The sequence below is a fragment of the Acinetobacter schindleri genome, from assembly GCF_010918895.1.
In the GTDB taxonomy this organism is placed as follows: Bacteria; Pseudomonadota; Gammaproteobacteria; order Pseudomonadales; family Moraxellaceae; genus Acinetobacter; species Acinetobacter schindleri.
Map to the genome: position 1 here is coordinate 3,056,466 of NZ_CP044483.1, position 40,602 is coordinate 3,097,067.

A 40,602-nucleotide genomic window follows, 5' to 3' on the forward strand; every position below is an offset into this window, starting at 1 on the left:
AAATAACAGTTTTTGCGCGCCTAACAATAAGTTTTCCTCCCAGTCGAGATGCGCTGTGTCATTGGCACCATCGGTAATGTATTTTACAGAAATCAGGCGTACGCCAAGTTTCTTGCATACCTTGGCCAGTGCATAGCCTTCCATGTCGACCAGTTGGCAGGGCACTTTCGGTTGTCCTGTTTCGAAGCTATCTCCGGTTCCGCAAATACCTTTGGGCAAATGATCAAAGAAAGGCTCAAGCTCGATTGCTCCCGGGAAATGCTGATCCATCGGGGTTAAGCCGACGTCAAAACCGAGTGGTGAAACATCCATATCGCGCTGCACAAAATGGCTGACTTCGACCAGGGCATGCGCATCAAAATGCGAACTGCCTGCCGTACCCAGGTTCAATAAAGTCTTACAGCCTGTGTTCTGAATCACTTCAAAGGCTTTAAAGGCTGCGTTGACTTTGCCAATACCGCTATAATGCACATCAATACCTTGTGCTTCAAATAAGCCTTTGGATTCATTGGGCAAAGCCATAATCAGTGCATGTTCAGACATTGGGTTTCCATATCAATTTTAAAATACTGGACTATTAAAAGATAAACAGGTAAGCACTGCAAATAAAAATCGATTTCTGCTCAGCAGAAAATGGTCTCTGCCCTGTCTGCTATAAACCTGTTTAAACTGCCAGAAAAGTAAAGCTAGCTCTGATTATTAGAGCGCTAAGGAAGCAGGAAATATTGATTAATTTTTATTTTATTCAGCCGATTAAGTTCTGGGCTAAAGATTTTTAAATAAAAGATATTGCATAAAAACACAACAACAAGACGAAACGTAAAGATTATGGCAATATATAGCCTCTTCGAATTTCCAAGCACCTGATTCGCCCATGAAGCTGCTCCGTCTAAATGCCTTATCGTCTCGCACAGAGTTACCTAAAACGGTGGTTACCATTGGTAATTTTGACGGTGTGCATTTAGGTCATCAGGTCATGATCAAACAGCTGAAAGCCGTGGCGGAACAGCAACAGCTGAAAAGCGTGGTAATGATCTTTGAACCACAGCCACTGGAATATTTCAAAGGCTATGAGGCCCCACCCCGTATATCATCTTTACGTGAAAAGGTGGAATACCTGACTGAACTGGGTGTGGACTATATTGCGGTGGCGAAATTTGATGAAAGTTTCCGTAGTCTGAATGCAGAACAGTTTGCCGATATTCTAAAAGATAAACTGAATGCCGAGCATCTCGTGCTGGGTGATGATTTCCACTTCGGTAAACACCGTCAGGGCAATAGCGAATTCCTGCGTAACTATGGTTTTCAGGTCACCAATCTGGATACCGTACAACTCGACGGCGAACGTGTCAGTTCGACCCGTATCCGTCAGACACTACAAGCAGGCGATCTTGCCCTGGCTGCCAAACTCCTGGGGCGCCCTTATAGCATTACCGGGCGGGTACAATATGGCGACCAGATCGGCCGCACCATTGATTTTCCGACCATTAATGTGCGCTTAAACCGCCATAGACCGTGTTTGCAGGGTATTTATGGCGTGGAAGTGGTGTGTGAAACCGAATCTTTAAAAGATAAAGCTAGAGCTGGTGATGCAAGCAAAACAGGCATTGCTGGCTATGACCCCACCGGTCTGTTTGGCGCCGGACATGTCGGGACCCGCCCGGCCATTCAGCAGGAACAACCAGAATGGCGATTAGAAGTACATTTCCCTGATGTTTCTGCTAATCTGTATGGCCTGTTGATGCGGGTGACATTCTTAAACTATTTGCATGGCGAAAAGAATTATCCTTCGCTTGAAGCCCTAAAAGCCGGAATTGATGACGATGTCGAGAAACTACTTGAGTTTCGTCGAAATCACCCCACATTTCCCTTTTAATCCCCCATATTTTTATTGTAAAACGTGTCTGTCAAATGACAGATTGAATTGGAAGACAACTTGCATGAGCGATAAGCAAACTCCTGAAAATGCAGTGGATTACAAAGCCACGCTAAACCTCCCAGGTACTGACTTTGCAATGAAGGCAAATCTGGCAGTACGTGAAGCGAAATGGTTAGAAGAGTGGTATGCCGACAACATTTATCAGCAGATTCGTGAGTCGCGTATTGGCAAGAAAAAATATGTACTTCATGACGGCCCTCCGTACGCAAACGGCCAAATCCACTTGGGCCATGCAGTCAATAAAGTTTTAAAAGACATCATTATTAAAAGCCGTGTCATGGATGGCTTTGATGCCCCATATGTACCGGGCTGGGACTGTCACGGTCTTCCAATTGAGCTTAAAGTTGAAGAAAAAGTCGGTAAAGTCGGCGTGAAAGTCGATGCGTCTACCTTCCGTAAAGCTTGCCGTGAATATGCCTACACCCAAGTTGAATTACAAAAGAAAGATTTTGTACGTATGGGTGTGTTCGGTGATTGGGACAATCCGTACCTGACCATGAACTTCAAACAAGAAGCGGATATTGTTCGCTCACTGGGTGCAATCGCAAAAGCTGGTCATATCGAACCAGGTCTGAAACCGGTCAACTGGTGTCTGGACTGTGGTTCATCTCTGGCTGAAGCAGAAGTTGAATATGAAGATAAAAAATCAGACGCGATTGACGTCGGTTTCACTGTAGTCGATCTGGCTGACCTGTCTGCACGTTTAGGTGTAGAAGTCGCTGACCGTACTGATATCGTGATCTGGACCACAACGCCTTGGACGCTTCCTGCGAACCAAGCCGTTGCCCTGCATGCTGAAATTGAATATCAACTGGTGAAAGCGCGTGGCGAAGAAAAAGCGGCGCAAAACTTTATCCTGGCGAAAGATCTAGTGGAATCTGCAACTGAACGCTACGGTTTTACCACTGTTGAAGTCATTGCTGATTTTGCCGGTAGCAAACTTGAGCACCTGATTCTGCAACATCCACTGATTAACGATCGTCAAGTGCCTGTAATCTTGGGCGAACACGTGATTGCCACCAGTGGTACCGGTGCAGTACATACGGCGCCTGGCCATGGTGTGGACGACTATAAAGTTGGCTTGCTGTACAACCTGAAAGTAGAAAATCCAGTCGGCGGTAACGGTGTGTATTTACCAACGTCTCCGCTGTTTGCTGGCGAGCATATCTACAAAGCCAATCCGCAAATTATTGCTGCATTAGCAGAGGCCAACAAGCTTTGGGCACATCAGCCAATCAAACATAGCTACCCGCACTGCTGGCGTCATAAAACCCCAATTATTTTCCGTGCGACACCACAATGGTTTATTAGCATGGATGCCAAAGGCTTACGTCAAGGCGCATTGAATGCGATCGAAAACGAGATCAGCTTTGTGCCGGACTGGGGTAAAAACCGTATCCAGGCGATGATTGAAGGCCGTCCAGACTGGTGTATCTCTCGTCAACGGACTTGGGGTGTGCCAATTCCGTTCTTCGTACATAAAGATACCAATGAGCTACATCCTCGTACGCCTGAACTGATCGAAGAAGTCGCTAAACTGATCGAACAGGAAGGTATTGATGGTTGGTACAACCGTGATGCACGCGAGTTCATCGGTGATGATGCTGAACAATACAATGCGGTACGCGATACCCTGGACGTATGGTTCGACTCGGGTACGACGCACTACGCTGTATTACGTGAACGTGAAGAACTGCAAGATCCTGCGGATCTTTACCTTGAAGGTTCAGACCAACACCGTGGCTGGTTCCAGTCTTCGTTGTTAACCTCGATTGCCATCAACGAACGGGCACCATATAAAGGCTTGCTGACGCACGGCTTCGTGGTGGATGAGAAAGGCCGCAAGATGTCGAAATCGTTGGGTAACATTATTACCCCACAAGACATCATTAAAGATATGGGGGCAGACGGTTTACGTTTCTGGATCGCATCGGCGGACTACCGCTATGAAATGACTGCAGGTAAAGAAATCTTTAGCCGTGCATCAGATGGTTACCGTCGTATCCGTAACACACTGCGTTTCTTGCTTGCCAACTTAAATGGTTTCAAACCATCAACTGATGCGCTTCCTGTAGATCAATTGATCGCGCTTGATCAATACATCCTGCAACGTGCGGCTGAAGTACAGAAAACCGTTCAGCAAGCTTATGAAGATATGAACTTCCATATCGTAACCAATGCCTTGACCAACTTCTGTATCAATGACCTGGGTGGTTTCTACCTCGACATCATCAAAGACCGTCAATACACCACCAAAGCCGATTCTCAAGCACGTCACTCTGCACAGACTGCACTGTATCATCTGGTACAGGCATTCGTACGCTGGATGGCACCGATCTTGAGCTTTACTGCACAAGAAGCTTGGCCATTGATTCCTGAGCAGTCAGAGAAATATGTGTTCACTGCTGAATGGTATGATATTCCAGCTGCATCTACTGCGAACTTGGTGACTGAAGCTGAATGGCAAACGCTGATTTCGGTAAAATCTGCAGTGAACAAGTTTATTGAAGTGGCGCGTACTGAAAAAACAGTGGGTTCGAACCTGTCTGCCAAAGTTGAACTTTGGGCGTCGAACGAGCTGAAAGCGGTATTGGACAAACTGGGTGATGAACTGCGTTTTGTACTGATTACCTCTCAAGTGATCGTGAATGACTTTGAGGCTGCCCAAGGTGAAGCATCTGATCTGGAAGGTCTGAATGTGAAAGTTTCTGCCGCAGACGGTGAGAAATGTGTACGCTGCTGGCATGTACTTCCTGATGTAAACACACATGCCTCACACCCAGGCTTGTGTGGCCGCTGTATCATCAACCTGCCGACAGGCCAAGGCGAAGAGAGAAAATATGCCTAATCCACAAGAAAAAAAGGGCTTATTCCAGTTCTATCCTCACAACTTGTGGTGGTTAGGTCTGACTATTGTTTCAATTATTCTGGATCAATGTACCAAATGGATTGCGACCACTAGTCTCAATTACGCAGATCCAGTACCCGTCCTGCCCTTTTTAAATTGGACATTACTGCATAACTATGGCGCAGCCTTTAGTTTTCTGTCCGATGCCGGTGGATGGCAACGTTATTTCTTTACTTCGCTGGCAGGAGTAGTGTCTGTGATTTTCGTGTTCTGGCTGATGCGTATGCCAAAGAACATGAAAGTTTTACCTTTGGCCGTTGCCCTGATTCTGGGCGGTGCCATCGGCAACCTGATTGACCGTGTTTCTCTCGGCTATGTAGTCGATTTTATTCATGTCTATTATCAGAATAGCCACTTCCCTGCCTTTAACCTTGCAGACAGTGCCATTACGTTAGGTACTATTTTAATGCTGATTGACACCTTCTTCTTAGAAGGAAAACGCAACCAACAGCAGGCGAAATAACATGACTGATTTTATTAATCCTAACGAGGAAACTCGTATTGAAGCTGGCTCTAAGGTTGAGCTTCATTTCTCAGTAGCCATTGAAAATGGTGTTGAAATTGACAATACCCGCAGTCGTACTGAGCCGGTAAGTCTGGTGATGGGCGATGGCAGCTTGCTACCAGGCTTTGAAAAAGCGCTGTTCGGTTTACGCGCCGGTGACCGTCGTACCGTAAGTCTTCCTCCTGAAGATGCTTTCGGTCCATGGAATCCTGAAAACGTACAAAAATTTGATACTGTGAAATTTGGCGAACGTCCAATTGAAGGTCATATGATCGAGTTTGAAGACAAAGCGAAACAAAGCCTGTATGGCGTGGTGAAAACCGTCGGTGATGACATCACTGAAGTGGATTTCAACCACCCGCTAGCTGGCAAGAATATTACTTTTGAAGTAGAAATCTTTAAAGTAACCCCAGCCGGTCAACAAGGTGTGAAATTGATGTAAGCATCATTTCACGACAAAGCGCCTTCGGGCGCTTTTTTTATAACGCAGATACCAAGATACAAATCATGCCTATTCATCCTTGCTTATTCTGATTAATTTAAATTGAGTGAAGCAATGACAGGATAATAAAATGAAGATTTACATCATTGTAGGCAGTATTCGCGAAGGACGTGTAGCGATCAAAGTAGCTGACTGGATCTTTAAACAAATTAAAACCTATCACTTCAGTACAGTGGAAGCTGAAATTGTCGATCTGAAAGAATGGGACCTGCCGATGTTTGCTGGCGCACATCCTCCACTCACCGGTATTTATGACCAGCCTAAACAGCAGGAATGGGCTGATTTTATTGCACTCGCAGATGCCATTATTTTTATCAGCCCGGAATATAACCATGGCTACAGTCCAGCCCTGAAAAATGCCCTGGATTATCTGGGTAAGGAATGGCAAGGCAAACCGGCGGCTTATGTCGGCTATGGTGCGACCAATGGCTCGCGCTCTATCGATCAGATCCGTCAGGTCGGTACGCAGCTTGGTTTAGTGGATACCAATGCGGTAATCGAAATCCGTGATATCTTTAGTCGTGCTAAGGACTATACCTTTGATGGGAATGAATTTGATAATAAAACCCTGCGAGGCGTGGTAGACAAGCTAATTCAGTACGTCAGTGCATAAGTTGTCGCGGACAGCCACGTCCGTTTTAGCTTACAAGCCAAGCAGAAATCACTGCTATTTGCCTACAAATATACACGCTATATTTAAGTCATCACCGGACAGGATGTCCAATAGCGATACAAGAATAAGAAAAAGCGCATTACAACAGGAAGTTGCCAGATCCGACAGGAGTCAGATCTTCACAGCAAATCTAGAAGACCTCGACATCCTGTCGAGGCCTTTTACTTCCTGGGTTTTCTATAAGCTTAAATATTTGCACTATCCTGCTGTAAATTTCAGCACCACTGTACGCTATGGCGCACAAGTATTGGGGAGAATTGAGACTATACCAAATCCGGAATTCTTCTTATAGTTAAGACATACAGGACAGGATGTCTTGAAGAATAAAAAACAATAAATGCAGCAGGAAGCTGATCGGTATGACAGGAGTTATACCTTGATAAATGAATCTGGAAAAGCCCTGACAGGATGTCAGGGCTTTTTCTTTTATACCTTTATAAGCATATTTTTACTCTTAAATGAAAAGAGGATTCCTAAGAATCCTCCTATCTATATAAAAATTATGACTTAAAGCGCTGTGACCTTTAACAAACGTGCCTGAGGACCATCTTCAATCACCCAGATGCCCCCATCCTGAGCCTGTACTGCGCCACGAATCCGTGCTTTCATATCGAGCCGTTGAACTTCTTTGGCAGGTTGCTGCATTGTATCTATAATAATAATTGCCTTGGAAGAAAGACCTGTGGCTATCGCTTTATTTTGCCATTGCGGGAACATTTTTCCGGTATAGAAGTTCAGGTCAGATGGAGAGATTACCGGCGTCCAGTCCAATACAGGTGCTTCAAATTCAGGTCGGGTACTGTGGTCAGGAATTGGCTTTCCATCATAATGATCACCATTTGATACTAAAGGATAGCCATAATTTTTAGCCTTGATAATCTTGTTTAGTTCATCACCGCCCTTCGGTCCCATTTCAATGACCCAGAGCTGCCCTTTGGGATCAAACGCCATTCCCAGAGGATTACGGTGTCCAAGACTCCAAACCTGCTGGGCAATTTCACCCTGATTCATAAAGGGATTATCGGCAGCGATCGAGCCATCATCGTTCAGGCGAATAATTTTACCGGCGTTAGACTTCATATCTTGTGCAGGATCAAACTGTTGACGTTCACCCGAGCTGATCCAGAGCTTGCCATCCGGCCCGAATACAATTCGGTGTCCATAGTGGCCCTGCCCCGAAGAAAATTTAGGAACCTGAGTCCAGATTTTTTCGATCTGGGTGAGCTGTGGTGTACTACGCTTCAAATCCAACTTGCCACGAATTACTACTGCGCCATAACCGCCTTGACCCTGTTCAGCATAGCTCAGATAGATCCATGGGGTATTGGCGAAATCAGGATGTAATGCGACATCTCCCAAGCCGCCCTGACCGCCATAAGCCACTTCCGGGGTGCCTTTAATTTCAGTCTTTTTCTTGGTTTCTGGATCGAATAAGTACAGCCTGCCTTTACGCTCGGTAACCAGTAGACGACCATCCTTTAAAGGTGCTATCGCCCATGGTTCATTAAACTCGGCAATATTATTGACCTTATAGGCTTGCTGTACTTGAGTGGAAGAAGGTGCAATTACAGTTTCGGAAGTAGAGTTTGCCGCTTCCGGACTCTTATTGAGTTCCTGTGACGTCTTGTTCTGTGCATGACAGGCAGTCAGGCTATAAGGGATAAAGCCTAAACACAACATTGCTGCGAGATGAACCTGTTTCATTGTTATTCTACATACTTATTAAAACGAATAACTTACAATTTAGCATCTCAAACGCTCACTAAAAGCATAAAAAGGTTAACAATCGTAAACGGAAATAACCCTAGCTTGCGCCGATAAGTCCTAACTATATTGAAACCATCCCTTGCTACAGGCTGAATCACATTAGACTTTCACCTGATAGAGCTTTTGGTCCGCAGTTTTCACTAAGCGATCAATCGATTAAATCTCAGGCATAAAAAAACACCCCCTTCTATTGAAGGGGGTGTTTAGAATAATGAGCTGGCGATGACTTACTCTCACATGGGTAATCCCACACTACCATCAGCGCTAAGAGGTTTCACTTCTGAGTTCGGGAAGGGATCAGGTGGTTCACTCTTGCTATGGTCGCCAGCACAACTGGTATGACTTTGCGTTTGGTCTTATTTAGATGCCAATGCTTGGTCAAATGAGTTATTAACAGATAATATCTGAGTTGCTGTAGTTTGTTCTTTAGCGTTCACTAAATAAAGTTTTTGTTTGATCATTAGATCAATATGAAATCAATTGAGCGTTATACAACAACTGTTTGGGTGTTGTATAGTCAAGCCTCACGAGCAATTAGTATTGGTCAGCTTCACATATCACTATGCTTCCACATCCAACCTATCAACGTCGTAGTCTTCAACGGCTCTTTAGGTGACATAAAGTCACAGGGAAATCTTATCTTGAGGTAGGCTTCCCGCTTAGATGCTTTCAGCGGTTATCCCTTCCGAACATAGCTACCCGGCGATGCGACTGGCGTCACAACCGGTACACCAGAGGTTCGTCCACTCTGGTCCTCTCGTACTAGGAGCAGATCCTCTCAAATTTCCAGCGCCCACGGTAGATAGGGACCGAACTGTCTCACGACGTTCTAAACCCAGCTCGCGTACCTCTTTAAATGGCGAACAGCCATACCCTTGGGACCTGCTTCAGCCCCAGGATGAGATGAGCCGACATCGAGGTGCCAAACACCGCCGTCGATATGAACTCTTGGGCGGTATCAGCCTGTTATCCCCAGAGTACCTTTTATCCGTTGAGCGATGGCCCTTCCATACAGAACCACCGGATCACTAAGACCTACTTTCGTACCTGCTCGACTTGTGGGTCTCGCAGTTAAGCGCGCTTTTGCCTTTATACTCTACGCGTGATTTCCGACCACGCTGAGCGCACCTTCGTACTCCTCCGTTACTCTTTAGGAGGAGACCGCCCCAGTCAAACTACCCACCAGACATGGTCCTCGTCCCGGATAACGGGACAGAGTTAGAACCTCAATATTACCAGGGTGGTATTTCAAGGACGGCTCCATCGCAACTAGCGTCGCGACTTCAAAGCCTCCCACCTATCCTACACAAGTAAGATCAAAGTTCAATGTCAAGCTGCAGTAAAGGTTCACGGGGTCTTTCCGTCTAGCCGCGGGTACACCGCATCTTCACGGCGATTTCGATTTCACTGAGCCTCTGCTGGAGACAGCGCCCCCATCATTATGCCATTCGTGCAGGTCGGAACTTACCCGACAAGGAATTTCGCTACCTTAGGACCGTTATAGTTACGGCCGCCGTTTACTGGGGCTTCGATCAATAGCTTCGCTTGCGCTAACCACATCAATTAACCTTCCAGCACCGGGCAGGCATCACACCCTATACGTCCACTTTCGTGTTTGCAGAGTGCTATGTTTTTAATAAACAGTTGCAGGGGCCTGGTTTCTGAGGCTGCCAACAGCTCAAGGAGCAAGTCCTATCACCGCCGGCAGCGTACCTTCTCCCGAAGTTACGGTACCATTTTGCCTAGTTCCTTCAGCAGAGTTCTCTCAAGCGCTTTGGTCTACTCGACCTGACCACCTGTGTCGGTTTCGGGTACGATTCCTGTTTAACTGAAGCTTAGAGACTTTTCCTGGAAGTATGGTATCAGCCACTTCACTGTACAAGTACAGCTTGCTATCAGTTCTCAGCATAGAGTACCCCGGATTTGCCTAAGATACATGCCTACAACCTTCCACCTGGACAACCAACGCCAGGCTGACTTAACCTTCTCCGTCCTCTCATCGCATTAAACAGAAGTATTGGAATATTAACCAATTTCCCATCGACTACGCCTCTCGGCCTCGCCTTAGGGGTCGACTCACCCAGCCCCGATTAACGTTGGACTGGAACCCTTGGTCTTTCAGCGAGCGGGTTTTTCACCCGCTTTGTCGTTACTCACGTCAGCATTCGCACTTCTGATACCTCCAGCAGACTTCTCAATCCACCTTCATCGGCTTACAGAACGCTCCCCTACCACTTACACTAATGTGTAAATCCGCAGCTTCGGCATATAGTTTTAGCCCCGTTACATCTTCCGCGCAGGCCGACTCGACTAGTGAGCTATTACGCTTTCTTTAAAGGGTGGCTGCTTCTAAGCCAACCTCCTAGCTGTCTATGCCTTCCCACATCGTTTCCCACTTAACTATAATTTAGGGGCCTTAGCTGGCGGTCTGGATTGTTTTCCTCTTGACTACGGACGTTAGCACCCGCAGTCTGTCTCCCGGATAGTACTCATTGGTATTCGGAGTTTGCATCGGTTTGGTAAGTCGGGATGACCCCCTAGCCGAAACAGTGCTCTACCCCCAATGGTATTCGTCCGAGGCGCTACCTAAATAGCTTTCGGGGAGAACCAGCTATCACCGAGTTTGATTAGCCTTTCACCCCTATCCACAAGTCATCCCCTGGCTTTTCAACGACAGTGGGTTCGGTCCTCCAGTCAGTGTTACCTAACCTTCAACCTGCTCATGGATAGATCACCCGGTTTCGGGTCTATACCCAGCAACTAAACGCCCTATTAAGACTCGGTTTCCCTACGGCTCCCCTATACGGTTAACCTTGCTACTGAATATAAGTCGCTGACCCATTATACAAAAGGTACGCAGTCACCAAACAAGTTGGCTCCCACTGCTTGTATGCATGCGGTTTCAGGATCTATTTCACTCCCCTCACAGGGGTTCTTTTCGCCTTTCCCTCACGGTACTGGTTCACTATCGGTCAGTCAGGAGTATTTAGCCTTGGAGGATGGTCCCCCCATATTCAGACAAGGTTTCACGTGCCTCGCCCTACTCGACATCATCATATCAGCCCTTTCGTGTACAGGACTATCACCCACTATGGTTGCACTTCCCAGAGCATTCCACTAAAACTGATATGACTTAATGGGCTGTTCCCCGTTCGCTCGCCGCTACTGAGGGAATCTCAATTGATTTCTTTTCCTAGAGGTACTGAGATGTTTCACTTCCCTCCGTTCGCCTCGTATGACTATGTATTCATCATACGATACCTGGCTTATACCAGGTGGGTTTCCCCATTCAGACATCTCCGGATCACAGGATATTTGCCGCCTCCCCGGAGCTTTTCGCAGGCTATCACGTCTTTCTTCGCCTCTGACTGCCAAGGCATCCACCACATGCACTTAATTACTTGACTATACAACCCCAAACAGTCGTTAATCCTTACAAGTAAGATTAACAACAAGATCAACTAGTAAACTAGCCTTTCTCACAGTTAGAGTTTCGTGAACTTAATCACTGTACAGCTTCAATTAGATTCATATACCAAAACGCTTGATTCAGTTTAATCGCTAGAACTCATTTCTTAATCTTCATGTCTCAGTAATAAATTACTGTTAATGTTGATCTTGAAACGAGTTTGAACAAATTATTTCAACTCAAATATATTCTGTTAATGATTCACTGTATCCTCGTCGGACTACAGTCAACTGTGATAAATCACAGAGCTTAATAACAATGCCGCGCATTATACGCAACTTAATCACTAAGCTCTATAAGCTATCAGTTCGTTTGCTTAATGTTTAACTCATTGCATCGCAATGAGTGGTGGAGACTAGGAGAGTCGAACTCCTGACCTCCTGCGTGCAAAGCAGGCGCTCTACCAACTAAGCTAAGTCCCCAGCTTATCAATAAGTCAATGTATCGTATTACTGCCTGCGCACTCACTTTCGTTCGTTAGCCTTGCGTTCGGGCAAAACATGTTTTGCTGACCCTCACTCAAGTAGTGGTGGGTCTGACAAGACTTGAACTTGTGACCCCACGCTTATCAAGCGTGTGCTCTAACCAACTGAGCTACAGACCCTCAGATACATCGTCATGAAGAACAACTTGTTGTGGATTCTTACCAATCGTCAATCTTTCGTTAAGGAGGTGATCCAGCCGCAGGTTCCCCTACGGCTACCTTGTTACGACTTCACCCCAGTCATCGGCCACACCGTGGTAAGCGTCCTCCTTACGGTTAGACTACCTACTTCTGGTGCAACAAACTCCCATGGTGTGACGGGCGGTGTGTACAAGGCCCGGGAACGTATTCACCGCGGCATTCTGATCCGCGATTACTAGCGATTCCGACTTCACGCAGTCGAGTTGCAGACTGCGATCCGGACTACGATCGGCTTTTTGAGATTAGCATCCTCTCGCGAGGTAGCAACCCTTTGTACCGACCATTGTAGCACGTGTGTAGCCCTGGCCGTAAGGGCCATGATGACTTGACGTCGTCCCCGCCTTCCTCCAGTTTGTCACTGGCAGTATCCTTAAAGTTCCCGGCATTACCCGCTGGCAAATAAGGAAAAGGGTTGCGCTCGTTGCGGGACTTAACCCAACATCTCACGACACGAGCTGACGACAGCCATGCAGCACCTGTATCTAAGTTCCCGAAGGCACCAATCCATCTCTGGAAAGTTCTTAGTATGTCAAGGCCAGGTAAGGTTCTTCGCGTTGCATCGAATTAAACCACATGCTCCACCGCTTGTGCGGGCCCCCGTCAATTCATTTGAGTTTTAGTCTTGCGACCGTACTCCCCAGGCGGTCTACTTATCGCGTTAGCTGCGCCACTAAAGCCTCAAAGGCCCCAACGGCTAGTAGACATCGTTTACGGCATGGACTACCAGGGTATCTAATCCTGTTTGCTCCCCATGCTTTCGTACCTCAGCGTCAGTATTAGGCCAGATGGCTGCCTTCGCCATCGGTATTCCTCCAGATCTCTACGCATTTCACCGCTACACCTGGAATTCTACCATCCTCTCCCATACTCTAGCTTTCCAGTATCGAATGCAATTCCTAAGTTAAGCTCAGGGATTTCACATCCGACTTAAAAAGCCGCCTACGCACGCTTTACGCCCAGTAAATCCGATTAACGCTCGCACCCTCTGTATTACCGCGGCTGCTGGCACAGAGTTAGCCGGTGCTTATTCTGCGAGTAACGTCCACTCACTTTAGGTATTAACTAAAGGAGCCTCCTCCTCGCTTAAAGTGCTTTACAACCAAAAGGCCTTCTTCACACACGCGGCATGGCTGGATCAGGCTTCCGCCCATTGTCCAATATTCCCCACTGCTGCCTCCCGTAGGAGTCTGGGCCGTGTCTCAGTCCCAGTGTGGCGGATCATCCTCTCAGACCCGCTACAGATCGTCGCCTTGGTAGGCCTTTACCCCACCAACTAGCTAATCCGACTTAGGCTCATCTATTAGCGCAAGGTCCGAAGATCCCCTGCTTTCCCCCGTAGGGCGTATGCGGTATTAGCATTCCTTTCGGAATGTTGTCCCCCACTAATAGGCAGATTCCTAAGCATTACTCACCCGTCCGCCGCTAGGTCCAGTAGCAAGCTACCTTTCCCCGCTCGACTTGCATGTGTTAAGCCTGCCGCCAGCGTTCAATCTGAGCCATGATCAAACTCTTCAGTTTAAAATCAATAGTGCTTTATTCAAAACACCAAATCTGGCTCATCAATTTTCTGACATCAATTTCTCAAATAAACTTCGAGTAATTTCTACCATCAATCAATGAAAATAATTTCGATCAATCAACCAGTAAAAATCCACACAAGTTGTTCTTCATAATCTCTTAATGATCTTTCTAACACCTCGTCAGTGCCAGAAGCTGGACTCAAAACACCGGACAACTCAGCGTCTCGCTTCGTTCATCACCGTGTATCTCGTCGGTATGGGTGCATTCTAGAGGATTTCAGAATCATTGCAACCCCCAATTCACTATATTTTTCACGTATGTATCTTTTTTCTACGAAAATCACTAAAAAATCGCTTTTTTATCTAAAATTTAACCATTTTTTTGAAATAAAACCTGTATTCAGTGCAATTCATTTTAAAACGGTTATTTTCATTAAGACTTAATAGCTCTCAAAAAATTACTAAATCTTAATAAGACTGTAAAATTTCAACTCTGTATTCAGAATTTTTCAAAACTTGCTTATATCAGCTTACATATTTTGCTATTTTCTATCCGACTAATAGATATAGGTCCTATCAGTAAAGTCAGTTTGCTGCTTTCATAGCGACTTCTTTTTCTAATCACAGGTTTTAAAAAGTCAAAATAGTCAAATCAGCCGTATTCAGCTTTATATAAGTTACGAAACCTGACTTTTTAATATCTATATAAAGCCAAAGAGAATATTAAGATAGCGAAGCTACGTATTGGCGATACTTATGTCCCACCCAGTGATGCATGACTTCTTCAATCACTTCTTTCTTACCTTTATAGTCCTCAGCAGCAAATAACAATTTAGCCCGACGAGGTAACCGCTCTTTGACTAAGGAAAAGAGAAGATAGTGTGATGCCAGATCGAGTTTCTGTAATAAAGTATATGCCTGTTTAAAAGATTTCTGTTTCTGCTCAGGCGTATCGTATTCAAATAGAAAACGTAAAATAAAATCAATTTCCTGATCAAAAATATCTTGAGTCCGATAGTGATACATAAACACTGCTTACCCTCTTATTTTAAATTTCTAGATCTTCTTTGAGACCTGATGTGATCAGCATACTGATAATTTTCTGGATGTCAGTATCTATCCGGCGATCTGTAGTGGATTTAAAGCAAATAAAAAATTTGATTTTTAAAAGAAATATAGAAAGAAAAACTGGAGTTTTACAAATAAAAAAGGAAGAGATCTCTCCCAAAATCTCTCCCTCGGAATTGAATCTTTACCCGATCCAGTATGTCATTATTATAGTTATTTGCTTCAGTATCTTAAAAAAGTCTCTTGGGGAAGAGACTATAAGTTGTGGAGTTATTTATTATTACCACTACCCTCTAGATGTGCTTAAAGCGAATTCTCTAGATGAATAAATCTTATACATAATAATAAGGAAACGCAAGGAATTCGGCAAAATTTAACTCTTGTTTTTATAAGGTTTTTTTTGAATTTGCTTATTTGATTTTTGAATATAGAGTCATATAAAAAAAAGCAGGCCGAAGCCTGCTTTTAATTCAATAACTTAGAAAGTGTCTTAATCAACAAAGGTCACTTTTGCAATCGCTTTTTTGCTCGCCTGAACAATCAAAGTCACGTTTTCTTTCACAGAAAAAGACGTATCAACTGGTTGCCAGTCTACTTTTACTGCACCACGACCCAGCGCATCTTTGGCTTGTGCCGAGTTTTTAGTCAGACCCGCTTCACGCAGGATTGAAGTAATAAAGATTTCACCACCGAACTCGCTTAATGAAATGGTTACTTCCGGTGTGCCTTCAGGAAGCTCACCCTCAGTAATGATATTACCCGCGCCTTTATGTGCATGCGCAGCAGCCTCACTTCCATGGAAACGTTCAACCAGTTCCAGTGCAAGAATGCGTTTCACTTCCTGTGGATTACGACCTTCTTCAATCTCTTTCAGCAATACCTGAATTTCCTCTACAGATTTGAAGCTAAGCAGATCAAAGTAACGTTCGATCAGTGAATCCGGCATTGACAGTACTTTCTGGTACATCGCACCTGGCGCATCAAATACGCCAATATAGTTACCTAAAGATTTAGACATTTTATTAACGCCATCTAAACCTTCAAGAATTGGTACTGTAATACAGACTTGTGCTTCCTGGTCATAACGACCTTGAAGGGTACGACCCATTAACAGGTTAAAGGTCTGGTCTGTGCCACCCAGCTCTACGTCCGCTTCTAGTGCTACTGAGTCATAACCTTGTACCAGTGGATACAGGAATTCATGAATCGCAATCGGTTGCTGGTTGTTATAACGTTTTGTGAAGTCATCACGCTCAAGCATACGGGCAACAGTTTGCTGTGATGCCAGTTGAATCAGATCAGCAGCAGTTTTTTGTGCAAACCATTCCGAGTTAAACACCACTTTGGTTTTGTTTGGATCAAGAATTTTAAATACTTGTTCTTGATAAGTTTTAGCGTTTTCTAAAACTTGCTCTCGCGATAATGGTGGACGTGTTGCACTTTTGCCGGTTGGATCACCGATCATCGCAGTATAGTCACCAATCAGGAAGAAAACTTCGTGGCCCAGGTCTTGGAACACTTTTAGCTTATTGATCAGTACAGTATGACCTAAGTGCAAGTCAGGTGCAGTGGGGTCAAAACCCGCTTTAATTTTTAGTGGACGATTCTGCTTTAATTTCTTTAGAAGATCTTCTTCAGAAATAATTTCGTGTGTGCCTCGTTGGATGAGGGCAAGTTGTTCTTCAGCCGGCAGGAAATTTGACATCACAAAACCCAAATACATCAGTTATTCAATTTGTGCGATATACTAACACTTTTTCAGCATATTGCAGGCTTAAGAATAACCATGACAGCGATCTATATTGGGGTAATGACCGGCACAAGCATGGATGGTGTCGATATTGTTGCTGCTTCTTTTGATCCACTCCAGCTTCATGCCACCCTCACCCTACCTTTTGATCATGATCTTCGTGATGAATTGATGGCGCTCACACTGCCAGGCGATAATGAAATTGACCGCATGGGTAAAGCAGATGTTGCGCTGGCACAGATGATTGGTCATGGTATTAATGCGCTGATAGAAAAAAATAATCTGGATCGCACACAAATCAAAGCTATTGGCTCACATGGACAGACTATTCGCCACCGTCCTGAACATGGCTTTACCTTGCAGATCGGTGATCCAAACATTATTACTGAAATTACCCAGATTCCAGTGATTTCCGATTTCCGTCGCCGTGACCTGGCGGCTGGTGGCCAGGGTGCACCGCTAGTTCCGGCTTTCCATCAGGATATTTTTCAGCATGACAGTATTCACCGGGTGATTCTAAACCTGGGCGGTATTGCCAATGTCAGTATTCTGCCTGCTGGTCAGCCAGATCAAGTCTACGGCTTTGATACCGGTCCAGCCAATATTCTGATGGATGCCTGGTGTGAGCGTTATACCGGCCAGCCTTTTGATGAAAATGGCAACTGGGCAGCCTATGGTACACCCATCCGTAGCCTGTTAGATCGTTTGCAGGAACATACATTTTTCTCCAAAGAACCTCCCAAAAGTACTGGCCGTGAAGACTTTAATTTGGAATGGCTGGATGAACAGATTGCTGACTGGCGTAGCGCTTTAGAATATGATGAGCTGGAAGATACTCCAGAAAATGTTCAGGCGACGCTCATGAAGCTCACCACACGTGCCATTAAAAAAGCGATTTATCGCTCTGGTCTGGATACGGGTGAAGTCTATGTTTGTGGAGGTGGTGCTTATAATTCACATCTACTGGAACAGCTGCGCTGGCGTTTGCGTAAACATCACTGGAGTGTGCAAACCACAGCTGATTTAGGCTTAAATCCAACATGGGTCGAAGGCACTGCCTTTGCCTGGCTAGCGATGCGCTTTATGAATCAGCTGAGTGGCAATCTGCCAGCTGTGACTGGGGCTTCAGGCTATCGTGTGCTCGGTACGATTACAGCAGTTTAATCTCATGAACTCTTATAACTATATTATAGTTAAATAAAAAAGGTCTGCATTATTGCAGACCTTTTTTCAATCTCTGTTATTGCATCATCAGTTTGGCATTTTCATTCCGAAACGCACGTAAAATCTGCTGACCTGCCCGTCCGGTTGGAGTTAAGCCTAAACGGATCTGCTCTTGGCGGATCGCCTGACGGGTTTTATCCCCAATCAAACCATCCACTGCCCCAATGTCATAACCTTTATTGAGCAAGAATTGCTGAATCTCTCGACGTTCTGCACGTGATGTGCCAGCATCATCGGTTGGCCATGCTTGCACCAAGCCACCTTTACCTTGCAAACGATCTGAAAGATGTGCAATGGCTAAAGCATAGCTTTCAGCTGCATTATAACTATAAATGGCATCAAAGTTTTTAAAGACCAGGAACACCGGGCCATTGGCACCGGCAGGCGCCAATAAACCAGCTTGAGAGGATTCCGATAAATTCCCTTGAACTAATGCCGAACCATCGGCACGAACCAGACCTTGATTGATCCAACTACTCAAGGATTTTTTATTGCGACGACCTTCACCAGAAACTGACATACCTTGAGGAATTTTTACTTCAAAACCCCATGGCTGTCCGCTCTGCCAGCCGCGTTTTTTCAAGAAGTTGGCTGTTGAAGCCAAGGCATCCGGGATGCTGCTGACGAGATCACGACGCCCATCACCATCAAAATCGACCGCCAGTTCATCATAAGTGGATGGCATAAACTGGGTGTGACCAAAAGCTCCTGCCCATGAACCTTTAAGCTGGTTTTCATAGACATCACCACGTTGCAACAACTTCATGGTAGTAAAGAACTCACCACGGAAATAGCTTTGACGACGACCTTCACAACTCAAAGTACCGAGCGCCTGTAATAAAGGATATTTACCAGAAATATCACCATAATTACTTTCCACGCCCCAGACTGCCACCACAGTTTCAGCCGGAATGCCATAAGCAGCACTAACTCGATTTAATACGTCGCGATGCTGCTGTAATTTCTGACGGCCTTGCTGTACGCGCTCCTCATCGACCAGACCAGACAGATAGTCCCAAATTGGGGTAGAAAATTCAGGCTGGTAATTCAGGCGTTCAATGACTGAATAATCCGGGCTTAAATTTTGGGTATAACGATCATAAGTACTGCCGCTCACACCTTTGGCAATCGCTTGACTACGCAAATTGGCCAGACAGCTTTGAAAATTATTCTGAGCTGCATAATTCGGGCGATTTGAAGTAGAGGTCAAATCCGTCGACGTGACACGCTGACCATTAATAATAAGTTCAGCCTGTGCCTGTGAAGCCGCCAAGACCACCGAACCAATAAAAAGTGCAAGCCGTTGCATAAGACCCTTGAATATTTAGATTTTGAATTATGTTTCTACCTTAGCAGCTCATAAGGAAAATTAAAGCGCCAATACGTAACTTTAAATTCATAATTTCTACACTTTTAAATTCATTTTGTAATTTTTAAATTTAAAAATACTTATCCACAAGGCTACTTTAAATTCAAATCAAATGATTTTTTAAATTTAAATTCAAAACCAACAAACATCCATTTTGAATTTAAAAAAATTAATGTGGATAACTTGTTTGGAAATAAGCCGCCACGCAGCAGAATGCTTATAGCTTTCAATATTCTGGTTTTAAATTCATTAACAACAGGTGGGTCGATTTAAATTCAAAAACTTTGAATTCATTTACCAGCTATAAATTTAAATTCATATTTTTTAAATTTAAAAGCACGAGTTTAAATTCAAAGTTCGATTTAAATTTGAATTTATTTTTATGAATTTAAATTCAAAACTGTGTTCCAGTTTTAAATTCAAATGCTGATTTTCAGGCTGATCCTCAACTGAACAAGCTAAAAATCAGACCAAAAATAGGTTTTTTGGGTTGTTATATTTATACTCAATTGATCAAACTATAAGCAATTGATTTTAAAAATGATCCGACCAATGGCAGGGATTTTTAAGGAGGCGCAATCATGCCTGAAAGCCGACAAATAAAAAAGCGACCACAGGTGTGATCGCTTTTTTTATCAGCAAGTTAAAGTTTAGATGCTCATATCTTCGCTCAATGCCAATGGATTCGGTAAAATCTTCGCCAATTGACGACATAGCATAGTCAATTGTGCACTGTCGGTTGGTATCAGGGTGATGTGACCAATCTTACGGCCTTCACGTTCTGACTTATTGTATAAGTGCAAATGCGCGCCTTCCAAGGCTAGAACATCTTCAGATTTTGGATGTTGACCGATGATATTCACCAGCACGGTTGGACGGATCACGTCAGTTGAACCTAAAGGCAATCCAGCCACCGCACGCACATGGTTTTCAAACTGCGAACACACTGCACCTTCAATCGACCAGTGACCTGAATTATGCACACGTGGTGCCATCTCGTTGGCGTATAGCCCCTTATCTGTCACAAACAGCTCAAGAGTTAATACACCCACATAGTTCAGATGATTCAGTAGGCGAGTGATGTAATCTTGTGCGACTGGCTGCAAGTCCGCACTGTTGGGTGCAGGTACAATCGAATGAGACAGAATGCCATTATGATGATGATTTTCGGCCAATGGCCAGGTCTTCACATCACCATCTTGACCACGTACCGCAATAATTGAGACTTCACGTGAGAAAGTGACAAAACTTTCTGCAATCAGTTCACCGGCAGGACCCAGTTCTGCCCAAGCCTGATCAGTTTGATCTGCTGAACGTAGAACGAATTGACCTTTACCATCGTAACCACCACGAGAAGTTTTAAGTACAATCGGCAGACCGAGTTCTGCAACAGCAGCTTTTAAGCTCTCTACTGAAGTGACTGCTTTATACGGCGCAACCGGAATCTCAAGTTCATCAAACAGGGCTTTTTCAGACAGACGATGCTGTGCAATTGCCAAAGCCTGACGTGGCGGATGCAGGTCTTTGTTTTTCGTCAAAACATCTACATCAGCCAGTGGTGTATTTTCAAATTCAAGACTGAACACATCTGCACTGTTGATAAAGTCTTGCAGACCATTTTCAGCTTTGCTGGAAAATACCGGACCTAATGCAGCCGAAGGGCAATTTGTAGTGGCTTCAAAGAAAGTACATTGAATGTTTAAAGGCAATGCCGCTTGTGCCATCATTCGACCGAGCTGACCGCCACCAAAAATACCGATGGTTTTATCCATTGTGTTTTATCCCGTATTAAGCTTGGCCTGGAATATTGTTGCTAGCGACTTTATCCGTTTGTGCAGCACGAAAATCTGCAACATTTTTCGCGATTTCTGGACGGGTCAGACCTAAAATTTGCGCGGCCATAATGGCTGCATTGGTCGCACCTGCAGGACCAATCGCCAAGGTACCCACGGCAATGCCTGCTGGCATTTGTACAATTGAAAGCAATGAATCGACACCATTTAAGATAGAAGATTTTACCGGCACACCCAATACTGGCAGATCGGTTTTTGCGGCACACATGCCTGGCAAATGCGCTGCACCACCAGCACCGGCAATAATCACCTGGATGCCACGATCGCGTGCTTGTTCTGCATATTCAAACAGACGGTCAGGGGTACGGTGTGCAGAAACGACTTCGGCTTCAAATGGGACACCAAGCTGCTTAAGCATATTGGCAGTGTGTTCGAGAGTTGCCCAGTCTGATTGAGAACCCATGATAATACCTACTAGAGGAGCATCTTGTGCAGCAGCCGCATTCATTGCAATGTTTCCAGAGATTAAAGTAAGAGAAGATAAATCTCGACGAGAGAGCCAAGCTTTAATGGGAGTTCGTATTATAGACTGAAAATTCAGCTTCATAAAATTTAACGGTCAAAGCAAGGCTCGATTTTTCTTATTTTTTTAATGAAATCTCAAAATCTGGAATAAAAATAGGGAAGTACACCACTTGAATGATATTAGGGGCTACGGAACACGAAATAGACACAGCCACACAGGCATAATCCTGCCCAGAGATAATCCAGTTTAAATGGCTGTTTAAACATAAACAGCATAAAGGGCACAAAGACCAGTAGCGTCACCACTTCCTGGGTGATCTTCATCTGACCGACTGCGAGTCCGTGTTGCGCCATCAGACGTGTTGCAGGAATCATCAGGCTATATTCAAATAAAGCAATGACCCAGCTAAATAAAATGATCTTCCACATTGGGGCATCATGCGGCAAAAATTTCAGATGACCATACCAGGCCAATGTCATAAAGCAGTTTGCACAAATAAGCAGGAGCAGGGGCCAGAACATAGCGGATGCCGGTAGAAAATTTACAGGATATTTTACGGATTATTGCAGCAAAAGATAATCGTGAAGCTTGGTTTTTTATCACATCTAGCATCGTTTCTTCACATAAAAAATCACGCCAGAATGCCTATCTTTTCCCGCAAAGCCTTGCTATCGTTGCCGGTAAATCGAATAAATCATGACAACAGCACAGAAAACAAAGTGATGTGTCAGTACAAAATGGAGTGAAGTAGATGCATCTGCATATCTTGGGCATTTGTGGCACCTTTATGGGCTCGCTGGCCTTACTCGCGCGAGACCTCGGACATAAGGTGACAGGTTCAGACCAGAACGTGTATCCACCAATGTCGACCCAACTGGAAAATGCAGGCATTACTTTAATGCAGGGCTATGACCGTAGCCACCTACAACCACATCCGGATCTGGTCATTGTTGGTAATGCCATGAAGCGTAGTATTGATGCCGTGGAATATATGCTGAATGAAGGTCTGCCTTATATTTCAGGTCCGCAGTTCCTGGCTGATCATGTTCTGCAAGGTAAACACGTGCTGGGTGTCGCCGGAACACATGGTAAAACCACGACCACCACGATGCTGGCTTGGGTACTGGATCAAGCCGGTCTGGAGCCAGGTTTTCTGATTGGCGGTGTGCCATTGGGCTTTTCGGAAAGTGCGCGTCTCGGTGGTGGGAAATATTTCTGTGTCGAAGCCGATGAATACGATTCTGCTTTCTTCGACAAGCGTTCCAAGTTCGTGCATTACCATCCAAAAACCGCAATTTTAAATAACCTGGAATTTGACCATGCCGATATCTTTGATGATCTGGCCGCAATTCAAAAACAGTTTCATCATTTAGTTCGTACTATTCCAAGTGAAGGCCGGATTATCGCGCCGATTACTGAAAGCAATATTGATGAAGTGCTGGAGCAGGGCTGCTGGACGCCTGTAGTGCGCACCAGTCTAGATGCCAACGAAAAATCTGAACTTTATGCAGAACAATTGTCAGCAGATGGTTCACATTTCAAAGTCCTGCAACAGGGCGTAGTCAAAGGCGAAGTACAGTGGAATATGACCGGGCAGCATTCGGTGGCGAATGCCTTGGCCACCATTGCCGCTGCTGAACATGTCGGCGTATCGATTGAAACCGCCTGTGAAGCGCTGTCCAATTTTGGTGGTGTGAAACGCCGTATGGAACTATTAGGCACAGTCCGTGGTATCGAAGTTTATGATGACTTCGCCCATCATCCGACAGCGATTGATACGACCTTAGAAGGTGCGCGCAAGCGTCTGGGTGAACGTAAGCTTTGGGCGATTATTGAACCGCGTTCGAATACCATGCGTATGGGCAGTCACAAAGAGGGTTTGGCTTATTCAGCACGTCTGGCGGATGAAGTGATCTGGTATCAGCCTGAAGGTCTGGATTGGGATCTGCAACCTGTGATTGAGGCTGCACCAAATAAAGCTGTGGTAGCACGTACTTTGGATGAGATCATTCAAACTGTTGTTACTGAAGCAGGGGAAGGCGATGCTGTGGTGATCATGTCCAATGGCGGTTTTGGTGGCTTGCATCGGAAACTGATTAGCGCCTTACAGTAAATTATCTAAATCAATACTTGTAGCCTTTATTCCATAAGATTTCTCAAGGATCGTAGATACATATCTATGGTCCTTTTTTAATATAAAAAAATACTTAATTTTTTTAAGGAATTAACTATTTTACCAATGATCTAATCCTAAAGTCCTGCTAGCTTAAAGTCATTACGTGTTTCTCAGCTGACAGTCGTCATAGCTAAATACGACTGCCAATCCTCCACAATAATCACTAAAAAGGATAGTTGCCATGTCAAATACAATGAAAGCAATGGTTTACTATGGCGCCAATGACATCCGCTTTGAAGAACGTCCCATCCCGAAAATCTTGCAGCCCGATGATGCCGTTATCAAACTGACTAAGGTCACGATCTGCGGGACCGACCTCGGCATCTGGAAAGGTAAAAACCCGGAAATTGAACAGGTGGCAAAAGAAAAAACCGGCAACTTTAATGGCCGGATTCTTGGTCATGAAGGCATTGGCATCATTGAAGAAGTCGGTTCAGCAGTCAAAAACTTTAAAAAGGGTGATCGGGTCATTATTTCCTGTGTCAGCCGCTGCGGTACCTGTGAAAATTGCCAGAAACAGCTGTATGCACACTGTCGTAATGAGGGTGGCTGGATTATGGGTTATATGATTGATGGTACCCATGCCGAATATGTCCGTACACCTTTTGCTGACACCTCTCTTTACCATTTACCTGAAGGCTTAAATGAAGACGTCGCCGTCTTCCTGTCCGATATCCTGCCAACCTCACATGAAATTGGTGTGCAATATGGTGATGTCAAACCGGGTGACAATGTCGCGATCGTAGGTGCAGGACCAATCGGGATGGGTGCCTTGCTCACTGCTCAATTTTATTCTCCAGCCAATATTATTATGGTAGATATGGATGATAACCGGCTGGAATTTGCCAAAACAGTAGGTGCAACTCATACCGTTAACTCTGGTAAAGAAGATGCCATTCAAAAGATTTTAGAAATTACCGATGGACGCGGTGTTGACTGTGCCATTGAGGCGGTAGGGGTGGAACCGACCTGGAATATTTGCCAACATGTGGTGAAAGAGGGTGGACATATCGCCAACGTCGGCGTACATGGTAAAGCAGTGAATTTTGAACTGAACAAACTGTGGATTAAGAACCTGACCATTACTACCGGTCTGGTCAATGCCAATACCACTGGCATGCTGCTCAAGACCTGCTGTTCCGGCAAAATACCACTAGAAAAACTGGCCACGCATCACTTTAAATTTGACGAGTTTGAAAAGGCCTATGATGTGTTTAAACACGCGGCTGATGAAAAAGCCCTCAAAGTGATGATTGACATGAACTAATGCAACTCAGATAAAAAAGTCCGCCATGCGGACTTTTTTATTTTCAGTCTGGATTCACAAGATCAGAAATATGGGACATAACCACGTTGTTTATAACCCTGAGGTGAAACCAGCTGTTGATGATTTTCGTCAACCCGATACAGGATCTCGAGCAAGCCATCCAGATCTTGCGGGTTCAAATAATGCGGCTGAAAAGTGCTATGACCTAGCTTGGAAAAGAACGAAGCAATCTCGCTATGCTTATGTACATATTTCATCGACCACTCAGCAAAGCTTGGCGCTTCCACGGTTGTATCAGCAAAACGATACACCTGCTGATGCCGACGGTCTTTCGAAATACTTTGAAAAAGCTGCTCTACAATCTCAGGTTCACCTTGCAAACACTGGAAAAACTTTCCTTGTGCATAATACAGTGCTCCATAGATCTGATGCTCATAATTGAACTTTCGTGCAATTGCTAAAATATCACTCAGGTCTTGTAATAGATCTTGTCCTGTTTCGATGCGCGTACTGGCATAACAGAGTTGTAGCATGAATGATTCCTTTAAATTTCAAGTATTGATTTTATAGTCAATATATTGGGTTTAGGTTATTTTTTAATCAAATATCAGCTATTTCTTACACTGTTTTCAGTTTGCATTTTGTAGCTAAATTATTAAAAATTAAAGAGACATCATTGAAAAATAATTACTCGAATGATAATGCTTTTAATGAGGGTGAAACATGCTAAAAGATCTTTTCATCACGTTAAGCTTGTTATGTCTGTGTTTCGCGCTAGTCATCGTGTTGCATAGCTGGGGCTTGCAACGTGAGATTAACATGCTGATCAGCAGCATGCTATTAACTTGGGCACTATTGATTTGTGTGGATCATCGTGCCTTTTTTCAGACCAGCATCTGCCTGATCATCGTTATTTTGATCATGCTGCAACAGTATGAACAGATTGTCTGGATGGGATTAGGACTCTTCAGCGGCACTCTGCTTTATAGACTGCCACAAGCCCATAAACAGGGCTTATCGTCTCTTATCCATTTGAATCTGTTTATTCCAACGGGATGGTTTAAAAGGCTAAAGTCGCTACGTCATGTAAATTCCGATCACGCTTAAACATGACATGCACATAAGAGCATTGTGGAATAATTTTCAGCTGTTTCTGACGTGCAAATTCAACCAAAATATCCAGCATTTTACGGGCCACACCTTTACCACGCAGTGCATGTGAGACCCAAGTATGGTCAGCGACAATGGTGTCCGGTTCACGCCATTGATAAGTAATTTCTGCTACGCGCTGACCATTGTCTTCCATGTAAAATACACCGCCGCGCTTTGAGTCCTGATGTTTGATGTCGCTCATTTTCTTACCTGTTGTACTAATCCAGGATCAACCTGTTATATCGTCATATCCTCATCCATTAAACATCTTATAGATGTTTAGTCCCATCTTTGAGTTAGATGAAGTCCTACTGAAGTACATCCCGTATGCTTTCATTTTTGTCAAACACCGACTTGGCAAAAGGGCAGAGTGGAATAATTTTCAGAGCATGCGTTCTAGCAAAACCGACCGCAGCTTCGACCAGCTGCTGTCCAACACGTTGTCCGCGTAGGCTGTCATCCACCCAGGTATGATCAATAATGAACTTATCATCACCTGCCCGGGAATATGTCATCTCTGCCAGGCGCTGGTCTTTCTGCGCCACATACCATTCACCTTTAGTTCCTTGTTCCTGGTGTTCAATCTGCATAGGTTTACCTCAAGATTTTATCTCAGACTGCCATAGTCCTCAGCTTTACAATGTTGCAATTTTTTTAATTCCGCTGAGTAAAATTACAGCCTGCCTCATGTGAAATTTTCTGGCAAAAGCATAGAATGTGCCGATCCTGTATTGATCCTCCCTCATGTCTGCTTCTGCTCAACCTCTTTCTGTTACACGCCAATGGATCTGTGTGATTGCCTTGGCCTGTGCCGCTTTTATTTTTAATACGACCGAGTTTATTCCAGTAGCACTACTGAGCGATATAGGAAAGAGTTTTGCCATGACTCCAAGAGAAGTCGGGCTGATACTGACCATTTATGCCTGGGTAGTCGCATTACTATCTTTACCGATCATGCTGCTCACTAGAAATATTGAACGCCGTTTCCTGCTTACACTGCTATTTATGGTCTTTATTGCCAGTCATGTGCTGTCTTATTTTGCCTGGAGTTTCATCGTCCTGGTTATCAGTCGAATCGGAATTGCAGTTGCTCATGCACTGTTCTGGTCAATTACGGCATCACTGGCAGTACGTGTAGCACCAAAAGGAAAAGAATTTCAGGCCTTAGGCCTACTATCTACCGGTACTGCGATGGCAATGGTACTCGGGATTCCTTTTGGCCGGATGATTGGCGAAGCGTATGGCTGGCGTAACAGTTTTGGGCTAATTGCAGTAATTGCCACGTTAGTCTGCTTTATTCTGGTCAAAACTTTGCCACATTTACCGAGTATTAACTCAGGCTCCTTTAGCAGTTTAAAAAGCCTGATCAGACGACCCAGCCTGATGCTACTTTTTGCACTGACTGTATTGGTGATCAGTGCCCAGTTCACAGCCTATAGTTATATCGAACCTTTTGCGTTGAATGTGGCACATTTCAGTTCTGCACAGACCACAACATTGCTGCTGATCTATGGCGGATCAGGCTTCCTGGGTTCCTACTTATTTGGTAAATTTGCACCACAGTTTCCACGACTGACGATTCCATTTTTCACTTTAGGGCTGGGTATATCGATGCTCTTGCTATTGCCAATGTCAGTGAGCCTTTTTGGCTTAAATAGCCTGAGTCTTATGTGGGGGGTCAGTATTATTGGTTTTAGTCTGGCTTTACAGGCAAAGACTTTAAACCTCGCCTCAGATGCCACCGATGTAGCCATGGCAATCTTTTCAGGTTTATACAATGTCGGGATTGGTGCAGGTGCCTTACTTGGCGGTATCATTACGACACAGATCGGTTTAGACAGCATAGGCTGGGTAGGGGCAGGGCTGGCAATGCTTGGATTTATACTCAGTATCTATCTGGTCAAACGTCCAGATTTTCTGTCCAAAGCTGCTGATTAAACGCTGCTTTTTTGTAAAATAAATTGTGATTTCCAGTCAGATCTGTCATGCTTAATTTACATTGAGCTATCGCTCAAACAAAATTTAGTTTGAACAAGGGGAGTAGCCTCCTCCAAACGTTTAACAATCGCTATTCAGATTGCTAAATGTGTCAGAATATCGTCATTACACTTTGCAAAAAGTCGGTATCTGAGCATCTCTAGGTCACACTTGATATAAAAAAGTGAAACACTAAGATGTAGGCAAGACCTTGATCATGTTGTTATAGATGTTTTTCATCTGGCAGCTGGTCAAGGTTTTTTTATGGCCAGTCGTCTGATGTGGAGAATTCACATGGAAACAATTGGTACGCTCTGGCTGTATCTTGTCTTTTTCGCAATTGTCGCCGTCATGCTGGTGATCGATTTTGTCGGCTTTAAACATCAGCATGGTCAGGAAGTCAAAGTCCGTACCGCTGCCTACTGGAGTATTGCCTGGGTCAGTGTCGCGACTTTATTTGGTGGTGGATTATGGCTGTATCTGGAGCAGACTGCAGGTGCGGCAATTGCCAATACCAAGGTCATGGAATACTTTGCTGGTTATCTGCTGGAAAAATCCCTGGCAATTGATAATGTCTTTGTCTGGCTGATGATCTTTGCCGCCTTTGCCATTCCACCAGCGCTACAACGTAAATTGCTGTTATATGGTGTACTGGGTGCGATTGTGCTCAGAACCATCTTCATTTTTATTGGTGCCTGGTTTGTACAGGAGTTCTCGTGGATTCTGTATCTCTTCGGTGCGTTCCTGGTGTATACCGGCTTCAAATTCCTGCGTGGTCAGCATGAAGAAGACAGCAATATTGAAGATATGGCCATTCTGAAATGGCTACGTAAACATATGCGTATCACCCCGCAACTTCAGGGCGATAAATTCTTTGTCCGTCAAAATGGTTTGCTTTGGGCAACGCCGTTATTCTTGGTGCTGATTCTGGTCGAAGCCTCTGATGTGATCTTCGCAGTCGATTCTATTCCTGCTATTTTTGCTGTCACCACCGACCCCTTCATTGTGCTTACTGCGAACCTGATGGCAATTTTAGGCCTGCGTGCAATGTTCTTCCTGCTCTCAGGTGCAGCCTCAAAAATGCATTATCTGCCTTATGGCCTAGGTTTGATTCTGGTCTTTATCGGCTTTAAGATGCTGATGCTGGATGTATTCCATATGCCGATCTGGATTTCACTGAGCTTTATTGTGATTGTCTTGACGGTGACTGCGATCTTGTCGATTCGTCATAGCAAGAAACATAACGAAACTACGCTGTAAAGCTAATCATAAAAAAAGCCTGCTGATGCAGGCTTTTTTATTTGTATATAAGCTCGGCTGCACACGCACGATCTGTTGAAATTACTCGTGATTATTTGATCTCATAAAAAATACGCATGGTTAAATATGAATGTTCATATAAACATGCTAATTTCTTCAGCTACAATCAATCGAAAAAATCAAAAAGCGCAGGTTTTAAATGTCTTCTATCATTGCAACGACGGCAATACGCGGTCGCTTCCTGGATATCAAGAATACGGTTGCCCAAGCGCGTGAAATTCACGACCAAGTGCGATATGTAGAAGATGGCTTGCTCATCAGCCAGAATGGTGAGATTCAATGGTTTGGCAGCTGGGAAGAAGGACAGCAGTATCTGCCTGAAGGAGTGCAGGTGACTCATTATCCTGAGCAGCTGATCGTGCCAGGTTTTATTGATACCCATATCCATTTTCCGCAAACCGAAATGGTCGGTGCTTATGGTGAACAACTTCTAGAATGGTTAAATACCTATACTTTTCCGACTGAAATCCAGTTCCAGGATCCAGCTTATTCAGAAAAAATTGCCGAGTTTTTTGTAGAAGAATTACTTAAAAACGGCACCACGACCGCATTGGTCTTTTGTACCGTCCATCCTGAATCAGTCAATGCTTTATTTAATGCAGCGACGACGCGTAATATGCGTCTGATTGCGGGTAAAGTGCTAATGGACCGTCATGCACCAGAAGCACTGACGGACACCGCAGAAACAGCGTATACCGATTCTAAAAAGTTGATTGAAAAGTGGCATGGCAAGGGCCGTAACCTGTATGCGATCACGCCACGCTTTGCTCCAACTTCGACAGCTGAACAGCTGGAAAAAGCAGGACAACTTAAAGCAGAATATCCAGATGTGTATGTGCATACCCATTTAAGTGAAAACAAGAATGAGATTGCCTGGGTTAAGGAACTGTTCCCGGAACGTCAAAGTTATTTAGATGTTTACCATCACTATGGTCTGACCGGTTCTAAATCGGTATTTGCTCATTGTGTGCATCTGGAAGAAGGGGAGTGGGATTGCATGCATCAGACCGACTCGGCTATTGCCTTCTGTCCAACCTCAAATTTGTTCCTGGGCAGTGGTTTATTCCCTTTGAAAAAGGCTTGGGACAAAGGCATTAAAGTGGGACTGGGCACCGATATCGGGGCAGGGACCTCATTTAATCAGCTGCAAACCCTGAATGAAGCCTATAAGGTGCAGCAATTGCAAGGCGATAAACTGTCTGCCTTTGAATCGCTATATCATGCGACACTGGGTGGAGCCAAAGCCTTGAGTCTGGAGGATCAACTCGGTAACTTTAATATCGGTAAAGAAACCGACTTTGTTGTATTAGATCTGAATGCGACGGCGTTACAACAGCTGCGTCAAAGCAAAGCCAAAAATATTGAAGATGCATTTTTTGCACTGATTATGCTGGGTGATGACCGTAATATTGCAGTGACTTATGTTTCTGGAGAAGCGGTTTATGCCAAAACAACAGCTCAGGAAAAAGCCTGAAAAATCGCGCCGTCGCACATGGTTCATGCTATCAGCAATAGCCATTGGCTGCGCTTTTTTACTCAAGCGCGATTCACAATTGCCGAAAAAATGATTACATTAACACAGGGCAAAACAGGTGCATCTGCCTGCTGGATGTATTAAAATTGCTGATATATCAGGTGTTGCAGGTCAACACCTTTTTTATTTTGCTATTTTTACTTTTTAGGTATCTACCCATGACCGTTCAAATGAGCGTAATGATTTCCGCTGAAGAAATTCAAGCTAAAGTCAAAGAGCTTGGTGCTCAAATCGATGCACACTATGCCCATAGTGACAAAGAACTTGTGCTCATCGGTTTGTTACGTGGTTCAGTGATTTTTATGGCCGATTTGTGTCGTGTGATTTCAAAACCACATGAACTGGATTTCATGACTGTGTCCAGTTATGGTGGTGGCACGGTATCGTCACGTGATGTAAAAATCCTGAAAGATTTAGACGGTGAAATCCGTGGTAAAGATGTACTGGTGGTAGAAGACATCATCGATTCCGGCAATACGCTGAGCAAAGTTCTGGAAATTCTGCACACCCGTAACCCAAACTCGATTCAGCTCTGTACCTTGGTCAGCAAACCTTCACGCCGTGAAATTAATCTGGATGTGCAGTTCCTTGGCTTTGAAGTCGAAGACAAGTTTATTGTCGGTTACGGCCTCGATTATGACCAGAAGTACCGCCATTTGCCTTTTATTGGTGAAATTGGTCTTTAAGAGATCCAACTTTAAAAAGTGGCGACAGTCACTTTTTTTATGTCTGCTTCACATGAACAAAAAGCTAACATTCCGTTTCAGGACTTCGCTAGATTGAAAACTTGACTTATCCGATGATGATTTCTGAACATGACTTAAAAACAAAGACATGATAAGAAAGGAGCATACATATGTGGTCACTTATAGTTGCAATTGTTATTGGTTTTATCGCAGGTTTAATTGCGCGTGCAATCCATCCTGGAGATGACAAGGCAGGCTTTATTATGACAACCCTACTGGGGATTGCCGGTTCATTACTTGCGACCTATGGCGGTCGTATGCTAGGTCTTTATGAGGAAGGTTCAGCGGCAGGCTTTATTGCTTCGGTGATTGGTGCCATTATCATTCTGTTTATCTACAACATGGTCACCAAACGCAGAACTGTCTAAATATTTAATTGAATAATTTCTGTTTTGCATTGAAAAAAGCACCCTGTCGGGTGCTTTTTTACTGCTGGCTGTTTAAAGATTTAATTCAAAGCTTCTGCTCTCAATATCCTTCAGATGACCAAGCGAAAGTTAAGATTAAAGACCTAGTTCTGTCAGAATCTTTTCAATCTGTTCAGCCGGATAGGCACCCATGACTTTAAAACCATTCGAGAAAATAATTGCTGGGGTACCCTGAATATTTAGGAATTTAGCCAAGGCCAAGTTGCGTTCTACCGGATTGGCGCAGCGTTTGCCAGATTTAGGCTGAATACCTTTACTAATCAGATCCTCCCAGGCTTGAGCCGGATTTTTTTCACAATAAATCTGTCGTGAAGGGGCTATAGATTGCGCTTTCAGTGGCAGAACAAAAGTGTAAATGGTTACGTCATTGAGCTTTTTAAGTTCTAGTTCAAGCTGTTTACAATAGGGGCAATTGGGGTCAGAAAAAATCGCCAACTGACGCTTGCCAGTGCCTCGTACTGTTTTCAATGCATCCTGTAAAGGCAACTTTTTCCAGTCGATACTGTTCTGTTTCAGCACCAGGTCCCGGGTAAGATTTTGCTTATCGGCAAGGCGAATCATAGACCCACCGATGAGATGCTGGGCATCCTCATTCAGGTAAACCACTTGTCCATCCATAGAACCACTATAGATCCCTTTCATTTCAGTAGTCTGAAGATTTTCAATTTTCAGGTCTGGGCTATGTTTGGCCAGGTTGGCTTTAACTGTATTAATATCGGCAAAGCTAAGGCTCGTAGCCAATACCGTCATGGCCAGCAGTAGGATAGGTTTCAGCATGAATCTCCTGCTCATGTCAGAGTAAAGTAGTGCTGATTCTATGCGTTTCATGCAGAAAAATCAGATGATTTATGTACTGTCATGTTTCACTATTCTTAATGTTTCACGTGGAACATAAACTACTTATGAAATAGAAGTAACCGGATTAATCTCTACAGAAATATGCACGATTTCTTCATGAATAGAAATCGCTTCACGGACCTGATCAGGACTTAAATCTAGCGCAGTCTCCAGCGCCACAAAACAGGCAAACTTGCCTTTCCCAACGCGGGAAACATGCAGGTCAGACAGTTTTACTAAAGGACCAAATTCTGCGACAACTTCCCGGATTTCATCTACCACCGGTGCATCCATATCGGCATCCAGCAGGGTTTTGGCAGTCTGTTTCAATAAACCAATAGACCAGCGTGCGACCAGAACTGAGCCAACAATCCCGAGCACAGCATCCAGAATATCCCAGCCAAAATACTTACCGGCAAGCAGGGCTATGATGGCAAAGACTGAAGTCAGGGCATCTGCTACTACATGCATAAATGCTGCCTGATGATTCAGGTCATGCTGATGCTCAGAATGGCTAGGATGATACTCATGATCGTGGTGATGCCCATGAGCATGTTCATGTCCACCATCATGCAGCAACCAGGCACAGACCAGATTAATAAATAAACCTAAAATCGCAATAGGAATGGCTTCATTATAGTGAATCTCTACCGGAGCAAACAGGCGTTCAATCGAATGGAAAGCCATAAAGCCCGCAATCACTAATAGCATGATGGCACTACTATAACCTGCCAGAATTTCAATACGCCAAGTCCCCATATTAAAGCGAGGATCATCGGCATAATGACGTGCTGCTTTGTAGGCGGCAAAGGCAAGTCCCAAGGCCAGGACATGGGAACTCATATGCCAGCCATCTGCCAGCAAGGCCATGGATTGAAAGACCCAGCCACCCATAATCTCAAATACCATCATCACGGCAGTCAGGATTGTGGCGAGCAGTATTTTCTTCTGTGCCAGTGGATTGCCTTGATCAAACTGATGGTTGTGCTGTGGAGCGGTATTGTTTTGCATTCGAGTGGTCTTGTTTATATACTCCCCCTTAGTATATTTATTTTTGGAGACTTGTGGTGAGTCATTTGCATGAAGATAAAAAAATATTAAATCGTGTACGGCGTTTAAAAGGTCAGATTCATGCGGTAGAAGCCTCACTGACACAGCAAGAACCCAGCTGTATTGATGTGCTACAACAGGTCGCTGCCATTAAGGGGGCGGTGAATGGTCTGATGAATGAACTGATTGAGGAGCACCTTAGAGAGCATGTAATCGAAGATCCAGAAGCTGTCAATGAACAGGATCTTCAGGAATTTTTAAAATTGCTCAAGCGTTATGGCTGATTTTTTCTGCTGAATATTTTCGTTTTGTTTACAGCAAGATAATTGATCGCTTTTTCATCTAACCGATACACTGCTTTCCATTCAAATTTTTATTCAACATCATTTTTCTGGAAGCGTGATGTTGAACTTCTATGGCAGCAGCATGACAATAAATACCACATGGCGACCATTCGCCATGGTCAGCCTTACATTGATTATGGGGACTATCGGCACGGCACTGGCCAGTCCGCTTTACCCTATTTATCAACAGGTTTGGCATCTATCTCCAAGCCAGATTACTTATATTTTTGTCGCCTATATGTTTGGCTGTCTAGGCTCTCTGTTGTTTCTGGGACGAACCAGTAACAGTATTGGTTTTTTAAGAACCTTACAAATCGGCTTGGTATTTATCAGTCTAGGCTTAATCATTTCCGTCTTTGCAGACAATGCAGTGATTTTATCAGTAGGGCGTTTCATTATCGGGATTGCCTCAGGTCTCATGACCACTTCTGCCATGATTGGCATGATACAAACCATTCCAGAGAGTCATAAGCAGTTTGCGCCGCAACTGGTATCAATCCTGACTGCGGTTGGCTTTGGTTTGGGTCCTTTGGTCGGCGGAATCATTGCGCAGTTTTCTCAGATGCCACTGATCACTCCATATCTACCTATTATTTGGGGGGCAGTACTATGTTTTATTGGCTTGTTCTGGTTAAAAGTGCCAGCATTTGAACGTCAGCCCTTTAGTATTGCACCGAAATTACTGCGTCCTGAGCCTCAATATCATGCTTTGTTTATGATCGTGGGTTTGACCGCATTTTGTGCCTTTGCTGCCTTTAGTTTATTTGCCTCACTGTTACCCTCTTTTCTGCAGGATATTCTGCCTTGGCATGGGCCTCTAGTCAGTGGTACCGCCATCACCTGCATTCTGTTGATTTCTGCCATGGTGCAGTTCTTTGCTAAAGCGGTTGCTGCAAAGAAATGTCTGAATATTGGCTTGATCATTATGTTTGCGAGTCTGATAAGTCTTGCACTGTGTATACTCCTCAAAACGAGCATCTTATTTTTTGTCAGTGATATTCTGTTTGGAATTGGACATGGTTTTGCCCTTATGGGTGCCTTTGGCGTGATTCATGCAATCACAACCTTACAGAATCGGGCCGCAGTCATGTCGACCTATCTGTTTATGGGTTATTTAGGCACAATTGTGCCGATTATTGCAGTGGGTTATCTGGCCGATCATTTTGGTTTGGGTTTTGCTGTCATCAGCTTCTGTGCGGTGATTAGTATTTTATGTGTAATTCTCTGGATATCACATCAGAAACTGCATGTAAAAACCTGATAAAAAAAGCCCTCAATTGAGGGCTTTTTATATATCTTGAAGATTATTTTCCAATACAGAACGATCCAAAGATCTTGCCCAGCAGGTCATCCGCACTAAAGTCACCGGTGATCTCACCTAAAGCATTCTGTGCCAGACGCAAGGATTCTGCCACCAACTCACCTGCGTTATATACCACCAGTTGTTCACGGGCTTCAGCCAGATACACTTGGGTACGCTTCATTGCGTCTAAATGACGGGTACGGGCAATAAAGGTATCTTCTTCAGGCTGGAAGCCTGCATGCGCTGTAATCGCATCTATGAGCGCTTGCACACCGGTTTCCTGCTTGGCTGAGACAGTGATGTGACGGAAACCCTGAAAATCGCCAATGATAGCTTCGGCACCGGTCAAATCTGCTTTATTACCAATTAGCATCAGGCGTTTCGGTTCAATATGTTCGGCAAAATACTCCTGTGCCAGTTGTAATGGATCATCACCCTGACTCAGGTCATAGACCAGCAACAGCAGATCCGCCTGTTCAATTTCCTTGATTGCACGACGAATCCCTTCTTTTTCCACAATATCACCCGTTTCACGCAGACCGGCAGTATCAGTCAGGGTAATTGGCAAACCATTTAAGGTAATTTTCTCATGCAAAACGTCACGTGTCGTACCCGCAATATCGGTCACAATGGCGCGTTCAATCCCGGCCAAAGCATTTAGCAATGACGATTTACCGGCATTGGGTTTACCGGCAATGACCACCTGCAAACCTTCACGTAGAAGCTGGCCCTGACGCGCAGATTGCTGTACTTGAGTGATTGCACTGGATACGCCATCCAGCAGATTTAGAATCTTGCCATCCGCTAGAAAATCAATTTCTTCTTCCGGGAAATCAATTGCGGCTTCTACATGCAGACGCAAATGAATCAGCTGCTCAAGTACGGCATTCACCTTGGTTGAAAATGCGCCTTGCAGAGAACGTACTGCCGAACGTGCAGCCGCTTGCGATGTCGCATCAATCAGGTCAGCAATGGCTTCAGCCTGGACCAGATCCAGCTTGCCATTTTCAAAGGCACGCATGGAGAATTCACCCGCTTTGGCTGCTATTGCCCCAAGTTCCAGCAAACGTGCCAGCAGGGCATTCTGAATCACCGGACCACCATGGCCTTGCAATTCAACCACATCTTCGCCCGTGAAAGAATTTGGATTCGGGAAGCAGATCGCTAAACCTTCATCCATGACTTCACCTGCCGCATCATAGAACTGGCGAAAACCGGCAAATCGGGCTTTAGGCAATTCTTTTTGAGTTAGCGCCTGGGCAATTGCATAAGATTTTGGACCAGACAGACGAATCACCCCAACGCCGCCACGTCCCGGTGGTGTCGCAATCGCAGCAATCGTAGTGGTTGGGTTGAGCATAAAATTCACCTGCAGAAGAACAAAAAGTACAGCCAAAAAAAATCCGCCTAAGATTACCATCTTAAGCGGATTTATTCAGCCCGTCAGTTCAACTTAGTTGACTGGCTTTGCCTCATCACGTTGTGCACGATCTTTGGCAACAGACTTGTTGATCAAGCTTTGCTGCAGGATGGTAATCAGGTTGTTGACAATCCAGTACAGCACCAGACCAGCCGGGAAGAACAGTAAGAATACTGTAAAGATCACTGGCATGATCTTGAACACTTTCGCCTGCATTGGATCAGTCGGTTGTGGGTTCAACGACTGCTGGATATACATGGTTGCACCCATCAGCAATGGCAGGATGAACCAAGGATCCATTGAAGATAAATCCTGAATCCACAGCATCCATGGTGCATGACGCAGTTCCACAGATTCCATCAGTACCCAGTACAATGCCAGGAAGATTGGCATTTGCAGCAAGAGCGGTAAACAGCCGGCAAGTGGATTTACCTGCTCGCGTTTGTACAGTGCCATCATCTCTTGAGAGAAGCGCATACGGTCTTCACCGAACTCTTCTTTCATACGCTGCATTTCTGGCGCAATCACACGCATTTTCGCCATAGAGCGGTAACTCTTCGACGACAATGGCCACAGGATCAGTTTTACCAGAATAGTCAACAGAATGATCGCCCAGCCCCAGTTACCTACCAGGCCATGGAAAAATTCCAGACCAACAAATAGTAGTTTGGCAATCGGCCATAACCAGCCATAATCTACAGTCTGGTTCAGACCTGTTGCCAGATCTTTGAGCTCTGACTGGATTTTTGGACCAGAATAGAAGGTCGCATCAATTTCAGCCACAGTACCGGCAGGTACATTGAAGGTCGGAGAGGTAAAGCCAATGATATTCATGTTATCAGTTGACTTACGTGATTCCAGCTTCGCCGTATAGGCCTCGCCATTGCCCTGTGTCAGTTTCAGGTTACCTGGTACCCATGCACTGACAAAGTAGTGCTGCACCATCGCAACCCAGCCGCCTTTGGCTTCAGTGCTGAGTTTTTCTTCAACAAAGTTGTCAAATTTCAACTTGTTGTAATGCTCATCTGGGGTACCCCAAGCGCCACCTAAGAAAGTACCTAAAGTAAAGATACCTTGATCAGATTTGCCTGGATCCTCAGAATTGTCACGCTTGATCTGGCCAAACATTTGACCTTGCCAAGCCTGTCCACTGCGGTTGATAACCTTGTGGTTCACGACAACTGGATATTCACCTTCAGTAAAATTGAAGGTTTTGATGATTTCTACACCATCTGCCGTCTTGAATACCATTGGCACAGACAGAACTTTTACATTCTCGCCATCTTTATTTTTGACTGCCTTGGCATCTGCCAGGGTATAAGCAGTTTTTTCCAGCTCATAGCTTGGACGGCCATTACGGCTGCTGTCCGGTCCATTTAGACCAATTAAACCTGACTGCGCGACATAAGTACGTTTCGCATCGCTTTCCAGCATGACGAAAGGTTCATCGCTGTCTTTGTTTTTGTCATGATTGAGTAATTCAACACGAACAATATCACCACCTTTAGGATTAATCCAAAGATGATAAAGGTCAGTTTGTACTGAAATAAGCTGCTGACTTACAGGTGCTGTAGCATCCGTGGCTTGCTGTGCTGGAACATTTGCTTGTGGCACATCAGAAGCGGCGGTAGCCGTCTGAGCATTTGGCAAATCTGCTGACACTTCTTGCGACACAACTGCAGTTTCCTGCTGAGGTTGAGTTTCCGCATTTCCATAATCTTTTTGCCACGCCAAAATGAGCAAATATGCGACAACAAACATAGCCCCGAGAATTGCAATCCTGGCCCATTGTTGCATATGTATTACCCCAAGTGGTGAGAGTGATTTTGGTTCAATAAACGATCACGAAAGGGTACAGCAACGTGAAGCGTTTGAGAATCTATTTGCTGAAATGAAATAAAACGAATCGCTTTCGGAGGAACAGGATCGTATCCTGAGCCACCCCACGGATGACAACGGCAAATACGTTTAGTAGCCAGCCACACACCACGCACAGCTCCATGTGTATGGACTGCTTCCAAGGAATATTGAGAACATGTTGGAAGATAACGACAGCGTGGTCCAAGTAAAGGACTAATCGCAATCTGATAGAAACGTATTAACCAATGCAGTAAACGTACCATTGGCCATCTCTACTTTTGTGGGGAGGGAGCTATTTTTATATGCTTTTTGGCAAGACGGTTGAGTTTCTGCCAAGCAAATTGTAGTTGCTGGTGCAATTCTGCATTCGGGACTGTATCAATACCAGCTTTTGGCATCACCACAATATCCAGATCGCTGAGCTGCTGTTGATGCAGGCGAAAACTTTCGCGAGCAAGACGTTTTACTCGATTTCGTTCATGCGCACGGCGCACTTTTTTCTTGGCAACAACTAAACCCAAACGGCTATTTGGCAGTTCGGACGGTTTTGCAAGAAATAAGAAATGGGGTTGATGCACTTTTAAAAGCGCACCATCAAAGACACCTTTATAATCGGCAGCACAGCGTAATCGTAACTCTGTGCCAAAACCATAAAGTGTTGTCATATCACCCAAAGTCGGCGAAGCCTAACTGATTAAACAGTTAAGCTGTGACGACCTTTTGCACGACGGCGAGCTAGAACTTGACGACCAGCTTTAGTAGCCATACGAGCACGGAAACCATGAACGCGTTTACGCTTTAATTCAGATGGTTGGAATGTACGTTTCATGTCGAAACTCCAAAAATGATCTTTCTATGAAGGTCCGCGATTTTAGTGCTCATTGCTTGAGCTGTCAATGCAAAAGCATATTTCTTTTCAAATTAGTCTAGGGATTGGCTTGCCTGATACTTTTCAAATTGTGTAGTCAAAGAGTGAATAAAATAGTTAACCACAATATAAATAATTGTTTTAATGTTACATTTTAGTTATTAACATCTATATCAACAGATTTATCCACAATGCTATACACAATTCAAATTTAGATTCTCGTTTTGAATTTAAATTTAAACCATGTGTTGGTTATCCACAGAAAGTCTGGATCTTATAAATAAATTCAAATTTATAAATTTAAATTTATTACTATTAGGAAGCTGTTTTTCTGTGGAAAATGCATTTTTAATTTTAATAAACATAATCTTATATTGTGGATAAAACTGTTTCTATAATTTTTATACTTTGTGGATAACTTTATGCTATATTTTATCCACAGCTTGCGGATAAACTTATCCACACCAGGTTTTAAATTTAAATTTATGCATGAAAAGCGCTTTTTTGAACGATTTATGCTGAATATTTCATGACAGATGTGGATAACTTGGTTAGAATGGCGACCCGCTTTTAGGTGCGGCAATGGCTTTTGAATAAACAATGGAATGAATAGGGGATTCAC

Annotated in this window: 34 protein-coding genes, 2 tRNA genes and 3 rRNA genes (1 of these 39 cut by a window edge); 16 read left to right on the forward strand and 23 right to left on the reverse strand. The window is 44.4% G+C overall.

Annotation, left to right across the window (positions count from 1 at the left end; all coding sequences use genetic code 11):
* A protein-coding gene (locus FSC11_RS14555) for a 5'-methylthioadenosine/S-adenosylhomocysteine nucleosidase family protein (protein WP_004890952.1) crosses the window boundary here: on the reverse strand, positions 1-543 show its 5' portion. The gene continues 21 nt to the left of window position 1, outside the view; 543 of the gene's 564 nt are visible here — the first part of the coding sequence; it begins with the start codon at positions 541-543; the stop codon falls past the left edge of the window.
* Positions 544-874: 331 nt separating this feature from the next.
* Between FSC11_RS14555 and ribF the strand changes: the two genes are divergently transcribed.
* From ribF to FSC11_RS14580, 5 genes are all read left to right on the forward strand, one after another.
* On the forward strand, positions 875-1,876 hold the full coding sequence (gene ribF / locus FSC11_RS14560; RefSeq protein ID WP_048882118.1) for a bifunctional riboflavin kinase/FAD synthetase: 1,002 nt from the start codon (positions 875-877) through the stop codon (positions 1,874-1,876).
* Positions 1,877-1,940: 64 nt separating this feature from the next.
* Entirely contained in the window at positions 1,941-4,787 is a 2,847-nt protein-coding gene (gene ileS, locus FSC11_RS14565) for an isoleucine--tRNA ligase (RefSeq protein WP_163167659.1), read from the forward strand.
* Positions 4,780-5,310 (forward strand): signal peptidase II, encoded by a 531-nt coding sequence (lspA, locus tag FSC11_RS14570; protein ID WP_163167661.1) that lies wholly within the window; start codon positions 4,780-4,782, stop codon positions 5,308-5,310. Before ileS ends, lspA begins: the two co-directional genes overlap by 8 nt.
* 1 nt (position 5,311) lies before the next feature.
* A complete protein-coding gene (locus tag FSC11_RS14575) occupies positions 5,312-5,794 on the forward strand; it encodes an FKBP-type peptidyl-prolyl cis-trans isomerase (RefSeq protein WP_004890959.1) in 483 nt (160 codons plus the stop codon).
* A 130-nt stretch (positions 5,795-5,924) separates the two neighbouring features.
* Positions 5,925-6,467 (forward strand): NADPH-dependent FMN reductase, encoded by a 543-nt coding sequence (locus tag FSC11_RS14580; RefSeq protein ID WP_163167663.1) that lies wholly within the window; start codon positions 5,925-5,927, stop codon positions 6,465-6,467.
* Between the two features lie 567 nt (positions 6,468-7,034).
* On the opposite strand, the gene FSC11_RS14585 is transcribed toward FSC11_RS14580, so the two are convergent.
* The 8 genes from FSC11_RS14585 to tyrS form a co-directional block, all read right to left on the reverse strand.
* Entirely contained in the window at positions 7,035-8,231 is a 1,197-nt protein-coding gene (locus FSC11_RS14585; protein ID WP_163167665.1) for a PQQ-dependent sugar dehydrogenase, read from the reverse strand.
* Between the two features lie 277 nt (positions 8,232-8,508).
* Positions 8,509-8,623: ribosomal RNA gene (gene rrf / locus FSC11_RS14590) — 5S ribosomal RNA — on the reverse strand.
* Positions 8,624-8,807: 184 nt separating this feature from the next.
* Positions 8,808-11,701: ribosomal RNA gene (locus FSC11_RS14595) — 23S ribosomal RNA — on the reverse strand.
* A gap of 408 nt (positions 11,702-12,109) precedes the next feature.
* Positions 12,110-12,185 (reverse strand) — tRNA-Ala (locus tag FSC11_RS14600).
* 105 nt (positions 12,186-12,290) lie between these two features.
* A tRNA-Ile gene (locus FSC11_RS14605) sits at positions 12,291-12,367 on the reverse strand.
* A 61-nt stretch (positions 12,368-12,428) separates the two neighbouring features.
* Positions 12,429-13,966, reverse strand: a 16S ribosomal RNA gene (locus FSC11_RS14610).
* Together the 16S, 23S and 5S rRNA genes with 2 tRNA genes alongside form the textbook arrangement of a ribosomal RNA operon.
* A gap of 725 nt (positions 13,967-14,691) precedes the next feature.
* The gene (locus FSC11_RS14615; RefSeq protein WP_111810720.1) at positions 14,692-14,994 is read right to left on the reverse strand and encodes a hypothetical protein; all 303 of its coding nucleotides are present in this window, start codon (positions 14,992-14,994) and stop codon (positions 14,692-14,694) included.
* Between the two features lie 532 nt (positions 14,995-15,526).
* Complete coding sequence (gene tyrS / locus FSC11_RS14620) at positions 15,527-16,759, reverse strand: tyrosine--tRNA ligase (RefSeq protein ID WP_004813954.1); 1,233 nt, start codon at positions 16,757-16,759, stop codon at positions 15,527-15,529.
* A gap of 63 nt (positions 16,760-16,822) precedes the next feature.
* Here tyrS and FSC11_RS14625 point away from each other — a divergent pair, with 63 nt between their 5' ends.
* The gene (locus FSC11_RS14625; RefSeq protein ID WP_111810721.1) at positions 16,823-17,950 is read left to right on the forward strand and encodes an anhydro-N-acetylmuramic acid kinase; all 1,128 of its coding nucleotides are present in this window, start codon (positions 16,823-16,825) and stop codon (positions 17,948-17,950) included.
* Between the two features lie 76 nt (positions 17,951-18,026).
* On the opposite strand, the gene FSC11_RS14630 is transcribed toward FSC11_RS14625, so the two are convergent.
* The 4 genes from FSC11_RS14630 to FSC11_RS14645 all read right to left on the reverse strand — a co-directional run bounded on the left by FSC11_RS14630 (position 18,027) and on the right by FSC11_RS14645 (position 22,219).
* Complete coding sequence (locus tag FSC11_RS14630) at positions 18,027-19,319, reverse strand: lytic murein transglycosylase (protein WP_111810722.1); 1,293 nt, start codon at positions 19,317-19,319, stop codon at positions 18,027-18,029.
* 710 nt (positions 19,320-20,029) lie between these two features.
* Positions 20,030-21,151 carry a 5-(carboxyamino)imidazole ribonucleotide synthase gene (locus FSC11_RS14635; protein ID WP_163167667.1) on the reverse strand — a complete coding sequence of 374 codons (1,122 nt, stop codon included), beginning with the start codon at positions 21,149-21,151 and terminating at the stop codon, positions 20,030-20,032.
* A 16-nt stretch (positions 21,152-21,167) separates the two neighbouring features.
* Complete coding sequence (purE, locus tag FSC11_RS14640) at positions 21,168-21,680, reverse strand: 5-(carboxyamino)imidazole ribonucleotide mutase (RefSeq protein ID WP_111810723.1); 513 nt, start codon at positions 21,678-21,680, stop codon at positions 21,168-21,170.
* Positions 21,681-21,877: 197 nt separating this feature from the next.
* Complete coding sequence (locus FSC11_RS14645) at positions 21,878-22,219, reverse strand: DMT family protein (RefSeq protein ID WP_004813962.1); 342 nt, start codon at positions 22,217-22,219, stop codon at positions 21,878-21,880.
* Positions 22,220-22,224: 5 nt separating this feature from the next.
* Between FSC11_RS14645 and FSC11_RS14650 the strand changes: the two genes are divergently transcribed.
* From FSC11_RS14650 to FSC11_RS14660, 3 genes are all read left to right on the forward strand, one after another.
* Complete coding sequence (locus FSC11_RS14650; protein WP_017401641.1) at positions 22,225-22,398, forward strand: hypothetical protein; 174 nt, start codon at positions 22,225-22,227, stop codon at positions 22,396-22,398.
* A 51-nt stretch (positions 22,399-22,449) separates the two neighbouring features.
* Positions 22,450-23,811 (forward strand): UDP-N-acetylmuramate:L-alanyl-gamma-D-glutamyl-meso-diaminopimelate ligase, encoded by a 1,362-nt coding sequence (gene mpl, locus FSC11_RS14655; RefSeq protein WP_163167669.1) that lies wholly within the window; start codon positions 22,450-22,452, stop codon positions 23,809-23,811.
* 244 nt (positions 23,812-24,055) lie between these two features.
* Entirely contained in the window at positions 24,056-25,141 is a 1,086-nt protein-coding gene (locus FSC11_RS14660; protein WP_171521722.1) for a zinc-dependent alcohol dehydrogenase family protein, read from the forward strand.
* A 62-nt stretch (positions 25,142-25,203) separates the two neighbouring features.
* On the opposite strand, the gene FSC11_RS14665 is transcribed toward FSC11_RS14660, so the two are convergent.
* From FSC11_RS14665 to FSC11_RS14680, 3 genes are all read right to left on the reverse strand, one after another.
* A complete protein-coding gene (locus FSC11_RS14665) occupies positions 25,204-25,674 on the reverse strand; it encodes a BLUF domain-containing protein (RefSeq protein ID WP_163167671.1) in 471 nt (156 codons plus the stop codon).
* 527 nt (positions 25,675-26,201) lie between these two features.
* Positions 26,202-26,495 carry a GNAT family N-acetyltransferase gene (locus tag FSC11_RS14675; protein WP_008306938.1) on the reverse strand — a complete coding sequence of 98 codons (294 nt, stop codon included), beginning with the start codon at positions 26,493-26,495 and terminating at the stop codon, positions 26,202-26,204.
* Between the two features lie 106 nt (positions 26,496-26,601).
* Positions 26,602-26,883, reverse strand: a complete 282-nt coding sequence (locus tag FSC11_RS14680; RefSeq protein ID WP_163167675.1) for a GNAT family N-acetyltransferase — start codon at positions 26,881-26,883, stop codon at positions 26,602-26,604.
* 154 nt (positions 26,884-27,037) lie between these two features.
* On the opposite strand from FSC11_RS14680, the gene FSC11_RS14685 reads away from it, so the two are divergent.
* The 5 genes from FSC11_RS14685 (at position 27,038) to FSC11_RS14705 (ending at position 32,238) form a co-directional block, all read left to right on the forward strand.
* Positions 27,038-28,231: a sugar transporter gene (locus tag FSC11_RS14685; protein ID WP_163167677.1), complete on the forward strand. Its 1,194-nt coding sequence runs from the start codon at positions 27,038-27,040 to the stop codon at positions 28,229-28,231.
* A 333-nt stretch (positions 28,232-28,564) separates the two neighbouring features.
* On the forward strand, positions 28,565-29,530 hold the full coding sequence (locus FSC11_RS14690; protein WP_004780335.1) for a TerC family protein: 966 nt from the start codon (positions 28,565-28,567) through the stop codon (positions 29,528-29,530).
* Between the two features lie 199 nt (positions 29,531-29,729).
* Positions 29,730-31,064, forward strand: coding sequence for a guanine deaminase (gene guaD / locus FSC11_RS14695; protein ID WP_163167679.1), 1,335 nt, complete (start codon positions 29,730-29,732; stop codon positions 31,062-31,064).
* 218 nt (positions 31,065-31,282) lie between these two features.
* Positions 31,283-31,810, forward strand: coding sequence for a hypoxanthine phosphoribosyltransferase (hpt, locus tag FSC11_RS14700; RefSeq protein WP_004813981.1), 528 nt, complete (start codon positions 31,283-31,285; stop codon positions 31,808-31,810).
* Between the two features lie 170 nt (positions 31,811-31,980).
* Positions 31,981-32,238 carry a GlsB/YeaQ/YmgE family stress response membrane protein gene (locus FSC11_RS14705; protein ID WP_004813984.1) on the forward strand — a complete coding sequence of 86 codons (258 nt, stop codon included), beginning with the start codon at positions 31,981-31,983 and terminating at the stop codon, positions 32,236-32,238.
* A gap of 135 nt (positions 32,239-32,373) precedes the next feature.
* Here the strand turns inward: FSC11_RS14705 and FSC11_RS14710 are convergent, their stop codons facing one another.
* Positions 32,374-33,075: a DsbC family protein gene (locus FSC11_RS14710; RefSeq protein WP_163167681.1), complete on the reverse strand. Its 702-nt coding sequence runs from the start codon at positions 33,073-33,075 to the stop codon at positions 32,374-32,376.
* Positions 33,076-33,198: 123 nt separating this feature from the next.
* Positions 33,199-34,146 (reverse strand): CDF family Co(II)/Ni(II) efflux transporter DmeF, encoded by a 948-nt coding sequence (gene dmeF / locus FSC11_RS14715; protein WP_163167683.1) that lies wholly within the window; start codon positions 34,144-34,146, stop codon positions 33,199-33,201.
* Between the two features lie 56 nt (positions 34,147-34,202).
* Here dmeF and FSC11_RS14720 point away from each other — a divergent pair, with 56 nt between their 5' ends.
* Both FSC11_RS14720 and FSC11_RS14725 read left to right on the forward strand, forming a co-directional pair.
* A complete protein-coding gene (locus FSC11_RS14720; RefSeq protein ID WP_163167685.1) occupies positions 34,203-34,469 on the forward strand; it encodes a metal/formaldehyde-sensitive transcriptional repressor in 267 nt (88 codons plus the stop codon).
* Positions 34,470-34,587: 118 nt separating this feature from the next.
* Entirely contained in the window at positions 34,588-35,790 is a 1,203-nt protein-coding gene (locus tag FSC11_RS14725; protein ID WP_476760496.1) for an MFS transporter, read from the forward strand.
* A gap of 43 nt (positions 35,791-35,833) precedes the next feature.
* Here the strand turns inward: FSC11_RS14725 and mnmE are convergent, their stop codons facing one another.
* From mnmE to rpmH, 5 genes are all read right to left on the reverse strand, one after another.
* Positions 35,834-37,192, reverse strand: coding sequence for a tRNA uridine-5-carboxymethylaminomethyl(34) synthesis GTPase MnmE (mnmE, locus tag FSC11_RS14730; protein WP_163167687.1), 1,359 nt, complete (start codon positions 37,190-37,192; stop codon positions 35,834-35,836).
* A gap of 93 nt (positions 37,193-37,285) precedes the next feature.
* A complete protein-coding gene (yidC, locus tag FSC11_RS14735) occupies positions 37,286-39,049 on the reverse strand; it encodes a membrane protein insertase YidC (protein ID WP_163167689.1) in 1,764 nt (587 codons plus the stop codon).
* A 5-nt stretch (positions 39,050-39,054) separates the two neighbouring features.
* Positions 39,055-39,375, reverse strand: a complete 321-nt coding sequence (gene yidD / locus FSC11_RS14740; protein ID WP_004814012.1) for a membrane protein insertion efficiency factor YidD — start codon at positions 39,373-39,375, stop codon at positions 39,055-39,057.
* 9 nt (positions 39,376-39,384) lie between these two features.
* Entirely contained in the window at positions 39,385-39,777 is a 393-nt protein-coding gene (gene rnpA, locus FSC11_RS14745) for a ribonuclease P protein component (protein ID WP_004814013.1), read from the reverse strand.
* A 29-nt stretch (positions 39,778-39,806) separates the two neighbouring features.
* The gene (rpmH, locus tag FSC11_RS14750) at positions 39,807-39,941 is read right to left on the reverse strand and encodes a 50S ribosomal protein L34 (protein WP_000831329.1); all 135 of its coding nucleotides are present in this window, start codon (positions 39,939-39,941) and stop codon (positions 39,807-39,809) included.
* Positions 39,942-40,602 lie beyond the last annotated feature (661 nt).

Coding starts and splice junctions, on each gene's coding strand:
- ribF (WP_048882118.1), top strand. CDS start 875: ATGAAGCTGCTCCGTCTAAATGCCTTATCGTCTCGCACAGAGTTACCT.
- ileS (WP_163167659.1), top strand. CDS start 1,941: ATGAGCGATAAGCAAACTCCTGAAAATGCAGTGGATTACAAAGCCACG.
- lspA (WP_163167661.1), top strand. CDS start 4,780: ATGCCTAATCCACAAGAAAAAAAGGGCTTATTCCAGTTCTATCCTCAC.
- FSC11_RS14575 (WP_004890959.1), top strand. CDS start 5,312: ATGACTGATTTTATTAATCCTAACGAGGAAACTCGTATTGAAGCTGGC.
- FSC11_RS14580 (WP_163167663.1), top strand. CDS start 5,925: ATGAAGATTTACATCATTGTAGGCAGTATTCGCGAAGGACGTGTAGCG.
- FSC11_RS14585 (WP_163167665.1), bottom strand. CDS start 8,231: ATGAAACAGGTTCATCTCGCAGCAATGTTGTGTTTAGGCTTTATCCCT.
- FSC11_RS14615 (WP_111810720.1), bottom strand. CDS start 14,994: ATGTATCACTATCGGACTCAAGATATTTTTGATCAGGAAATTGATTTT.
- tyrS (WP_004813954.1), bottom strand. CDS start 16,759: ATGTATTTGGGTTTTGTGATGTCAAATTTCCTGCCGGCTGAAGAACAA.
- FSC11_RS14625 (WP_111810721.1), top strand. CDS start 16,823: ATGACAGCGATCTATATTGGGGTAATGACCGGCACAAGCATGGATGGT.
- FSC11_RS14630 (WP_111810722.1), bottom strand. CDS start 19,319: ATGCAACGGCTTGCACTTTTTATTGGTTCGGTGGTCTTGGCGGCTTCA.
- FSC11_RS14635 (WP_163167667.1), bottom strand. CDS start 21,151: ATGGATAAAACCATCGGTATTTTTGGTGGCGGTCAGCTCGGTCGAATG.
- purE (WP_111810723.1), bottom strand. CDS start 21,680: ATGAATGCGGCTGCTGCACAAGATGCTCCTCTAGTAGGTATTATCATG.
- FSC11_RS14645 (WP_004813962.1), bottom strand. CDS start 22,219: ATGTTCTGGCCCCTGCTCCTGCTTATTTGTGCAAACTGCTTTATGACA.
- FSC11_RS14650 (WP_017401641.1), top strand. CDS start 22,225: ATGCCGGTAGAAAATTTACAGGATATTTTACGGATTATTGCAGCAAAA.
- mpl (WP_163167669.1), top strand. CDS start 22,450: ATGCATCTGCATATCTTGGGCATTTGTGGCACCTTTATGGGCTCGCTG.
- FSC11_RS14660 (WP_171521722.1), top strand. CDS start 24,056: ATGTCAAATACAATGAAAGCAATGGTTTACTATGGCGCCAATGACATC.
- FSC11_RS14665 (WP_163167671.1), bottom strand. CDS start 25,674: ATGCTACAACTCTGTTATGCCAGTACGCGCATCGAAACAGGACAAGAT.
- FSC11_RS14675 (WP_008306938.1), bottom strand. CDS start 26,495: ATGAGCGACATCAAACATCAGGACTCAAAGCGCGGCGGTGTATTTTAC.
- FSC11_RS14680 (WP_163167675.1), bottom strand. CDS start 26,883: ATGCAGATTGAACACCAGGAACAAGGAACTAAAGGTGAATGGTATGTG.
- FSC11_RS14685 (WP_163167677.1), top strand. CDS start 27,038: ATGTCTGCTTCTGCTCAACCTCTTTCTGTTACACGCCAATGGATCTGT.
- FSC11_RS14690 (WP_004780335.1), top strand. CDS start 28,565: ATGGAAACAATTGGTACGCTCTGGCTGTATCTTGTCTTTTTCGCAATT.
- guaD (WP_163167679.1), top strand. CDS start 29,730: ATGTCTTCTATCATTGCAACGACGGCAATACGCGGTCGCTTCCTGGAT.
- hpt (WP_004813981.1), top strand. CDS start 31,283: ATGACCGTTCAAATGAGCGTAATGATTTCCGCTGAAGAAATTCAAGCT.
- FSC11_RS14705 (WP_004813984.1), top strand. CDS start 31,981: ATGTGGTCACTTATAGTTGCAATTGTTATTGGTTTTATCGCAGGTTTA.
- FSC11_RS14710 (WP_163167681.1), bottom strand. CDS start 33,075: ATGCTGAAACCTATCCTACTGCTGGCCATGACGGTATTGGCTACGAGC.
- dmeF (WP_163167683.1), bottom strand. CDS start 34,146: ATGCAAAACAATACCGCTCCACAGCACAACCATCAGTTTGATCAAGGC.
- FSC11_RS14725 (WP_476760496.1), top strand. CDS start 34,588: ATGTTGAACTTCTATGGCAGCAGCATGACAATAAATACCACATGGCGA.
- mnmE (WP_163167687.1), bottom strand. CDS start 37,192: ATGCTCAACCCAACCACTACGATTGCTGCGATTGCGACACCACCGGGA.
- yidC (WP_163167689.1), bottom strand. CDS start 39,049: ATGCAACAATGGGCCAGGATTGCAATTCTCGGGGCTATGTTTGTTGTC.
- yidD (WP_004814012.1), bottom strand. CDS start 39,375: ATGGTACGTTTACTGCATTGGTTAATACGTTTCTATCAGATTGCGATT.
- rnpA (WP_004814013.1), bottom strand. CDS start 39,777: ATGACAACACTTTATGGTTTTGGCACAGAGTTACGATTACGCTGTGCT.
- rpmH (WP_000831329.1), bottom strand. CDS start 39,941: ATGAAACGTACATTCCAACCATCTGAATTAAAGCGTAAACGCGTTCAT.